General features: G+C 67.8%; 45 protein-coding genes and 3 pseudogenes (1 of these 48 cut by a window edge). All 48 read right to left on the bottom strand.

Annotation, left to right across the window (positions count from 1 at the left end; genetic code table 11):
* Positions 1–952, bottom strand: a pseudogene (locus SA87_RS11960) (IS200/IS605 family accessory protein TnpB-related protein); the annotation flags it as partial.
* Complete coding sequence (locus tag SA87_RS11955; RefSeq protein WP_066203631.1) at positions 936–1409, bottom strand: MerR family DNA-binding transcriptional regulator; 474 nt, start codon at positions 1407–1409, stop codon at positions 936–938. The pseudogene SA87_RS11960 and the gene SA87_RS11955, both read right to left, overlap by 17 nt.
* 46 nt (positions 1410–1455) lie before the next feature.
* Complete coding sequence (locus tag SA87_RS14180) at positions 1456–2661, bottom strand: SIS domain-containing protein (protein WP_245637738.1); 1206 nt, start codon at positions 2659–2661, stop codon at positions 1456–1458.
* 171 nt (positions 2662–2832) lie between these two features.
* Positions 2833–3870, bottom strand: coding sequence for a hydrogenase expression/formation protein HypE (gene hypE, locus SA87_RS11945; protein WP_082718316.1), 1038 nt, complete (start codon positions 3868–3870; stop codon positions 2833–2835).
* Between the two features lie 2 nt (positions 3871–3872).
* Entirely contained in the window at positions 3873–4040 is a 168-nt protein-coding gene (locus SA87_RS11940; protein ID WP_156423562.1) for a hypothetical protein, read from the bottom strand.
* Positions 4041–4068: 28 nt separating this feature from the next.
* A complete protein-coding gene (hypD, locus tag SA87_RS11935; protein WP_066203620.1) occupies positions 4069–5181 on the bottom strand; it encodes a hydrogenase formation protein HypD in 1113 nt (370 codons plus the stop codon).
* On the bottom strand, positions 5181–5423 hold the full coding sequence (locus SA87_RS11930) for a HypC/HybG/HupF family hydrogenase formation chaperone (protein ID WP_066203618.1): 243 nt from the start codon (positions 5421–5423) through the stop codon (positions 5181–5183). Before SA87_RS11930 ends, hypD begins: the two co-directional genes overlap by 1 nt.
* Before the next feature lie 123 nt (positions 5424–5546).
* A complete protein-coding gene (locus tag SA87_RS11925; protein ID WP_066203616.1) occupies positions 5547–5852 on the bottom strand; it encodes a HypC/HybG/HupF family hydrogenase formation chaperone in 306 nt (101 codons plus the stop codon).
* Positions 5853–5877: 25 nt separating this feature from the next.
* A complete protein-coding gene (locus SA87_RS11920; RefSeq protein WP_066203613.1) occupies positions 5878–6975 on the bottom strand; it encodes an NHL repeat-containing protein in 1098 nt (365 codons plus the stop codon).
* Positions 6957–7823 carry a NifU family protein gene (locus SA87_RS11915; protein ID WP_066203610.1) on the bottom strand — a complete coding sequence of 289 codons (867 nt, stop codon included), beginning with the start codon at positions 7821–7823 and terminating at the stop codon, positions 6957–6959. The genes SA87_RS11920 and SA87_RS11915 overlap by 19 nt, the downstream gene beginning before the upstream one ends.
* Positions 7823–8212 carry a hypothetical protein gene (locus SA87_RS11910; protein ID WP_066203608.1) on the bottom strand — a complete coding sequence of 130 codons (390 nt, stop codon included), beginning with the start codon at positions 8210–8212 and terminating at the stop codon, positions 7823–7825. The genes SA87_RS11915 and SA87_RS11910 overlap by 1 nt, the downstream gene beginning before the upstream one ends.
* A 27-nt stretch (positions 8213–8239) precedes the next feature.
* Positions 8240–9535: a tetratricopeptide repeat protein gene (locus SA87_RS11905; protein ID WP_066203604.1), complete on the bottom strand. Its 1296-nt coding sequence runs from the start codon at positions 9533–9535 to the stop codon at positions 8240–8242.
* Between the two features lie 32 nt (positions 9536–9567).
* A complete protein-coding gene (locus SA87_RS11900; protein ID WP_066203600.1) occupies positions 9568–9894 on the bottom strand; it encodes a hypothetical protein in 327 nt (108 codons plus the stop codon).
* On the bottom strand, positions 9887–10372 hold the full coding sequence (locus SA87_RS11895) for a hydrogenase maturation protease (protein ID WP_245637733.1): 486 nt from the start codon (positions 10370–10372) through the stop codon (positions 9887–9889). The genes SA87_RS11900 and SA87_RS11895 overlap by 8 nt, the downstream gene beginning before the upstream one ends.
* A gap of 14 nt (positions 10373–10386) precedes the next feature.
* Entirely contained in the window at positions 10387–12021 is a 1635-nt protein-coding gene (locus SA87_RS11890) for a nickel-dependent hydrogenase large subunit (RefSeq protein ID WP_066203595.1), read from the bottom strand.
* An 84-nt stretch (positions 12022–12105) separates the two neighbouring features.
* On the bottom strand, positions 12106–13077 hold the full coding sequence (locus tag SA87_RS11885) for a hydrogenase small subunit (protein ID WP_066203592.1): 972 nt from the start codon (positions 13075–13077) through the stop codon (positions 12106–12108).
* Positions 13078–13215: 138 nt separating this feature from the next.
* On the bottom strand, positions 13216–13887 hold the full coding sequence (gene hypB / locus SA87_RS11880) for a hydrogenase nickel incorporation protein HypB (protein WP_066203590.1): 672 nt from the start codon (positions 13885–13887) through the stop codon (positions 13216–13218).
* Between the two features lie 2 nt (positions 13888–13889).
* Positions 13890–14255 (bottom strand): hydrogenase maturation nickel metallochaperone HypA, encoded by a 366-nt coding sequence (gene hypA / locus SA87_RS11875; protein ID WP_066203587.1) that lies wholly within the window; start codon positions 14253–14255, stop codon positions 13890–13892.
* Positions 14248–14775, bottom strand: a complete 528-nt coding sequence (locus SA87_RS11870; protein WP_066203673.1) for a helical membrane plugin domain-containing protein — start codon at positions 14773–14775, stop codon at positions 14248–14250. The genes hypA and SA87_RS11870 overlap by 8 nt, the downstream gene beginning before the upstream one ends.
* Before the next feature lie 312 nt (positions 14776–15087).
* Positions 15088–16227 carry an N-acetyl-alpha-D-glucosaminyl L-malate synthase BshA gene (gene bshA, locus SA87_RS11865; RefSeq protein WP_066203583.1) on the bottom strand — a complete coding sequence of 380 codons (1140 nt, stop codon included), beginning with the start codon at positions 16225–16227 and terminating at the stop codon, positions 15088–15090.
* 4 nt (positions 16228–16231) lie between these two features.
* Positions 16232–17893: a bacillithiol biosynthesis cysteine-adding enzyme BshC gene (gene bshC / locus SA87_RS11860; protein ID WP_082718315.1), complete on the bottom strand. Its 1662-nt coding sequence runs from the start codon at positions 17891–17893 to the stop codon at positions 16232–16234.
* Between the two features lie 15 nt (positions 17894–17908).
* The gene (gene mqnC / locus SA87_RS11855; RefSeq protein WP_066203577.1) at positions 17909–19039 is read right to left on the bottom strand and encodes a cyclic dehypoxanthinyl futalosine synthase; all 1131 of its coding nucleotides are present in this window, start codon (positions 19037–19039) and stop codon (positions 17909–17911) included.
* A 183-nt stretch (positions 19040–19222) separates the two neighbouring features.
* Positions 19223–20203 (bottom strand): AFG1/ZapE family ATPase, encoded by a 981-nt coding sequence (zapE, locus tag SA87_RS11850; RefSeq protein ID WP_066203568.1) that lies wholly within the window; start codon positions 20201–20203, stop codon positions 19223–19225.
* On the bottom strand, positions 20196–21341 hold the full coding sequence (locus tag SA87_RS11845; protein ID WP_066203562.1) for a DnaD domain protein: 1146 nt from the start codon (positions 21339–21341) through the stop codon (positions 20196–20198). The genes zapE and SA87_RS11845 overlap by 8 nt, the downstream gene beginning before the upstream one ends.
* Positions 21341–23017 (bottom strand): ABC transporter substrate-binding protein, encoded by a 1677-nt coding sequence (locus tag SA87_RS11840; RefSeq protein ID WP_066203557.1) that lies wholly within the window; start codon positions 23015–23017, stop codon positions 21341–21343. Before SA87_RS11840 ends, SA87_RS11845 begins: the two co-directional genes overlap by 1 nt.
* Positions 23014–23544: a transcriptional regulator NrdR gene (gene nrdR / locus SA87_RS11835; RefSeq protein WP_066203548.1), complete on the bottom strand. Its 531-nt coding sequence runs from the start codon at positions 23542–23544 to the stop codon at positions 23014–23016. The genes SA87_RS11840 and nrdR overlap by 4 nt, the downstream gene beginning before the upstream one ends.
* Positions 23545–23646: 102 nt before the next feature.
* Entirely contained in the window at positions 23647–24420 is a 774-nt protein-coding gene (gene pstB / locus SA87_RS11830; RefSeq protein WP_082718179.1) for a phosphate ABC transporter ATP-binding protein PstB, read from the bottom strand.
* A gap of 90 nt (positions 24421–24510) precedes the next feature.
* A complete protein-coding gene (gene pstB, locus SA87_RS11825) occupies positions 24511–25311 on the bottom strand; it encodes a phosphate ABC transporter ATP-binding protein PstB (RefSeq protein ID WP_082718183.1) in 801 nt (266 codons plus the stop codon).
* A 246-nt stretch (positions 25312–25557) separates the two neighbouring features.
* Positions 25558–26448, bottom strand: a complete 891-nt coding sequence (gene pstA, locus SA87_RS11820) for a phosphate ABC transporter permease PstA (protein ID WP_066203545.1) — start codon at positions 26446–26448, stop codon at positions 25558–25560.
* A complete protein-coding gene (pstC, locus tag SA87_RS11815) occupies positions 26445–27371 on the bottom strand; it encodes a phosphate ABC transporter permease subunit PstC (RefSeq protein WP_066203543.1) in 927 nt (308 codons plus the stop codon). Before pstC ends, pstA begins: the two co-directional genes overlap by 4 nt.
* Positions 27372–27646: 275 nt before the next feature.
* Positions 27647–28630 (bottom strand): phosphate ABC transporter substrate-binding protein, encoded by a 984-nt coding sequence (locus SA87_RS11810; protein WP_066203541.1) that lies wholly within the window; start codon positions 28628–28630, stop codon positions 27647–27649.
* Between the two features lie 232 nt (positions 28631–28862).
* Positions 28863–29933, bottom strand: coding sequence for a type I glyceraldehyde-3-phosphate dehydrogenase (gene gap / locus SA87_RS11805; RefSeq protein WP_066203538.1), 1071 nt, complete (start codon positions 29931–29933; stop codon positions 28863–28865).
* Between the two features lie 195 nt (positions 29934–30128).
* Positions 30129–30701, bottom strand: a complete 573-nt coding sequence (locus SA87_RS11800; protein WP_066203534.1) for a lytic transglycosylase domain-containing protein — start codon at positions 30699–30701, stop codon at positions 30129–30131.
* The gene (gene coaE / locus SA87_RS11795) at positions 30691–31323 is read right to left on the bottom strand and encodes a dephospho-CoA kinase (RefSeq protein ID WP_066203666.1); all 633 of its coding nucleotides are present in this window, start codon (positions 31321–31323) and stop codon (positions 30691–30693) included. Before coaE ends, SA87_RS11800 begins: the two co-directional genes overlap by 11 nt.
* On the bottom strand, positions 31320–32282 hold the full coding sequence (mutM, locus tag SA87_RS11790; protein WP_066203531.1) for a bifunctional DNA-formamidopyrimidine glycosylase/DNA-(apurinic or apyrimidinic site) lyase: 963 nt from the start codon (positions 32280–32282) through the stop codon (positions 31320–31322). Before mutM ends, coaE begins: the two co-directional genes overlap by 4 nt.
* Before the next feature lie 200 nt (positions 32283–32482).
* Positions 32483–35257 (bottom strand): DNA polymerase I, encoded by a 2775-nt coding sequence (polA, locus tag SA87_RS11785; protein WP_066203529.1) that lies wholly within the window; start codon positions 35255–35257, stop codon positions 32483–32485.
* Positions 35258–35293: 36 nt separating this feature from the next.
* Positions 35294–35953, bottom strand: a complete 660-nt coding sequence (phoU, locus tag SA87_RS11780; RefSeq protein ID WP_066203526.1) for a phosphate signaling complex protein PhoU — start codon at positions 35951–35953, stop codon at positions 35294–35296.
* Between the two features lie 52 nt (positions 35954–36005).
* On the bottom strand, positions 36006–37784 hold the full coding sequence (gene pnpS, locus SA87_RS11775) for a two-component system histidine kinase PnpS (protein ID WP_156516550.1): 1779 nt from the start codon (positions 37782–37784) through the stop codon (positions 36006–36008).
* Positions 37785–37789: 5 nt separating this feature from the next.
* A complete protein-coding gene (locus SA87_RS11770; protein WP_066203520.1) occupies positions 37790–38503 on the bottom strand; it encodes a response regulator transcription factor in 714 nt (237 codons plus the stop codon).
* A 153-nt stretch (positions 38504–38656) separates the two neighbouring features.
* Positions 38657–39595, bottom strand: coding sequence for a malate dehydrogenase (mdh, locus tag SA87_RS11765; RefSeq protein WP_066203517.1), 939 nt, complete (start codon positions 39593–39595; stop codon positions 38657–38659).
* Complete coding sequence (gene icd, locus SA87_RS11760; protein WP_066203663.1) at positions 39592–40902, bottom strand: NADP-dependent isocitrate dehydrogenase; 1311 nt, start codon at positions 40900–40902, stop codon at positions 39592–39594. The genes mdh and icd overlap by 4 nt, the downstream gene beginning before the upstream one ends.
* A 196-nt stretch (positions 40903–41098) precedes the next feature.
* Entirely contained in the window at positions 41099–42217 is a 1119-nt protein-coding gene (locus tag SA87_RS11755) for a citrate synthase (protein ID WP_066203514.1), read from the bottom strand.
* Between the two features lie 272 nt (positions 42218–42489).
* Positions 42490–43023 carry an acyl-CoA thioesterase gene (locus SA87_RS11750; protein WP_245637731.1) on the bottom strand — a complete coding sequence of 178 codons (534 nt, stop codon included), beginning with the start codon at positions 43021–43023 and terminating at the stop codon, positions 42490–42492.
* Between the two features lie 71 nt (positions 43024–43094).
* The gene (gene pyk / locus SA87_RS11745) at positions 43095–44837 is read right to left on the bottom strand and encodes a pyruvate kinase (protein ID WP_066203507.1); all 1743 of its coding nucleotides are present in this window, start codon (positions 44835–44837) and stop codon (positions 43095–43097) included.
* A gap of 34 nt (positions 44838–44871) precedes the next feature.
* Positions 44872–45831, bottom strand: coding sequence for a 6-phosphofructokinase (gene pfkA, locus SA87_RS11740; protein ID WP_066203503.1), 960 nt, complete (start codon positions 45829–45831; stop codon positions 44872–44874).
* Positions 45832–46001: 170 nt separating this feature from the next.
* Positions 46002–46955, bottom strand: a pseudogene (locus tag SA87_RS11735) (acetyl-CoA carboxylase carboxyltransferase subunit alpha); the annotation flags it as partial.
* A complete protein-coding gene (accD, locus tag SA87_RS11730) occupies positions 46933–47784 on the bottom strand; it encodes an acetyl-CoA carboxylase, carboxyltransferase subunit beta (RefSeq protein ID WP_082718174.1) in 852 nt (283 codons plus the stop codon). The gene accD and the pseudogene SA87_RS11735, both read right to left, overlap by 23 nt.
* Positions 47785–48137: 353 nt before the next feature.
* Positions 48138–48763: pseudogene (locus SA87_RS11725) on the bottom strand (NAD(P)-dependent malic enzyme); its annotated part runs 583 nt beyond the window's last position; the annotation flags it as partial.

The following is a 48763-nucleotide window of genomic DNA, read 5'->3' as shown; positions in this document are numbered from 1 at the left end:
CGAGCCCCACGCCGTCGGGGTTGATGTCGACGGAAAGAACGCCGCGGGAAAGATCCGGCTCGGGACGTTCGTCCAGTTCCAGCGCGATGTGAACGCGAAAGCGTCCGTCCGGGCCCCGGATCAGTTCTACGGTGTACGCCCGCTTTTCGGCGAGCCATCCGAGAAGGCGCGCCCGGTGCTTCTCGGGAATCCAGAGTCGCCCAAGGACGCGGGGCGCCCGGCGCATGATCGGTCGCCCCAGGGCATCCACGCCGGTCGCCTCCGACAGGTGAGAAATCGTGACGGCCATGCGGAATGCATGCCCGTCGAAGGTGATCTTCAGGTTGGGGTTGCCGCCTTTGGTGCGGTCCCCGCGGGCGTAGAGCCGGTTCTTGCGGGCCGCCCGCCATTCGTCCCGGGTGGCCTTTCCCTTGCAGACGTTCCGCCAGAGCTTTCTTCCTCCAAAGATCGCGGGCGGGACGGTTCCGTTTTCTTTGTGTTCTCTTAACTCCTTCAGTTTCTTTTCCAGCGCGGAAACGCGCGCCTGTCTTGCCCGGACGGTCCGATCGAGCGCCCGGAGTTCGTCTTTCGGAAGGCCGTTCTTCTCGGCCCGGCTCCGTTTCTCCATGGCCCAGGCGAGTTTCTTTCGCGCCCGCCGAAGCTTCGCTTCGGTCGTTTCGATCTCAAGCTCCAGAAGTTCTTTCTGCGCATCGATCATGCCCTGCGCCTTCAGGCGGGCATCGTCGACGTAGCGGGAGTTGAGGCCGAAAAGATCCTGGCCGTGCTTTTTGATTTCCGTGCGGGAAACTCCCTTCAAAATCCGCCTGTAAGACCACCGGAGACAGGCGGAGAAAAGCCGCATCTCGGTGGTCAAGGGATCTTCTTCGCCCCGGGCCCACTTCCGCGATCGGAAGGCCGGGTAAACTTCGGGGAAGAATTCCCCGATGATCGTGAAGCTATTCTTTCCCGACACGCCGCATCAGCTCCTGAAAGCCCCGGCGGATTTTCCTTCCCCCTCGGGCGCCGTCGATCCGGGCGGAAAAAGACGTGACGATGGCCAGAAGATCCTGAACGAGCTCCGCGTGCGCCTCTTCCGGTTCTTTCGGCGAGATCACTTCGATTTCTACGCCGCAGAACTTCAGGTGCCGTTCGAGGTAATCAAAGCCAAACCGTGCCAGGCGGTCGGGAGAGAGGTTTCCCGCGTCGGCCTCTTTTTTCGTCGAGATCCGGGCGTAGAGAGCGACCGCATCGGCTTCTGTTTCGTTCATCCCTCCCGCCTTCAGGATGCGGTCGATTTCTTCTGTCGGGTATCTTCGGTGGCCGCTTGGGAGCCGAATCGGTCGGATGAGCCCTTTTTTCTCCCACTCCCGGAGGCGGTTGGGGTGCACGCCGAGCTTTTTCGCCGCTTCGCGGATGGATAGAAGTTCCATGTCTTTAAAGTATCAGAACAGTAAATTTCAGTCAAGAACAGGGTGGTTATTTGTAACTGCTACGAACCTCCAACCCTTCGCGGATGATGTGATAGACGCTTGCCTGCACTTCCTGGATGCGCGGGATGTAATCCGATCGGACGATGATCGGGATGTCGGCGAGCGAGCGGCGGACGACCTCCCCGCCGTCGTATCCGAGCAGGGCGATCGTGACCAGGCCTCGTCTACGCGCTTCCTCAAGCGCCAACAGGATGTTTTTCGATCCTCCGCTGGTCGAGATCGCGACGGCGACGTCGCCCGGACGGGCATGAGCAATCACCTGACGCAAAAAGATCACTTCCGAACCGACGTCGTTGGCCAGCGCCGACAGCACCGCCGGCTCGGCGGCCAGCGACACCGCCGGATACGGCCGCATCCCGGACGGCGGCACGTTCAGATCGTACGCCCAGTCGTTGGCGTCCGTCGCCGAACCGCCGTTTCCGAAAATGAGCGCTTTCCCACCCCGTTCACGGGCCTTTTTCAACGCCCGGATGGCCTCGACGACGGCCGGAATCTCTTCGACCATCCGAAGGCGGAGCGCTTCGTCGTCCTGGGCTTTCATCACGATGGAACGCGCGACCGCTTCCACGACCGCCTCTCGATGCCCCCGACCCCCATCCTCCCCCTTCTCCGACGCTCGGCCGCCGGTCGCCGCGGCGAACCGCCCGGCCGCCGCATCGGCGTCCCGGTCGAATCCGCCCGCAAAAGCGCGCCCGCTATGACCCTCGCCGCCGAGGAACGGATACAAAAACGCCGCGTCCCCGGCGTCGATCTCCGACCCTTCCAGCGCGTGATGTTCGAAAAAAACGTGCACCGTCTCCCAAAGCGTGTGATAGAGGATCTCGATGATTTCCTGGGCAATGAACGGATGCACGCCTTCCAGGCGCACCGCGTAATCGGCGTGGGCACCGGACGCCCCCTGCAGCGCGAAGGTGAGGGCGCCGATCCGTTTGGCCTCGGCAAGCGTCCGTTCGATCTCCGGGTCCCCTTCCGCCGGCGCGAATCCCATGACCATATCGTCCGGCCGGAAGAGCGCTTCGACTCCCTCGGGAAAAAGGGGCGACGCATCCAGCGCGGGAAGGGCCCGCTTGCCGACGATGACCGGGTGGATGAATTCCACCGAGACGTGCTGCGCATCGGTCGCGTAAGCGCCGCGTCCGAAGGCGATCAGGCGCCCGCCGCGCAAAAACCGATCCGCCATCTCCGCGCACATCTCCGCCAAGGGGCGAGCCTGCTTTTGGAAAAACGCGGCCGACACCGCATTTCGCGCGAGCAGCCGTTCGCGCACCCAGGCTTCCATTCTGCGATTCACCGCCCACCGAGAATACCGATCGGCTGAAGAGACGGCTTCCCTCGATTCGCTCAAGGACGCGGGGAGATCCGATCAGCAGATGCGCGGCAGCGGATCGCCGACGAGCATGTCGATGACGCGCGTTCCGCCGTAGCGCGAGCGAGCGAGGACGACCGGTCGCGCTCCTTCTTCGATCGCCCCGATGCGCACCGCCGATGCGCCGCCCGGCACGCGGCGCAAAGCCTCGAGGGCGGCATCGGCGTACTCCGGCGCCACGACGGCGAGAAACTGCCCTTCGTTGGCGATATGGAGCGGGTCCAGCCCCAGTATTTCGCAGGCGCCGCGCACTTCCGGGCGTACGGGAATCGCCTCGTCGTCCAGCACGACGGTCACCCGGGCATCGCGCGCGAGTTCGTTGAGCGCCGTCGCCACACCCCCCCGCGTCGGATCGCGCAGCCAGCGAAGGCCCGGCGCCGCCGCCTCGATGAGCGCCTCCACCAGCGGCCAGAGGGGGCGCGTATCGGAGGTGAGTTCGGCCTCCAGCTCGATCTCCCCGCGGGCAAGCAAGATCGTGATCCCGTGATCGCCGATCGGCCCCGAAAGAAGCACCTGATCGCCCGGCCGGACGCGCTTCGCCGACAGATCGACGCGCGGATCGACGAGGCCGATGCCGGCGGTCGAGATGTACAGCCCGTCCGCTTTGCCGTGTTCGACGACCTTCGTGTCGCCGCCGACGATCGCCACCCCCGCCCGTTCCGCGGCTCGGGCCATTGCGGCCATCTCCCGCTCGAGCTCCTCCGTCGGAAGTCCCGCTTCCAGGATGAGCGTGGCGACGAGCGCCAGCGGCCTCGCTCCGCCCATCGCCAGATCGTTCGCGGTGCCGTTGACGGCAAGCTCCCCGATCGATCCCCCGGGAAAGACGCGCGGCTTGACGACGAACGCGTCCGCCGTCATGGCCAGCCGCCCGCCGGCGAGGGCCACTTCGGCCACGTCCCGAAGCTCCGTGCCGGATTCGAACACGTACGGGGCGATCAGCCCCTCGATCAACCGCCGGCTCGCCTTGCCCCCCGCTCCGTGAGCGAGTTCGATGGATGGGTCCTGGAAGCGAACGTGCGGCCTGGTCCGGGACATCGTCATCCCCCACCGTTTTTCGGGCTCCTGGCATTTTGTCGGGCCTGCATTTCATTGGCCTTCTCTTGAGACCACCGCTCCGCGATGCGATCCCCCTTCCAGATCGCATACGACGCGGCAAAGGTCACCGAGCACAGACCGACGATCGTGATGGTCAGGTTGTAATACACCTTTTCTGGGGTGCCCTCGTCCTTCGCCTTACTCTCCGACCGCCTGCCGGGCATAGACGTGATGGTAGTACGCGGCGCAGGCCCCTTCGGAAGAGACCATCAAGGCGCCGACCGGCCGTTCGGGCGTACACGTCTTGCCAAACAATTTGCATTGAAACGGCTTGAGCACGCCTTTGAGCACCTCACCGCACTGGGCGGCCTTGGGATCGGTCACCCGGAGCCCCGCGATTTCGAACTGCACTTCCGCGTCCCAGGGCGCAAATTCCGGCCGCAGTTTCAACGCCGACTGGGAGATGAAGCCGAGCCCGCGCCATTCGAAGAAGGGCCGGACTTCGAACACTTCGGCCATCGCCGCGAGCGCCGCGCGATTGCCGTCCCACGGGACGACGCGGCTGTACTGGTTTTCGACCGCCGCCCGGCCTTCTTCGATCTGCCGGACGAGCATCAAAATGGACTGCAGCAAATCCAACGGCTCAAAGCCGGAGATGACGACCGGTTTGCCGTAATGGCGGGCGATGAACTCATACGGCCGGGCGCCGATGACCGTCGACACGTGCCCCGGACCGAGGAAACCGTCGATGCGCATGTCCGGCGACTCGAGGATGGCCCGGATGGCGGGAAGGATCAGCACATGATTGGACAGGACAAAGAAATTCCGGACGCCCATCTCCCGCGCCCGAAGGAGCGTGAGCGCCGTCGACGGCGCCGTCGTCTCAAACCCGATGGCGAAAAAGACGACCTGGCGATCGGGGTTCTGGACGGCGAGCTTGAGCGCGTCGAGCGGCGAGTAGACCATGCGCACGTCCGCGCCTTTGGCCTTGAACTCCAGCGGGGAACCGTGGCTCCCGGGGACGCGCATGACGTCGCCGAACGCCGTGAAGATGACGCTCGGATCTTTCGCCAGGTTGAGCCCGTCGTCCATCCGTCCCATCGGGAGCACGCACACCGGACAGCCCGGCCCGTGGACGAGCTCGATGTTTTCCGGCAAGAGCTCCTGAATCCCGAAGCGGAAAATCGAAAACGTATGCCCCCCGCACACTTCCATCAAGCGATAGCGCTTCGACGGATCCACCCGGCGCCGGATTTCCTGCGCCGTCTTTTCGATCAGTTCCGCGTTCCGGAATTCGTCGACGTAGCGCATCAGAGCGCCACCTCCAGCGCCCGACCGATGGCCACGCCCATGTGGACGAGGAGAATTTCTCCGGCCTTCGCGTCGGGCACAAAATCGATCGCCACGCTTATCCGCACCCCCGCGCGGTCTTCGACCGTCGCCTCCCGCCCCGAAACGGCGATCACGCGCACGGGAACGGCGACGTCGCCGCACGTCGCGCATCCGTCTTCCCGAAGCCGACGCTCCCCGTAGCGGGCGAGCTCCCGATCCATCGTCCGTCCCCTTCTTTCCGAGTCTTAAAACCTTCGTCCAGCCCGACGTCCAACCCGACCGGGACCGTCACCGGCAAAGCGCTCTTTGGCCTTTGCGTGTGCCCGTTTGCCTTCTGCCTTCGCTTAACCGCGTCCGGCGCCTTTTGGGCCCTCGCCGAAGGACGGATCGAATTGATACCCCCGGACCTCCTCCAGCGCCCCCTCCGCCTCCCCGAGCACCGACAGCAGGCGCAGCTGCTCCTCCGCCTGCTCGGCGCTGATCTTGCTCATCGCAAAGCCGACGTGGATGAGCACCCAGTCGCCGACCGTCACGTCCTCCTGTTTGAGCAACCCGACGTTGACCTTTCGGCGCACGCCGGAAACGTCGACCGTGGCGTACTGCCCCCGATCATCCAGTTCCACGATCTGCCCCGGAATGGCCAGGCACATGCCGCCCCCTCCTTCCCGTCTTTTTTCAGGCGACGAGCTCCCAGAACATCACGCGGTTGTTCCCCGTGTCCGCGACCGCCAGGCGGCCTTTGTGGCACCAGAGGCCGTAGGGCCAGCACAGCGTGTCCGGCGCCACGCCCTGCCAGCGGTTTTCGCCGGAGGCCTCGAAGTCCGCCTGGCCGAGCACCGCCTGCGCCGGATAAAACGCGCCGCGCTCCGGCACGTCCGCAAAGAGGAGCACCCGGTTGTTCGCCGTATCGGCCACCGCCAGGCCGAACGCACAGAGCGCGACGCCGTAAGGAAAGCGCATCCGGCACGGCCCTTGCGGGACGTGCGGCAGCTCAAAATTGCGATTGAAATCGCTTTGGCCGAGCACGAGATCGGCCGGGCGGTCGCCCGGCGGATGGGGAGAAAAGCCGAGCACGCGATGGTTTCCGGCATCCGCCACATAAAGCCGCGTCTCGTCCCCGGCCAGGGCATGCGGCCAGCGGAAGGCGTCGGCCGAGACGCCTTTTCCCCGATTTTCCAGGCCGGTGTAGCCGTCCGGCTGTCCCAGCACGACGTCCGGCGGACGGTCGCCTTCCGGAATGCCGTTCCAGCCGAGCACGCGCCGGTTGCCGGTGTCGGCGATGTAAAACCGCCCGGCCAGGTAGGCCATCCCGTACGGCCAATACAACCCGAGGGGATGTACCGGCCCTCCGCGGTTGGGCAAGACGCCGTCCATCGACGCCTGCCCGATGACGGCGTCCGGCGGCGCGCCGCTCGACGTCGGCACCTCATTCCAGATCAGAATGCGGTGATGCCAGGCATCGGCGACGAAAAGCCGCCCTTCGTAGACCGCCACCGCCGTCGGCAGGTGCAACAGGCGAGGCCCTTCCGACGTAAAGTCCGGCTGCCCGAGGACGACGTCGGCCGGCGCATGGTCGCGCTCGGGAAAGCCGTGCCAGATGAGCACCCGATGATTGCCGCTGTCGGCGACGATGACCGTGCGGTCGTCAAAGTACACGCCGCGCGGCGCGTACATCGTCTCCCGCGACGGCGCGGCGGCCGGAAGCAAAAGCCCTCCGGGCGCCGGCGCGCCCAGCCAGCGCACGGGCTTGAGCGTCAGCCGACGCGGATCCATACGCGGCGCCCCTCCACCCGGACGGGAAACGGCTCCAGCTGAACGTGCGGGGCCGTGAGGCATTCGCCCGACGAAAGGTCGAAGCGGAATCCGTGCCAGGGGCAGGTGATCTCCTCTCCATCGACCATACCCGCATCCAGCGGCATGCCCATGTGCGGGCACTCGTTGCGGTAGGCCATCACCTTGCCTTCGAGGCGGACAAGGAGGATCGACGTATCGCCGTGGGAAACCGCCGTCGGTTTTCCCTCTTCCAGCGCGTCGACGTCCGGCCCTTCGATCCAGCCGCTCGAAGCAAGGTCCGGACGTTCGTCGATCACGTTGAGCGGCAGATACCCGGAGCCGACGTCATCTTTGGCCATCCGCACCTGGGCGATCTCCGGAACGCGGGCGCGGATCGCCTCTTCCACCGCGTTTTTCAGCGTCAAAGCCGAAAGCGAGCAGCCCGTGCACGCCCCGTGGAGGCGCACGTAGGCGATTTCTCCCTCGACCTGGACGAGCTCCACGTCGCCGCCGTGAGACCGAAGATACGGCCGCACTTCTTCGAGGACCACGGCCACGCGGGTGGCGAGGTCCGGTTTGATGATGCCGTGCATGAGAAAAAGGGCATAAATCGCCGGATCTTCGATCGCCTCGTAAAGCAGCGCTTTCCCCGCTTCGTTCTCCCGGAGTCGGCGGACGAGCCGCCGGAGGGCAAAGGCGTGAAAGCGTTCGATCGCCTTTTTCAGCTCCATCGCCTTGGTGCGGGCGTCCTCGGGGAGGTTTTTCAGCGCGGCCACCGCCTCGTCGACGCGAAGCGCCAGGCGCTCAAAATCTTCTTCCTGAACGGATTCTTGCCGAACGTGAGGCATCACTCCTCACCTCCGAACGCGAGCGCCTGTTCGAGCGCCTCCTCCGTCTTTTGTCGCAGGAGGTCGGCAAAGGCCCGCACGGCGAGCCTGGAGACGAGCTCTCCGTAGGTCTTCGCCTCCGGAACGAGCGTCAAGACCGCGGGAGCGTCCAGCCGTCGGGCGGAAAGCGCCTGAACGATGAAGGTCCACCCCGCCGGCTGGTCGAGAAGCGCATCGCGGAAAAACGCCTCGACAAACGCATCGAGCCAGACGCCATCCCCCTGCGGATCGGACCGAAGCCGTTCCAAGGCGTTTTTCGCTCCGGCGGTTCGCTGGACGATCCGCTCGCTGAAACGATCGACGGCCAGCTGCAAAAGGACGTTGAAATATTCCTGTTCATGCGGATGCATGGCTTCGCGAAACGGTCCCCCTTGCGCTCACCGCTGCACTTCCTTCCGGCGTCGGTCAATCTCTGCGAGCACCGCGGACACGGCTTGAGCCGCCTCGGCATCGCCGTGCGCCGCAAACAGCCGCTTCGCCTCCTCAAGGCGCGGAACGGCCCGAGAAAAGGCTCCCAGATGGGCGAGGGCGTTTCCCTGGTTGGCCAGCACGCGCGCCCGCCGCAACGGATCGTCCCTCACCTCCGGGAGGCTGAGCACCTCTTCGTAGAGCGACACCGCCTCCCACAGGTTGTCCTCCAGGTGGGACGATTTCACATGCTGAATGGCGTTGGCCAGGTTGATCGTCGCGCTGGCCCAAAGGTCGGGGTGCGTCTCCTTCGTAAAGTGGCGGAGCGCCTCCCGGAGCGACTGAACCGCCAGCGCCGCGCGGAGCGAATGCCGCGCTTCGTGCATCGGCATCGAGAGGTAGGCGACGGCGAGGTTCATGTGCGCCAGGGCATACGCCTCCGGATGCCGGTCCCGCTTGAGCCATTTCAGCGCTTCATGGTAACAGCGAACGGCTTCCAGAAGCGCGGACTTCTGCCCTCCGGCCTCGGCCTGGAGCGCGGTGCCGAGCTGCAGCCAGATTTCCCCGCGCATCTCGTCAAATGCGGTTCGGTCCAGGAGCTTAAGCGCCGTCCGGTAGCCCTCGACCGGCGACTGGACATCCGTGGCCGACCGGATGACGGAAGCGTCGAACGCGCCGGCTTCCGTCCCCCCCTGCGGCGGGGGGGCCGCGGCATGAACGGGCACCGGCTGAACGGTGAGCGACTGCAAGAGGGCCGCCCGCTCGGCATACAGCCGGGCGGCAAAAATCGGCGAAAGCGCGCGGACGCTCTCTGCCGCGTCGTAGAGGAAGGAAAGCGCCTTGGCCCAATCGCCGGAAGCGATGGCGGCGTAAGCGTGGGTGGCGAGCAGGAAGGCCCGAATTTCGCCGTCCGCCCCTTCGTAGGGCGGCGGTTCGACGGGAAACCCGAGCCTCCAGGCCGCCGCCTGAAGCAATAACCGCATCTCATCGTCGGCCGCCGCGAGCGCAGCTCGGAACGCCTCTGCCTCGGGGCGCAACACAAATCGGTTAAACCGCCCTTCCGGCGCATCGGGAAGAAGCGACAGCACGGTTTCCTCCGGGGCGCCGGATAAGGCCGCCCGGAAAAAGCGCCACGCCTCCGGCCAAGTTTCCGGCGGCTCGCCGCGCAGGAGCTTTGTGATGAGCGCCTGGTGGCCTACGACTTCCGGAAGTAAAAAAAAGCCCGCCGCACCCGGAAAGACGCCGATCGCCTGAGGCCGGAACATCGGATTCCCCCTTTCTTCGGCCGATGGCCTCTTTAGGGCTTTCGCGTCCCGGACGTCCCGCGGAAGGGCCGGGCGGGCTCAAGCGGAATGATGAACGCCCCACGCTCTTCATCCCACCGGCCGGAGCGCTTTCCAACGGGATAACCTCCCGGCCGGTCGCGGAACAGCTCCTCGATGAAAAGGCTGCGGTCGCCCCGGCGGTTGATCTGCTTGAGGAGCAGCCCTCCGCTTGCGGCGCGCCGGACGGGCATGAGCCACAGTTCATCGTCGCGAAGCAGGGCGATGACCGTATGCGTCGGAAAACGAGCCGCTTCTTCCGCCGTCAGGTGCAGGTACCCTTTTTCTGTAAACTCAACCACCTGACATCCCCTGCGCCTGGGGTTCACCCCCCGCGTTTTGCACGAGCAAAGCGGCCAACCGCTCCATCGCCGCTTCGACTTCCGGACTTAACCCCACGCCGTACTCGAGATCTTTGGCTTCGATCAGGTAAATCGTCACGTCTTCCGGAAAACGCTCTTTGAGGAGCCACCGCCCGACGGCGAGGGCGTGATCCCAGCGGAAGTCGTGCAGGTTGACCGCCGTCAGCGGCGGCGTCTCCGCTTTCGCCCCCGGCAACTCGAAGATCGTTCCCGGCTCGGCGCCGGTCTTGGCGGCGTCGACGATGATGAGGCGCTTGGCGTCCTGGATCTGAAACACGACGTCCATCCCGGCGGTGCCGCCGTCCGCCAGGCGGACGCCGGACGGCGGCCCGAGCGCCCAGAGCCGCCGGATGAGCGTCGGGCCGACCCCGTCGTCTCGTCGGAGCAAATTGCCGCAGCCGATGATGAGCGTGGACACGTCGACTCCCCTCATCAGAACTGGGTCACTTCATACTTCGCGATCTCTTGCTTGGTCTTCGCATCGTAGGCGTGGACCGTACACACGAGGCACGAGTCGTAGCTCTGGGCGATGTGGGCGAGCTCCACCGGATCTTCGGGATTTCGGATCGGCGTGCCGATCATCGCCGTCTCGATCGGACCCCGCTGATCGTGCCGGTCGCGCGGGCCGATGTTCCACGCCGTCGGCGTGATCACCTGGTAGTTTTCGATCTTCCCGTCCTTGAGCACGATCCAGTCGGCGAGGGCCCCGCGGGCGGCCTCCGTCGCTCCGAAACCGCGCCCGTCCGGAAGTTCCTTCGGCTTGATGTAGAACTTGTCGTTCAGGTCGATGCGCCGGAGCCACTCTTTGACGCGCAAGTAGTACTTCGGTGCCTCGTGCATGCGGGCGAGGACCCGGACCATGACGCTCGGACCGATCTCCTTGACGATGTTGAAGATGAGCGGATCGTAGTCCTGATGTTTCTCGGCGCCGGGACGGCCGGCGATCACCTGGCGCGCCAGCGGTCCGGCTTCCAGGGCGAGCTCGCCGATCCCGGGAACGTCGTAGCGCGGTGCCTTGGCCCAGGTGTACTTGCCTTCTTTGGCGCCTTCCTGCGGATCGATCGGCTCGGTGACGCCGTCAAACGGGTGATACGCGCCGCCGCCGCGGAAGAAGGAATACGTGTGATCTTCGCGGACGCGCATCTGGTCGAAATCGTGGAAATTCTCCCCGTCGTAGACGCCGGAGCGGGAGATGAGCGCCCGGTTTCGGCCCTCGATCGTCGGGAACCGGTAGAGATCCGGCTCAAAGAAGCTGCCCATCGCGATGAAGCGCCCCGGACCGCGGCCGTACTTGTCGAGGCCGATGTCCATGCTGTAGCGGATGAAGAGGCCGAGGTCGGAATCGCGGTGTTCGGGCTTTTCCTCCAGCCAGTTGAGGACGTCTTTCCACGTCTTGTTCTCCAGCCAGCGCTCCACCGAACAGCCGAGCCACACCTTCTCCAGCCAGTATTCGCGATAATGCTCGAGGATGGAGATCGAACGCGTGACGTCGGAAAGCGTCGGCGCGCACATCACGCCTCCGGGCACCATGAAGCTGGAGTGGGGCCACTGGCCGCCGAAGATGGCGTAGATCTCCACCGGCTTCGCCGACTCGATGACGCCGATCTCATAACTCGTGCCCGTAAACGGCGCCCACCGCTTTACGACTTCATCGTACAGCGGCGATTTCTTGTAGTTTTCATGGGTCAGGCCGATGGCAAAGAGCGCGTAAAACCACCGCGGCATGCTCTGCAGCGTCTCCACCGCCTGCGCGATGTTCCGGACAAGCGTCGCGTTCGGCGGGACCTCCGTGCTCCAGGCGGTGTCAATGGCATAGACCGCCTTCGTCAAGTGGCTGCCTCCGCAGATGCCGCAGATGCGCGGCGTGACGATGAGACCGGCCTGCGGGTCTTTGCCCTTCAGGATGATCTCAAACCCGCGGAACATCGTCGCTTCCGTCCACGCGTCGACGACGACGCCGTTTTCGATGGCCACGCGGACGTCCAGATCGCCTTCCACGCGGCCGAGCGAATGCACCTTGAGATCCTTCCGATCGATCGTCCTGATTTCGGACCCTTTTTGGCTCATCGTGCTCCACCGCCTTTTCGTATCGATCTGATCACGATCGTCCTGATGCGATCGCCGCGTGCCGGCATGACCCCGCGGATGACATCAAGGCACGAACATCTCTTCTTTGGCCCACTTCGGCGCCGCCGCCCGCGAGACCGCCGCGCTGATCGAATAGCTCAGGGAGTCGACGCCCGGCGGCACTTCCTTCGGAATCGAGCCGAGCACCTTCTGCGTCTTGAACACCGTTCCCGGCGCGAGGTCGAAGAACGGGAACTGCGGTTCCGTGCACCCGATACACGGCATCCCGGAGCGCGTCTTCGACGATTGCCGGTTCCAGAGGATGCGGTTGCACGGCGAATGCGTCAACGGACCGCGGCAACCCTGTTCGTAGAACAAGCACCCTTTGCGCGTGCCCTGGCCGAACTCTTCCACCGGCTCCTTCCACTCGAAGTACTGCACGCGCGTGCAGCCGGTCTGCGTGAACGTCTTGAAGAACGTCTGCGGGCGCTGCAGCTCGTCCAGCTGGATGTCCTCCAGCCGGCCCGTGGCGACGGCCACGAGGATCTGCGTCACCCAGTCCGGGTGCGCCGGGCAGCCCGGAATGTTGATCACCGGAAGGCCGGCCTTGGAGCGGAAGTCCTTGCCCAGAAACCCGCCGCGCTCGCCTTTTAGGTACTGCAGGCCGACCGACTCCGACGGGTTCGGCTTCGTCGCCGGGATGCCGCCCCAGCAAGCGCAATCGCCGACGGCGACGACGAAATTCGCCTTGTGGGCGAGCTCCCAGATCCAGTCTTTCTTCGGCCGCTCGTGGAACATGTCGTAGCGCCCCGTGCCGTTCGGCCCCTGGATGACCGTCCCCTCGAAGACGAGGATATCCAGGGGGATTTCGTCGCTCAAAATCTGTTCCAGCAGGTGCTGGACCTGATGGCCGAACTCCATCGAAATGGAGTGATGATACAGGATGTTGATGCCGAAGTCCCGGACGAGGTCGATCACCGTCGGCTCGTCGGCGTTCAGAAACGACTGCGTGTTCCCGTTGCACGCCCCGCCGTGCATCCACAAGAGATTGGCCATCCCAGGCACCTCCGTCCCATCGCATCTTCCGTCCGACGCATGCGTCCGCCGCTTCGAGGCGCTCAGACCGCCCGAAAGCGGTCGGAATCCTCCGTCGACCCCGCCAGGAGCACGGGGACGGCCGGAAGGCGGATCCCCTCACCGCACCCGGGCGGCGGCTCGGCCTGCCAAAAGCCGCTCGAGCCAGCGGTCGAGGCCGGCGCCGGTTCGGGCGGAAATCTCCAGCACCTCGATCCCCGGGCGGACCCGCTCGACGGCTTCCTGAAACCGCCGGCGATCGAAGCCGACGGCCTCGGCGAGATCGATCTTCGTGACCACCGCCAGGTCGGCGCTGTTGATGAGCGTCGGGTACTTCTCGGGCTTGTCCTCTCCCTCGGTGACCGAAAAGAGCACCGCCCGCTCGTTTTCGCCGAGATCGTAGCTGGCCGGACAGACGAGATTGCCGACGTTTTCGATGAAGAGAAAATCGAGCGAACCGAGATCCCATCCCTCGATCGCCCGGGCGACCATCTCCGCCTCCAGGTGGCAGACGGTGCCGGTCGTGATCTGTCGGACCGCCGCCCCGCTCGCCCGAAGCCGCTCGGCGTCGTTGTCCGTCGCGAGGTCGCCGACGACGGCGGCCACCCGCCATCCGGCGCCGGCAAGCCGCCGCATGAGCTCGGTGAGCGCCGTCGTCTTCCCGGCCCCCGGCGCGGAGACGAGGTTGACGACGTAGACGCCCGCCGTCCGAAACCGCTCCCGGAGCTCCCGGGCCAAAAGATCGTTTTTTTTGAGCACGTTTTGCCGGATCTCCACGATGCGCGGCGTCATCGTCACCGGTTCCCCTCCTCGTCCGCTTCGCCCTCCAGGGCGTAAAGCTCCAGCTCCCGCCCCGCCCGGACGTCGCCGGACGGCGTCCCGCACACCGGACAGCGGGCCGGCACCGGCGCCGGGAGCGACCGCTCCGCCCGGCATGCCGGGCAGTAGATCACCACGGGGACGTCTTCGATGATGAGGCGCGCGCCTTCCACCGCCGTCCCCGCCGCGGCGATGTCGTAGGCAAAGCGGAGGGCTTCCTGGACCACCCCGGAGAGGGCGCCGACCCGGACGTGGAGCGCCGTCACCCGGCGAAGGCCCATCCGGTCGGCGTTTTCCACCGCCAGCTCGACGAGCTGATGGGCGATCGAAAGCTCATGCATGGGTGAGCTCCCGCGACAGATGTCGCGCCAGGCCGAAGACGAAGTTGAGCGCCGGCTGAAGCTCCGGATCGCTCAGGGCCCGCATGAGGCCGATCAGGCCGACGCGTTTCTGGAGCGCCGAAGGCTCGGCGGCCTCCACCGCCGCCCGTTGCATCGCCCGGGCGACCTTTCCGATCAGGGCGATCGAGCGCGTATCGAGCACATCCTCCTCGAAGAGCGCCCGCACCGCCGGGGAATCGAGCACTTCCTGAACCCGCCGCCCGGCCTGGAAGACCGTCTCGATCCGCTCGGCGATCTCCGGCGTCCGGAGGCCGTCCCGAAGCACCTGGATGAGGCCGTTCACCGAATCCGCAAGCTCCGGTCCTCGTCGGAAAAATCCGTCGATCATCTCGACGAGCGCCTCGACGGTCTCCAGCTTATCCAGAAGCCGGATGAGCCGCTCGATCGTCGCGGGGTCGGACAGCCGCTCGACAAGCTCCCGATCGAGGGCGAGGTCGAGCTCCCGCACCGCTTCCGTCAACCTGCTCCCTCCTTTCTCCCCATCGGCCTTCGCAAAAGCCTTCCCCTCCGATCGCGACTCGAGGCCGGACGCACTGACGTCAAGGTTCTGAAGGCGCCGACCCCGCCGCCGGCGCGGCAACCCCTCCTTTCCTCGGATCCGGCCCGCACCGGGCCGTTGCCACAATACCCCCGGGGGTAATTTACCGATGAATTCATTAGTTGCTATATTTCAGAAATCATGTTGCAAAAGGGGACTTTCCGCCACCCGGGTAGTATTAATTTAATCCGCCCGGTTTGAATTGTCAAGATCATTTTTTTCATTGGTTTTAGTTTATTGATGTATAATGATACGCTTATAGAGCGCTTCGTACCGCGCCACCTGGGCCGCCGGCGAAAAGCGCTCGGCGACCCGCCTTCGGCCCGCCGCCCCCATCCGCCGCCGGAGGCCCGGGTCGTCGAGAAGGCGCCGGACGGCCGCCGCCATCGCGGGGACGTCCCCGACCGGGAGCAAAAATCCCGTCACGCCATCTTCGACGACCTCCGGAAGCCCGCCGGCGGCGCTCGCCACGACCGGCACTTCGGCGGCCATCGCCTCCGCCGCCGCAAGGCCGAAGCTTTCCTTCTCCGACGGAAAAAGGAGCACGTCGGCGGCGGCGTACACCGCCGCCACGTCGTCGATTCGGCCGAGGGCGTGCACGTCCTCGGCGACGCCGAGCGCCTCGGCGAGCGCCAGCGCCCGAGCGTGCTCCGGCCCGTCGCCGACGAGAAGGAGGCGCGCCCGGTGCGTCTTTCGAACCTCGGCGAACACCCGAACGACGTCGCCGACGCGCTTGATCGGCCGGAAGTTCGACACATGGAGCAGCAAAAATTCCCCCGCCGGTGCCAGGGCGCGGCGAAGCGCCGCCGCCCGGGGCGGCGGACTCGAGCGGGGCGGGAAGCGGTCGGGGTCGACGAAGTTGTGGATCACCTCGATCGGCCGGTCGGTACCGAAGACGGCCCGGGTTTCGTCGGCGAGGTGATGCGACACGGCGGTCACGGCGTCGCTCGCTTCGATGCCGAGGCGGACCGCCGCCGTGAGGGCGTAGTCGTACGCATGCAAGAAGATGTCGGTGCCGTGGAGCGTCGTCACCGTCCTCACCCGGTGCCCCGGCACCATCGCCCGGGCAAGGAAGGCGCTGGTGGCAAACGGGACGGCGTAGTGGACGTGCAGGATGTCGAGGTCGGCGTGCCGGATGACGTCGGCCATCTTCGCCGCCAGCGCCAGTTCAAACGGCGGGTGGCGGAAGACGTCGTACGCCGGCGGCTCGACGACGTGGACGACGAGGCGATCTTCCAGATTTCGCAAACGAAACGGCGTCCCGTCGGAAATGACGTGGACCTCGTGCCCCCGCCGGGCGAGGGCGCGGGCGAGCTCCGAGGCGAGCACGCCGGATCCGCCGACCGAAGCATAGCAGGCGATGCCGATCCGCATCCCCTCACCCCCCGCCGCCGTCCCAGTAGACGAGATGATGCCGGCCGTCGAAGGGAAGGGAAAGCGCCCGCCATCGTTCGTGCCATGCCTCAAGCCCGTGCCGGACGATGAAGTGAAACGGCCCGATCACCCGCTCCTGAGTTCGGTCGAGGGGGGCGAGGAGCTGCCGAATCCGCTCGAAGCGCCGGGCGGCGCCGTCGAGCCGCCGCTTTTCCGCCTGCAGGGCCCGGGCGGCGAGAAAATCAACATGCCCTAAAATCTTGCGCAAATTTTCCTCGGCCATCGGGCCGAGCCCCTTTTCGAGCGCCGCAAGCTCCGCCACGAGCGGCGCATACAGCGCCTCGATCGCCCGGCGGATCTCCTGAAACCGCTCCTCGAGCCGCCGGGCCGTTCCCTGCGCCTCGAGCCATGCCGCCTGACACGCCTCGATGTACGCCGGATTGGCCACCGCCCGGTGGGCCTCGCCGCCGACGTCCTCGAGCGCCCGGGCGAGGGACGGCTCGACGACGGTCGCCTGAAAGCGCGGCACCGCCGGCGGGAGCACGAGGCGGAGCGCCCGAAACGCCTCCTTGAGCTCCGCCCAGTAGGCGACCTCGCTCGGCCCGAGGACGGCGGCGAGGACGGGAAAGAGCATCTCCTGCATGATCGGCCGCGTGCCGGCGGCGGTCGACAGCCGTTCCGGCGCCGCCTCCGCGATGGCGAGGAGCTCCGCCGTCGAAAACCGGTGCTCCCCGCGCCGATCGGAAAAGCCGTCGCCGACGAACCGAAGCCCGACCCGGCCCGTCGCTTCGGTGTGGAGAAAAAGATAGGCCCCGTCCGCCGCGTCGAGCTGCGGCGAAAACCCGAGATCCCGGACGACCGCCGCGCCGGCCGCCAGCGCCCCCCGGACCGCCGGCGCCGCCTCGATGAGCCGGCGAAACGCCGGCCGTTCGACGACCCGGAGCCGGGGGTCGTCGCTGTCGAGGAAGACGAGCCCGGTCCCGGCGAAAAGCCGCGCCATCAGGCGACCGAAGACCTGAACGAGGCTCCCGCCGCCGGCCACGGCGTCGCGGAGGAGCGCTTCGGCCGCCGGCTTGAACTCCGTCTCCGGCCAGGTCGCGGCGAGGCGGTCCGCCGCCTCCCGAAGCGCCGCCTCGGAGAGGTGGAGGCGGCTTACGGAAAGGCGACGCTCGGGGTCCGGCGGCTCGAGGGCAATCTTCTCTATGGTCCAGTCCGGCCGGAGGGCATAAAGCCCCCCGACCTCGGCGAAGTCATGGTCTTCCCCGGCAATCCAGAAGACGGGGACGATCCGTTCGCCGAGGCGCGCCGAAAGGTCTTCGGCGAGCCGGATGACGCTCAAGGCCTTCAGAAAAACAAAGAGCGGCCCGCCGAAGAGCATCGCCTGATGGCCGCCGACGACGACCGGCGCTCCGGCGGCAATGGCGTCGATCGACGCCATCGCCCGCTCGTCGGCGCCGATCTCCCGGTTGAACGCCCGGAGCGCCTCGGCGACGGCGGCGGCGTCGAGGCGAAGCGGCCGGGTCGCCGCGAGGGCGTCGAGGCGCCGGCGCCACGTTCCCGCATCCCACGGGTCCGCCTCAAAGCGCCCGAGCGCCTCCGGCCGCCGGTCGACGTAGGCCGCGTAGAGGGGCGGCAAAAGCGGCACAGGACATGGTTCAACGCGCATGGATCGACCCCCGCGTCAATTTTGCATAATGAAATCCCGCTCCGCCCGCTCGCCTTCCCGGAAGATCCGCAGGATCTGGTACTTCGTATTCCGCTGGGCCGGGATGCGGCCGGCTTCCCGGATGAGGTCGAGGATGAGATTCGTGTTCACCTTGTAGGTGCAGGCGGCGGCGGAGACGACGTTTTCCTCGATCATCGTCGAACCGAAATCGTTGCAGCCGTACGAAAGCGACAGCTTCCCGACTTCCGGCCCCATCGTGACCCATGAGGTCTGAAAGTTCGGGATGTTGTCGATCATGAGCCGGGCGATGGCCAGGTTTTTCAGGTACTCTTCGGCGCCGATCTTTCGCGCCGGGAGATGGGTGTTCTCCGGCTGGAACGTCCAGAGGATGAAGGCGAGGTAGCCGACGGCGCCGATCGCCTTCGCCCGGTCCTGCGACTCCCGGAGGCGGATCATGTGAAGCAGCCGCTCTTCGACCGTCTCGCCGAAGCCGATGACCATCGTCGCCGTCGTGTGAAGCCCCACCCGGTGGGCCGTCTCCATGATGTCGATCCACTCGCGCCAGGAGCCCTTCCGCTTGGCGATCTTCAACCGGATGCGGTCGTCGAGGATCTCCGCCCCGGCGCCGGGGAGCGAGCCGAGCCCGGCCTCTTTCAGCAGCCGGAGCACCGCTTCGATGCTTTTCCCGGAGACCTCGCTCATTTTTTTGATCTCGATCGTGGAAAACGAATGGATGTCCACCTGCGGAAAACGGGCCTTGATCTTCCGGACGAGATCGAGGTAGTACTCGAGGGGAAGATTCGGGTGCGTCCCGCCCTGCATGAGGAGCTCCGTGCCGCCAACGTCGACGAGTTCCTGGATTTTTTGCATGATCGTCTCCTCGTCCAGGACGTACCCCTCCGGGTGGTCCGGCGGTCGGTAAAAGGCGCAAAATCGGCAGTAGGTATCGCAGACATTGGAATAGTTGACGTTCCGGCCGATGACGAACGTCGTGATGGGAAACTCCGGATGAAAGGCGAGCATCCGCTCATGAGCCGCGGCGCCGAGCTTTTCGATGTCGTTCGAATCGTAAAGCACGAGCCCGTCTTCCAGCGTAAGCCGCTCGCCGCGCCGGGCGCGGTCGAGCACCGCATCGATCTGGGCCATCCCTCTCCCCGCTTTCTCTCCGGCATCGGATGCCGTTTTCTCCGCATCGGCAAGCGTCCCACGACGCCTGCCCGGTTGCCCCCTTTTGCACAAGCGGAGCCTCTTCACAGGCGGAGCCTCGAAATCCCTTCCCGGCACCGGCGGAACGGCCCCGAGGCGCCGGCCGAACGGACGGGCGCCCCGTCAGCGCGTCCGGGGCCCGGCGGCCGGAGGGCTCAGGCGGCGGTTCGGACCGCCCATGAAGACGACCTCGCTCCGGGTGCGGATCCGCTCGACGAGCCGGTGCGCCCGGAGCTCATCGATCACCCCGTCCCGGGACGCCCCGCCGTACAGCTCCAGAAGATCCTCCGGCGGAAGGTTCGACGTAAAAAGCGTCGGCCGGCCGCCTTCCGCGCGGGTCGAGAGGACCGGCAAAAGCACCGCGTCCCGGACCCACGGCGTCACCTGCTCCGCGCCGAGATCATCCAGGATGAAGACGTCGACGGTCATGAGCTCCCGGAGCTGGTCGAGAAACGTCTCGTCGCCGACGCCCGCCCGAAGCTCCGAAACGAGCGCCGGGACGTAGGCGAAAAAGACCGACACCCCGGCGTCGACGAGCGTGCCGGCGACGGCCGCCATGAGGTAGCTCTTTCCGACGCCGAACGGCCCGTACACATACAGGCCGCGGGCCCCGGCTTCCGGGCGGCCGGACCTTCTGATCTGCCGGGCCAAAAAGGCCTCCGCCGCCGCGATCGCCCGGGCGTTGTGCTCGTCCCGGACGAGGTCGCCCATCCGAACGGCGCGAAGTTCTTCCGGAATCGACAGCGTCCGAAACAGCCGCCGGCGGCGGGCCGCCTCCCGGGCCTGCCGCTCAAAAGCGCACGGTTCGTAGGCAAAGATGAGACCGCCGTCTTCCCCCCGCCGGGGGACCGGCACGTGACCGCGGAAGGCGTGCGTGCAGGCCGAAAGCCCCGGACAGCCGGCGCAGGACGCCGCCTCCTCCAGGTAGCGGAGGAGGGCCGGCGCCGAACGGAGGGCGGCCTCCGGCGCCACGCCGATAGAGTCGATAAGCTCGCGAACCCGCGGGTCGGAAAGAAGCCGCCCTTCGAGCTCCGTCCCCTTCGACCGATCCGGAAGGCCGTCCGGCGCCGCCCGCCGGAGCGCCGCTTTGATCGGCTCAAACATCCTCCTCCCCCTTTCCCGACGCCGGCTCCCCCGCCGCCTCCCACGCCCGGCGCTCCGCTTCCAGCTGGGCGACGATGTACGCCGGCAGCCGCCGGCGCCGGTCGCCTTCCGCCGGCGTCCGCCGGGGCGGCGCCCCTTTGGTCGGTCGGGCGCTGGCCTTCATCTGGCGCCGGTACTCGGCCCGGGCGTAGGCGAGGGCCTCTTCGGCGGTCTGAAAGCCTTTCCGCTTCCAGCTGGCGGCGATTTTCTCCGTGAAGGCCCGAGGAAACTTGTGGTCTTTGACGAGCAGGACGTAATCGATGAGGACGTTGGTCACTTCGGCGGGAAGCCCGATCTCTTCGAGGATCGTCCGGACGAGCCGCTCGTCGGCCGGGGAAAGCTCGCCGCCGCCCTGATAGTTCCGGAGCAGGTCGTACGGCGAGACCGACTTCAGATAACGAAGATGCCGTTCGAACTGCGCTTTCGGGTCAGCCGGCCGAGCGGCGTCCGGCGCCGGCCCGGCGGCGCCGGCCGGGCCGGCCGCCCGCCGGACCTCGGAAGGCGGCGCCCCCGGCACCCGCTCGACGGCGGCCAGGCGCCGCTCCCCGGCCCGGCGGATTGCCCGAAGGAGCGAGCGCGCCTCGGCGGACAGATCGGCGACGATCCGGGCCGGTACCGCCTCCGGGTACGCCTCGCGGAAGGGGGCGGTCACCTCCTCCCCCGGCTCGGCCGCCGGCCGGTCGTCCGAGGCGAGGCCGTATCGTTCGGCCAGCCGCTCGAGCTCTGCCGGTCCCAGCCGGTCGATGAGGAGCGCCAGGAGGACGTCGCTGGCGGCCACCTGCTCCGGCCGGAGGGGAGACTGCAGCTGCAAAAAGAGAACGTTCTGTGGCCGTTCGGCAAACGTCCGGAGAAGCCCGACCCCTTCCAGCCGGCGACGGACGTCGTCGAACCGTTCCGCCTCCGCCGGCCGAAAGCCGAGGCGGGCGTAAAAGGCCGCCGCCGGCACCGGCCCGGGAGCCGGCCGCCGGTCGACGAGGGCGAGGTAGAGGCCGTAAGCCTCCAGGCCGATCACCGGAAGATACCAGTCGGCCAGCGTCGATCGATCCGCCGGCGACAGCGCCGGCGGATCGCCGACGATGATCCACCCGCTTTCCGGCATCACCGCCCCTCCTTTTCCGCCTTCCACCACCGTTCGACCGGCGGCCGTCGGCCGAGCGCCGGAAGCCCGACGTGCACCCCCTCCCGGACCCAGACGACGGCCTCCGGCCGGACAAGAGGGACAAGCGGCGCCGCCGCGGCGATCCGCTCGAACGCCTGCCGGAGGACGGCGCCGTCTTCCGTCCCGGGAATCGCCCGGTAGGCGGCGGAGAGGGCCCGATCGACGACCGAATCCGAAAAATGCATCACGTTCAGCCCGAGGCGGTCGACGTCATGGGGAGTGCCGAGGAGGCGCCACCACTCGCCGACGACGTCGGGGTCGGCGAGCGGCCAGAGGAACGCCGGCGAGCCCTCCCCGGCCATCACCTTCGCGTAAAACGCTTCCCGGGGAAGCTCCTCGCCGGCGATCGACCAGCCGGAGGCCTGAAGCGCCGATACGATCGCCGGCGCCAGGGCGGCGCCGAAGGGGTGATCCCGATCGTAGGCGAGGGAAAGGGCGCCTGATCCGCCGGCGTCGGCAGGCCCCTTTCCGGCGTTACTCTTTTCCCCGCCCGTTTCCCTGACCGGCCGGTCGGCCGAACGGGCCGTCCCGCCGCCCGGATCCGCCGCTTCCGTCCAAAGCCCCGGCGGCCCGTACGCCGCCTCCGGTCGGGCTCGAAACCCGGCAGCCTGAAGCGCCTCGGCCAGCGCCGTCCGGTCGAGATGGGCCGCCGCCTGCCGGAGCTCGCGGGCAGTCCGCCGGACATCGAAGGCGAGGAACAACACATACGGCAGGGGCGCCCGATCCTCGCTCCACCGGCCCTCCGGCCGTTCGCCGGCGCGAAGCCGGATGAGGACGTCGGCCCCCTCCGGCGTCCCCCCCGGCTCGACCGTCGCGATCTCCACCCGATCGAGGAGCGCCGCCCGGCCTTCCGGCGTCTCCGCCCGGACGAGGACGAGCCGGCCGGGACCGGCTTCGGCGACGCGGTACGGGCCGGTCCCCGGCACCTCGCCGGCGCGAATCCGCTCGGCAAACGCCCGGACCGCCGCCCGCCCGTCCGGCACCGGAAGCGCCGCCGCCGGAAAGATCGGCGCCTGAAGCGCCCGGAAAAAAAGCGCCGTCGGCGTCCGGGCCCGGAGGACGACGGCATCGCCCTCCTCGGCGACGGCGAGGGCGGCCTCGTCCCCGCGGCTCCGGTAGGCGGACGACCCTTCCAGCGCCGACAGATGATCGCGAAACGCCCCGGTGTAAAACGGGCTCAAATAAAGCGAAAGCGACCGCCGAACGTCCGCCGCCGTCACCGGCGCCCCGCCGTCGAACCGGGCGCCGTCCAGGCGCAGGCGAACGACGACCGTCTCGCCCGCCCGCTCGATCCGGACGTCCCGGGCGAGATCGCCGACGAGCCGCCCGCCGTCGAGGCGGACGAGCCCCCGGTAGACCAGGGACCAGGACGGATCCGGCCGCACGATCGCCTCCTCGAGGCCGAGCGGGTCCCCCGCAACCGGCGCCTCGGTGGCGATCTTGAGCGTCCCGCCGCGCACCGGCCCGTCGTCGGCCGGATGGGAAGCGGAAGCCGGCGGCCGAGTCCCGCCGTCCGGCGCGGGCGGCGCGGGCCGCGGACAGCCGGAAAGAAACGCCGCCGCCAACGCGATCAGGACGCCGGCGGAGATCCTCCTCCCCGGCCGACCGGCGCTCACGGATCTTCCTCCTCCCGGCCTTCCGCCGGTCCACCGGCATCGGCGCGTTGTTCCCCTGCCCCGGCGGCCGCCGGCCGCCGCGCTTCCAGCCGGCTGAGCTCCTCCAAAAAGCCGTCGATATCCGCAAACGCCCGGTAGACGCTCGCAAACCGGACGTACGCCACCTGATCGACGTCGAGCAGACGTTCGAGCACCGCCTCGCCGATCGCCGTGCTCGCGATCTCCCGCTGGCCCCGGGCGCGGGCTTCCCGCTCGACGTCTTCGGCGATCGCGCGCATCGTCTCGAGGCTCACCGGCCGCTTGACGCACGCCCGCATGAGCCCCCGGACGATCTTCTCCGCCTGGAACGGCTCCCGGGTGCCGTCTTTTTTGACGACGACGAGCGGTTCCATCTCGACGGTCTCAAAGGTCGTAAACCGCTGCAGGCAGCGGACGCACTCCCGGCGCCGCCGGATCGCGCGGCCGTCCTGCGCCGGCCGGCTTTCGAGCACCCGCGTCTCGCCGTGGCCGCAGTACGGGCAGCGCATCCTCCACGCTCCTTCGCGTTTTTTCCATTATAGCACACCGATACAGCACACCGGGCGCCCCCGCTCCGAGGCGCCCGGTTCCCGCGGCCCGCAGCGACCGCGTCAGCCGAAACGGCCGGTGATGTAGTCTTCCGTCTCCTTTCGCTTCGGCCGCTGAAAGAGCTCCGCCGTCGCCGCGTGCTCGATCAGGCGACCGTTTAAGAAAAAGGCCGTCTCGTCCGAGATGCGGGCCGCCTGCTGCATGTTGTGGGTGACGATGACGATCGTGTAGCGCGACCGGAGCTCGTCGATGAGCGCCTCGATGCGGGCGGTCGAGATCGGGTCGAGGGCGCTCGTCGGCTCGTCCATGAGGACGATCTCCGGCTCGACGGCGAGCACCCGGGCGATGACGAGACGCTGCTGCTGGCCGCCGGAAAGCCCGAGGGCCGACTCGTGCAGCCGATCCTTCACCTCGTCCCAGAGGGCCGCCGCCCGGAGGCTCCGCTCGACGATCTCGTCGAGACGCCGCCGATCCCGGATGCCGTGGATGCGGGGGCCGTAGGCGATGTTGTCGTAGATGCTCAGGGGAAACGGGTTCGGCCGCTGGAAGACCATGCCGATCTTCTTCCGCACCTCGACGAGGTCGACCCCCGGGGCGTAGATGTTCTTCCCCCGCCAGAAGACTTCCCCGGTGATGCGGACGTCCTTGACGAGATCGTTCATCCGGTTCAGAGAGCGGAGAAACGTCGATTTTCCGCTCCCGGACGGGCCGATGAGGGCGAGAACGCTTCGCTCCCGCACGTCGAGGGAAATGTCGAACAGGGCCTGCGCCCGGCCGTAATACAAATTAAGACCGCGCACGCTGAGCACGGTCTTCGCTTTCGTCTCCGTCGTCAAGGCGATCCCCCGTCTTCGGCCGTTCTGGCGGAGCGCCCCCGGCGTTCGGCCGACGCGCCCACCGGCGCTCAGCCCAAGCGAAACCGACGCTCAGCCAAAGCGGCCGCTCACGTAGTCTTCCGTCTCCTTCCGGGACGGCCGGGTGAAGATCGTCTTCGTGTCCGCATATTCGATGAGTTCGCCGTTCAGAAAGAAGGCCGTCCGGTCGGAGATCCGGGCCGCTTGCTGCATATTGTGCGTCACGATGATGATCGTGTAGCGCTTTTTCAGTTCGAACAGGAGCTCCTCGATCTTCGCCGTCGAAACGGGGTCGAGAGAACTCGCCGGCTCGTCCAGGAGAAGGATCTCCGGCTCGACGGCGAGCGCCCGGGCGATGACAAGACGCTGCTGCTGGCCGCCGGAAAGCCCGAGGGCCGACTCGTGCAGCCGGTCCTTCACCTCGTCCCAGAGGGCCGCCGCCCGGAGGCTCCGCTCGACGATCTCGTCGAGGTCTTTCTTTTTCCGCACGCCGTGAAAACGGGGGGCAAAAGCGACGTTTTCATAAATCGACTTGTTGAACGGGTTCGGCCGCTGCCAGACCATCCCCACCCGCTTCCGGAGCGCCCACACGTCGACGTCCGGACGACCCACATCGACGCCGTCCAGGAGAATTTGCCCCGTCGTCCGGGCCGTCGGGATCGTGTCGTTCATCCGGTTGAGCGACCGGAGATACGTCGACTTACCGCAACCCGAAGGGCCGATGAGGGCGGTGATCTCGTGCCTGTAAAACTTGAGGCTCACGTCTTTGATCGCGTGGACGTCGCCGTAGTAGACGTTGAGCGACCGCGTCTCGATGGCAACGGCGCCTTCGGCGGCCGGTTGACTGACCGCCCGATCTTCCGCTTCTTCCAGCGCGCGGGTCTCAGACCACCGATCGACGACCCAGACCGGCCTCGGCGGGGCGCTGGTGAGCGAGTCGGTCACGATGATCCACCACACTTTCTCCGGTTGTGCTGCGGCGAGCCTCCGGGCGCGCAGCGGGGTGCCGGGGCCCTCCTTCTCCCGCTCTCGCTTTCAGTTTACCGCATCTCTCCGGAAGGCGAAAAGACACCCTTCGTGAAAAATCGACAGCTTTTCCCGTCCCGACCGGATCGTCCCTCAGAGCTTGGCCGCCGTCATCCGCCGGTAGAAAACCCGGGCAAGAAAGCGGGCCATCAGGTTGAAGAGCAAAACCGCGATGACGAGCACCGCCGACGCTCCGGCGGAGACTTCCTTGGCGTCCGGGATGAGCCCTTCGGAGTTCACCTTCCAGATGTTGACGGCGAGCGTTTCACCGGGGCGAAACGGATTGAAAGGCGACGTGGGCGAAAGCGGATTCCAGTCGTGAAAATCGAGCCGCGGCGTCGACATGCCGGCGGTGAAGATGAGGGCCGCCGCCTCGCCGAACGCCCGGCCGGCGGTGAGGATGGCGCCGGTCACGATCCCCGGAAGCGCCGACGGCAGGACGACGTCGGTGATCGTCCGCCAGCGAGAGACGCCGAGGGCGAGGCTCGCCTCCCGCTGCTCGTGGGGCACCGCCCGGATCGCCTCCTCGCTCGTCCGGACCATGAGGGGCAGGTTGAAGAGCATGAGGGCGAGGGCGCCCCCCATCAGGGTGTAGCCCCAGCCGGTGTAGTAGACGAAGACGATGAGGCCGAAGAGTCCGACGACGATCGACGGAAGCGACGACAGCACCTCGATCGCCGCCCGAATCGTGTCGGTCAGCCGACCGGGCCGGGCGTACTCCGCCAGGTAGATGCCGCCGCCGACGCCGATCGGGACGGTAAAGAGCATCGTCAAAAAGAGCATATAAATCGAGTTAAACAGCTGCGGTCCGATGCCGGAGCCGGCGGAGAGGCTCTGGGGCGGGCTCGTCAGAAACGTCCACGAAAGCTTCGGAAGCCCCCGAGCAAGAATGTAGCCGAGCAGTCCGACCAGCAGGACGACGAGGAGCGCCGCGATGAGATAGAAGACGGCCGTCATCACCCGATCGACGATCTTTGCCGTCATCGGGACATCAACCTCCCGCGGCGGCCCACCCAGCGGACGGCGAAGATGAACACCGTCGACATGAGGAGGAGAAGAAGCGCCAGCGACCAGAGGACGTTGTTTTCCACCGAACCGGCGACGGTGTTCCCCATGTTCATCGTGATGACCGTCGTGATCGTCGAGGCCGGTTCGAGGAGGCTCGTCGGCATGTTCTTGCCGTTTCCGATGACCATCTGCACCGCCAGCGCCTCGCCGAACGCCCGGGCCATGCCGAAGATGACCGCCGTAACGAATCCGGGGGCGCTCGCCCGCATGAGGATGCGCCAGATCGTCTGCCAGCGGGTCGCCCCGAGGGCGTACGAGCCGGCCTTGATCTCCGGCGGGACGGCCGAGAGGGCATCGACGGAAATGCTCGTCACCGTCGGAAGGATCATCACCGCAAGCACCAGAATCCCGGCGAGAAGCCCGAAGCCGAGCCCGCCGGCATGCTCCCGGAGGAACGGCACGATGAGCGTGAGCCCCGTAAAGCCGTAGACGACCGACGGAATGCCGACGAGGATCTCGATCACCGGCTGCATGAGCTTCCGCCCCCAGGACGGCGCGATCTCGGTCATGAAGATCGCCGCGCCGATGCCGATCGGGCCGGCGATGAGGGCCGAGAAAAACGTGACGATGAACGACCCGACGATAAACGGCAGCACGCCGAACTTCGGGCCGCCCTCGGATTCGGTGAGCGTCGGCCGCCACTCCGTCCCGAACAAAAAGTCCAGCACGTTGACGTGGTTGACGAAAAACGTCGCCAGGCCCCGGGAAAACACGAACAGGTAAATGGCCGCGACGGCGACGAGGATCACCGCCACGGACAAAAGCGTCGCCGCGTAGCCGAGCCGGTCCCGAAAGCCTTCCCGCGTCCGCCGGCCCGCGATCAGGGGATGTGCTTCCATCCGACCCGTCCGTCCTTTCTGCCCGTCCTTCCGGTTCCGCCCGTCCGTTCGCCCGCCGGGCGGTCTGAATCCCACCGTATTATTGTCGATTTTCGTCTGCGGCGCAAGGGCATGCCGGCGCCCGGCTTAGGGTCCGGCCGGATGAGACGGCCGGCGTTGCAGACCGCCCGACGTCTTGCGGGCGCCGGGCCCCCTTTTGCGGGAAAATGACAAAAGGGGGAGCGTTCTCCCCCTTTTGGCCGGCGTCACGGCAAACCGTGCCTTTCTTTCTGCGTCTATTTCTGCGTCACGTTCCCCGCGGCGTCCCGCTCGACCTTCATCTTCGAGACGGGGATGTAGCCGCCCTCGACGACCGGGCCGTTTTGCACTTCCTCCGAGAGCATGAAGTCGAGGAAGGCCTTCACGACGCCTTGCGGCTCGCCCTTCGTGTACATGTGCTGGTACGCCCAGACCTTGTAGGCGTTCGTGATGACGTTTTCTTCCGTCGGCTCGACGCCGTCGATCTTGAGGGGTTTCACCGACCCGTCGAGATACGAGAAGGCGAGGTAGCCGATCGCCCCGGGCGTTTCGGCGATGATCTTCCGCACCGTGCCGGACGAGTCCTCTTCGATGCCCGAAGCTTCCTCGGCGCCGTTGAGGGCGTACTTCTTGAACGTCGCCCGGGTGCCGGAGCTCGCCGGCCGGTTGACGAGGGTGATCTTCACATCCTTCCCGCCGACGTCTTTCCAGTTCGTGATCTTGCCGGTGAAGATGTCGATGAGCTGCTGCTGCGTCAGGTTGTCGACGCCGACATCGGGGTTCACGACCGCCGCCATGGCGACGACGGCGACCTTGTGGTCGACGAGGTCCTTCGCCTCTTCCGGCTTCAGCTTTTCTTCAGCAAAGAGGTCGGAGTTGCCGATGTCGACGGCGCCCTGGGCGACCTGAGAAAGCCCCGTGCCGCTTCCGCCGCCCTGAACGGTGATTTTGACGTTCGGATGCTTTTCCATGAACATCTCGGCGGCCTTTTCCACGAGCGGCTGCATGGCCGTCGACCCGGCCGCGGTGATCGATCCGGTCAGTTCGTCGGTCGTTCCCCCTGTGTCCGTCTTCGTCCCTTCCGTTCCGCCGGCGTCCTGATTCGTCCCTTCCGTCCCGGTCGCGTTCTGATCCGCATTCCCGGACGGCGCGCCCTGACCGCCGCACGCCGCCAGAACCGTGATCGCGGCGACCAGCAGCAAAAGAAGCGCCCATCCTTTCCGACCGCTTCGCACCGGCATGCCCTCCTTCATCGCGTGGTTCGGGCCGCGTCTGGGCTCCGTCCAAGTCCTATGATAGCGGCCGGTCGGCGACCGGTGGTTAAGGCTTTGTAAAGAGAACGTAAAGAAACCGTAAAAATGGGATGCAGTCCATTTTTACGGTTAAAACGATCGTGTTATTCATTCATGATCGGCCCTTACGGACGGACGGCGCCGCACGATCGGCGGCGCGATCATCAATACCGATCGGCCCTTACGGCCGGACGGCCGCTTCCGGCTCCGGTCGGGCCCGCTCCGCCGCCGGCCGCCCCCCCGTCGCCTCCCGGTCGGCGATGAGGCGGAGCAAATCGACGATCCGGGCTGAATAGCCCCATTCGTTATCGTACCACGCCATCACCTTGACCATGCGGCCGACAGCGTCGAGGGTCGGCCCGTCGACGATCGCCGACCGGTCATCGCCGTTGAAGTCGACCGAGACGAGGGGAAGTTTCGAAACGCCGAGGATGCCCTGAAGCGGGCCGGCGGCGGCGGCCTCAAAGGCCGCGAGGAGCTCCTCCGGCGTCGCCGGGCGGCGAAGTTCAGCGACGAGGTCGACGACGGAGACGTTCGGCGTCGGCACCCGGAGGGCGAGGCCGGTGAGGCGCCCGGCGAGCTCCGGCAGCACCTTGCCGACCGCTTTGGCGGCGCCGGTCGTCGTCGGGATGATCGACTGGCCGCTCGACCGGGCCCGGCGGAGATCTTTATGGGGATTGTCGAGCACCTTTTGATCGTTTGTCACCGCGTGGACCGTCGTCATGAGGCCCGCCTCGACCCCGAACGCCTCGTGAAGGACCTTGACGACCGGCGCGAGGGCGTTCGTCGTGCAGGAGGCCCCGGAGAGGATGCGGTGCCGCGCCGGGTCGTAGCGATGCTCGTTGACGCCGTAGACGAGGGTGACGTCCTCGCCCTTGGCCGGCGCGGTGATGAGCACCCGCCGGGCGCCGGCGGCGAGGTGCTTCTCCGCCCCCGACCGATCGGTAAACTTGCCGGTCGCCTCGACGACGACGTCGATGTCCAGCGCCTTCCACGGCAGGCGGGCCGGATCCCGGTCGGCGACGAGGCGGATCGGCCGCCCGTCGACGACGAGGGAATCGTCTTCCGCCCGCACGTCCCGCCGGAAACGGCCGTGGACGGAGTCGTACGTGAGGAGGTGGGCCAGCGTCTCGGCCGGGTGCGTGGCGTTGACGGCGACGACCTCCAGGCGAGCGTCCCCCACCTCGACGATCCGCCGGAGCACCATCCGACCGATGCGACCGAAACCGTTGATCGCGATCCGAAGGGTCATGTTCCGTCCTCCCTCGGAATGGGTGTGATCCGTTCCTGCCCTTAATTATAACGGGTATGACACATTCTTCAATATAGGATGGATCAATGGCCCAAAAAGGCGCCCGCTCTGGGCGGGGCCGTCCGATTCGGTCGATCGCCGGGGCGACCGGCCGGATCGGCGGGCCGGGAGGAGGTCGGCCGCCGGCCGGGCGGCCTAGCTCCCCGCGCCGAGGCGGGCGCCGTGGACCTGGCGATAGCGCGTCTCGAGATAGAGCACCCGGAGAAGGTAGTGGCGCGTTTCGCCGAACGGAATGTCGCCGAGGCGCCGGGCGGTCCCGTCCCAGACACCGGCCTTAAGCCACCGGTCGACGCGCCCTTCGCCGGCGTTGTAGGCGGCGAGGGCGGCAAGGGTGTTGCCGCCGTAACGGTCGAGGAGGTAGCGGAGATACAGGCTTCCGAGGAGGATGTCCGCCTCCGGCGTGCCGAGTTCCTCCGGCGAAAGCCGCCGATCGTACCCGGTGCGCCCCAGGATGTAGCGGCGGGTGTCGTCGAGGAGCTGCATGAGCCCCCGGGCGCCTTTTTCCGAGGCGGCGCCGTGGACGAAACCGCTTTCGGCCCGGATCACCGCCGCGATGAGGGCGGGATCGACCGCCGCTTCCCGGGCGGCCCGGCGGATGGCGTCGGGGTAGTCCAGCGGATACATCCACCGCCAAAGGGGCGGCAGCCGGACGGCCAGGGCGAGGACGAGAAGGAAAAGGACCGAAAGGAGGATCCGCCTAAGGAGCATCCGCGTTTCCCTTCCGCTGGCCCGTCCGATTCGGCCGGACGGCGTACGTCCAGAGGGCGTCGATCTGCCGGGCAAGCGCCTCGACGCCGTCGCGGTTCACCAGGACGACGTCGGCCCGGGCGCGCTTTTCTTCCATGGGGAGCTGGGCCCGAAGGCGCGCCTCCGCCTCCTCCCGATCGAGGCCGTCCCGGGCCATGAGCCGCCGGAGCTGTTCGGCTTCGTCCACGTAGACGACGACGGTGAGATCGACCGCCCGATCGAGCCCGGTCTCAAACAAAAGCGGCACCTCGAGGACGATCACCGGCGCGCCGGCGGCCCGGAAGCGCTCGATCAACGCCTGCATCCGCCGGCGGACCTCCGGGTGGACGATCGCCTCGAGGTCGCGGCGGGCGGCCGCATCGCGAAAGACGAGCCGGCCGAGGGCGGCCCGGTCGAGCCGCCCGTCCGGGCGAAGGACGCCGGCGCCAAAGCGCCGGACGATCGCCGCGAGGGCCGGTGTCCCCGGTTCGACGGCCTCCCGGGCGAGCCGATCGGCGTCGACGACGGCGGCGCCCCGCTCGGCGAACAGACGGGCGGCCGTGCTCTTGCCGCTGGCGATGCCGCCGGTCAGCCCCACGATCATCGCCGGCCCTCCCCGGCGGGCGCCGCCGAGGCCGCCGAGTGGCGGGCCGAACGGCAAGCGGCGAGCGCCCCGGCGGCCGAAGCCGGCGGCCTTTCGGTCGAAGCGGACGGGGCCCGTCCGTTTTCGGCGCCGACCTCCGGCTGACAGCGGGGGCAGAAGCGGCTTCCCCGGCCGGCGACGACCGTCCGTTCGATCGCGGTCCCGCAGCGCGGGCACGGCTCGCCTTCCCGGCCGTAGACGGCAAGCGCCAGCTGAAAATAGCCGAGGGCGTCGTTCGGGCCCCGGTACGACCGGACGCTCGCGCCGCCCCGGGCGATGCCGTCTTCGAGGACGCCCCGGACGGCGGACCAGAGGGCCGCCGCCTCGTCCGGCCGGAGGCTCCCGGCAGGGCGCCGGGGGTGGATCCCCGCCCGGAAAAGCGCCTCGTCGGCGTAGATGTTGCCGATGCCGGCGACGATCGTCTGGTCGAGGAGGAGCGCCTTGATCGGCCGGCGCCGGTGCCGCCCGAGGCGGGCGAGAAGCGCCGGCAGGTCCCAGGCCGGATCGAGGGCGTCCGGGCCAAGGGCGGCCAAAGGCGGAAAGGCGGCGAGGTGCGCCTCCGGCACGAGATCGAACGTGCCGAACTGCCGCACGTCCCGATAGCGAAGCTCCCGGCCGTCGTCGAGAAGGAAGACGACATGGACGTGAGGGGGCTCCGGCGTCCCGGCCGGAACGAGGTCGAACTTTCCCTCCATCCGGAGGTGAACGACGAGGACGTCGGGCGAAAGGGCCAGAAGCAGGTATTTCCCCCGCCGGTCGATCCGCCCGAAGGTCCGGCCGACCAGGCGCCGGCAAAACGCCTCCGGTTCCGGCGAACGGATGAGGCGCGGCAGGCGGACGTCGACCGCCGCGATGCGCCGCCCGGAAAGCGACGACTGAAGCCCCCGGCGGACCGTCTCGACTTCCGGAAGTTCCGGCATCGCATCCCCTCCTCCTTTGCCTTCGGATCGTCCCGGCCCACGTCCGAACCGGCACCCGGACCGCGCCGGCCCGGCGGATCGGCGATCGCGGACCTCAGGCGCTTCGCCGATCGCAGGCCGGCGAACGGGAGCCGGCGTGGCATCGGTGACGCGCATCAGAGGCCCTTCGCGGTCGCAGGCCGACGGCGCGTCCGTTCGGATCATTTGGCGTCGTACCACGTCGGGCCGACGGCGACCTCGACCTTGAGGGGAACCCGGAGACGGGCCGCCTGCTCCATCCGCTCCTTCACCAGGGCGGCGAGGGCCGGCGCATCCGCCTCGGCCACCTCGAAGACGAGCTCGTCGTGAACCTGAAGCAGCATTCGGGCCCGAAGGCCCGCCGAGCGGAGGGCCCGATCGACGTCGAGCATCGCCTTTTTGATGATGTCGGCGGCCGTCCCCTGGATGGGCGTGTTCATCGCCGCCCGTTCGGCAAAACTCCGGCGGGCAAAGTTTTTGTCCCGAATCTCTGAAAGCTCCCGCCGCCGGCCGAACAGCGTCTCGACGTAGCCCCGCTCCCGAGCCCGGGCGACCGCTTCGTCGAGGTAGCGCTTGACGTCCGGGTACGTGGCGAAGTACCGCTCGATGAACGCCGCCGCCTCTTTCCGACCGATCCCGAGGTTCTGGGAGAGGCCGTAGTCGCTGATGCCGTAAATGATGCCGAAGTTGACCGCCTTCGCCTGCCGGCGGTGAAGCGGCGTGACGGCTTCCCGGGAAAGGCCGAAGACGTCCATCGCCGTCTGGGTGTGGATGTCTTCGTCCCGGTGGAAGGCGTCGACGAGCTTCGGGTCGCCGGAGAAGTGGGCGAGCACCCGGAGCTCGATCTGGGAGTAGTCCGCCGAAAGGATGAGAAAACCGGCTTCCGACGGGACGAACGCCTTCCGGATCTTCCGGCCTTCCTCGACCCGAACGGGGATGTTCTGGAGGTTCGGGTCGCTCGACGAAAGCCGGCCGGTGGCGGTGAGGGCCTGGTGGAACGTCGTGTGGATTTTGCCGTCGTCGTGGATCGCCGCGACGAGCCCGTCGATGTACGTCGAGCGGAGCTTCGTGAGCAACCGGTAGTCGAGGAGCTTCGGGATGACGGGATGGTACGGGGCGAGCTTCTCCAGCGTCTCGGCGTCGGTGGAATAGCCCGTCTTCGTCTTTTTGAGGGGCGGGATGCCGAGCTTGTCGAACAGGATCTCGCCGAGCTGCTTCGGCGAGTTCAGGTTGAAGCGGACGCCGACGGCGCGGAAGATCTCTTCCGCCACGGCGGCGATCTTGGCATCGAGCTCGGCGCCGTACGCCTCGAGGGTCGCCCGGTCGACGGCGACGCCGGCGAGCTCCATCTCCGCGAGGACGAAGGCGAGGGGGAGTTCGACCTCCCGGTAGAGGGCCGTCATGCCGAGGGCCTGAAGGCGTCGGGCGGTCGGCCCCCGAACCGCCGCCAGCGCCCGCGCCTTGGCCGCAAGATGCGGATAAAGCCGCTCCGGCGGCGGCAGCCGGAAACGGGCCCCCTTGCCGTAGACCGCTTCGTCGTCCGGAAGCTCGAGCCCGTGGGATCGGGCGAGGTCCGCAAGGGTGTACGCGCCCCGGGTCGCATCGAGGAGATATTGCATGAGGAGGAGGTCGTCGGCGATTCCCGCCGGCCGAAGTCCGGCCCGGGCAAGGGCGACGAAGGTCCGCTTCGCGTCGTAGGCGATCTTTTCGACCGCCGGGTCTTCCAGCCAGCGGCGAAAGGCCGGCGCGGCGAGCGCCGCCGGCGAAAAGGCGACGAGGCGACCGTCCCCGGCGATCGCGCCGCCGGCGATCCGGGCCCGGTGGGGGTTTTCGCCGTCGAGCTCGAGGACGAGGGCCGCCGGCCGCGGAAGATGCGCCGCGGCCGCCTCCGCCGCCTCGGCGCCTTCGAGGACGTCCGGCGCCGCGGCCGCCGCCTCCCGAAGCAGCCCGATCGATCCGCCCTTCGCCCCGGGCGCCTCGACCGGGGGAGACGCCGCATCCGTCGGAGGCGCCTCGTCCGGCGGAGACGCCGCCGCAGGCTCCGCCTCCGGCGCCGCCAGGCGCCGGGCCCGGTCAAGGAGCGAACGGAAACCGACGTCCCGGAAAAAGGCCTCGAGGGCCGCCGCCTTCGGTGGGCGAAGCCGGAGCGCGTCCGGCTCGACGTCCAGCGGGACGCCGCGCTCGATCGCGGCGAGCTTCCGGCTCAAATACGCCGCCTCCCGGTGCGCCTCCAGCCGCTCCCGCAGCTTGCCGCGGATCTCGGCCAGGTGCGCGTAGACGCCGTCGAGGGTGCCGTATTCGGCGATGAGCTTTAAGGCCGTCTTTTCCCCGACGCCGGGGACGCCCGGGATGTTGTCGGAGGCGTCGCCCATGAGCGCCTTGACGTCGACGAACTGCGCCGGCGCGATCCCGTACGCCGCCCGGAAGGCGTCTTCCGTCATCCAGTCGATCTCCGTCACGCCCTTCCGCGTCAGCCCAACGGAAACGCGGGGGCCGAGGAGCTGCAGAAGGTCCCGGTCGCTCGAGAGGATGCGGACGGCGTAGCCGGATCGGGCCGCCCGATCGGCGAGGGTGCCGATGAGGTCGTCGGCTTCGTAGCCTTCCCGTTCGATGAGCGGAAGGCCGAAGGCGCCGACGAGCGCCCGGACGAGGGGAAGCTGTTCGACGAGCTCCGGCGGGCTTTTCTCCCGGGTGCCCTTGTACTCGGCGTACAGGGCGTGGCGGAAGACCGTCTTCCCGGCGTCGAAGACGACGGCGAGATGGGTCGGCGGATCGTCTTCGAGGAGCTTCAAGAGCATGAGGGCAAACCCGTAGACGGCGTTCGTCGGCCGGCCGCCGGCATCGGTGAGGGCCGGGAGGGCGTAAAACGCCCGGTGGGCGACGCTCGAGCCGTCGATGAGGAGAAGCGTGCCGGCGCCGGCCGGGACGGCGGGACCGCGATCGGCGGCCGTCTGAATCGGAGCCTTGGAACGCGTCGTCGCTCACCTGCCGCGTCAGTCGTTGAATTCCCGGATCTCTCCGGTCTTCAAATAGTGGATCCACTCGCAGATGTTCGTCACGTAGTCGCCGATCCGCTCGAGGGAGCGGGCGACGAAAAGAAACTGCGTCCCCTGGTTGACCCAGCGCTCGTCGGCGGCCATGATCTGAACGGCGTCGGTGACGATCGCCCGGTAGAGGGCGTCGACCTCGTCGTCCCGCCGGGCGACCGCCCGGGCCCGCTCGATGTCTTCGGCGATGTAGGCGTCGATCGCCTCGTGGAGCATCTCCCGGACGATGGCGCCCATCTTCGGCGTGTCGACGAGGGGCTTGACGTACTGCTCGGTGAGGATCCGCCGGGCGGCCTTGGCGATGCTCACGGCGTGGTCGCCGATCCGCTCGAGGTCGTTCGCCATCTTGAGCATCGTCGCCACCCGGCGGAGGTCCGGCCCGACGGGATTTTGCAGCGCGATGAGCGTGAAGACGCCGTCTTCGATTTCGACGTTCAGAAGGTTGATCGATTCGTCTTCCCGGATGACGGTGTCGGCGAGGACCCCGTCCTGCTCGACCAGGGCTTTGAGGGCCTTGTCGATCGCCGCACCGACGCGGCTGGCCATCTCGATGAGCTTCTGGTTGAGCGCCTCCAGCTGTTCGTCAAACCGCGGCCGCACGCACATCCCTCCTTTCCGGTCGGCGTTGGGCGCAGACTCGTTCCGGTCGTCCGGGCGTTTATCCGTCCGGATCGGTGCGGAGCGTTCCTCCGCCGGCCGCCGGCGGGCGGCGCCCGTCGTCCCCCCGAGGCCCGCCGCCTTCGTCCCGGGGCGGCGGCGTTTCTTCGGCGTCCCGGACCTTCGGCAGCCGGACGAAAAACGTGCTGCCGACCCCTTCGGTGCTCTCGACCCAGATCATGCCGCCGAGGAGCTCGACGAGGTGCCGGACGATCGAAAGGCCTAAGCCGGTGCCGCCGGAGTGCCGGGAGCGGGCCTTGTCGACCCGGTAAAACCGCTCGAAAATCCGGTCGAGGTCCCGCCGCGGGATGCCGATGCCGTTGTCCTCCACCGAGAGGACGACCGTCGCTCCTTCGTCGACGGCCCGGACGACGGCCCGCCCGTCCTCCGGCGTGTACTGGATCGCGTTGACGACAAGATTCAGCATAATCTGTTTGAGGCGGTCGTAATCGCTCTCGATCTGAAGCGCCGGATCGACGTCGGCCGACAGGGCGATTCGCTTCTTCTCCGCTTCCTTTTGCACCGTGAGGAGAACATCGTCGACGAGCGCCTTGACCCGGACGGGGCGAAAGTCGAGGGGAAGCCGCCGCTGCTCGATCCGGGACAGATCGAGGATGTCCTGGATGAGCCGCTTCAGCCGCTCGCTTTCGTTGTAGATGATCTCGACGAACCGCCGGGCCGCCTCCGGCGACTCAAGGGCGCCGTCGAGGAGCGTCTCGGCAAAGCCCTGGATCGACGTCACCGGCGTCTTCAGCTCGTGGGAGGCGTTCATCACAAATTCGCTCCGGATCCGCTCGAGGCGCCGGATGTCGGTGATGTCGTGGACGACGAGGAGGAGGGCGTCGAGCCGGCCGTCGTCGTCAAACAGGGGCACGAGGTGGGCGTCCAACACCCGCTCCTCCGGAAAGTACAGCTGGAGTTCCCGCCGGGCGGCCGCCTTGGTCTCCAGCACCCGCTCGACGAGCTCCGAAAGCTCGAAGTGCCGGAACGCCTCGACGTGGTGCCGGCCGACGGTCGGCCGGTGGGCGAGGTGGAGGAGCCCCTCTGCCGCCCGGTTGACGAAGACGACCCGCCCCCGGGCATCCAGGAGGACGACGCCGCTCGTCATGTTCATGAGGATGTCGCCGAAGCGCTTTTCGTCGTCCCGGATGCGCTTCATCTGAAGGGCGAGCGACCGACTCATGGCGTTGATCGCCGCCGTGAGTTCGGCGATCTCGCCGTAACCGCGGACGTCGACGGTGACGCCGTAGTGCTCGTCGCTGATCAGCCGGGCGACCTCGGCGACCTGCGTCACCGGCCGGGTCACTTCCGTCGCCACCCGGTAGACGAAAAGCGAAAGGAGCCCCAAGAGGACCATCCCGCCGAGGAGTCCCGGACCCCAGGGGCCGGAGAAAAGGTCGTCCCGGCGGCCGGCGGCTTCCGTCACGACGAGCGTCACCGGAGCGCCGGCCGGGCCGGCCAGGACGACGGGCCGGCGGAAGGAAAGCGCCCCTTCGTCCGACGGCGCACCGAAAACGGCCAGCGGCCGGCCGCCGGCGCCTTCGAGGGCAATTCGGACGCCGGCGGCGGCCGCAAGCCGAGGCAGAAGGGCCTCCGCCTCCGCCGGCGTCCGGCCCTCCAGCGCTTCGGCGAGGGCGGCGGCGAGCGCCTCGCCGTGCCGGCGGGCTTCCCGCTCGAACGCCCGACCGACGACGAGCGCCTCATACAAAAAAAAGACCGCAAAGGCGACGAGGACGACGCCGAGGACGTAGGCGGTCAGCCGGAGGCGAAGGCTCTGCACGGACGTCACCCCTCGGCGACGTCTTCCAGCCGGTCTTCCAGCTTGTACCCGAGGCCGCGGATCGTTTTGATGTACCGGGGCCGCTTCGGATCGTCTTCGAGTTTTTCCCGGAGATGGCTGATGTGGACGTCGACGATGCGGGAGTCGCCGACAAATTCGTAGTTCCAGACGTGGTTCAGGAGCTGTTCCCGGGTCAGCACTTTGCCGCGGTTTTTGGCCATGAAGAAAAGGAGGTCATACTCGCGCGGGGTGAGCTCGACCGGCTGGCCGGCGCGGCGGACTTCGTAGCGGCCGAAGTCGATCTCGAGCTCGCCGATCGTCACCAAAAGCGGCTCCTCGGCCCGGCGATCGCCACCGTCCGTCCGCCGGATGACGGCCTTGATCCGGGCGAGCACTTCGCGGATGCGAAACGGCTTCGTGATGTAGTCGTCGGCTCCGAGCTCAAGGCCGAGCACTTTGTCGAGCTCTTCGTCCCGGGCGGTGATCATGAGGACGGGGATGCGGATGTTTTTCGCCCGCATCCGCTTGAGGACTTCCATCCCGTCGAGCCCCGGGAGCATGAGGTCGAGGAGGACGAGATCCGGCGGGTCCGTTTCGATCCACTGCAGGGCTTCCCGTCCGTCCTGACAGCTCGCGACGTCGTACCCGGCCTTTTCCAGGTTGAACGAAAGGAGGGTGATGATCGACGGTTCGTCGTCGACGACGAGGATACGCTTCATCGCACCACCCTTCTCCAACCGTTCCTCCCCTTCGCGCTTCGTCCCGTGTCGCGCCACCCATTTCAGATCATATCACGTCGGGGGACAAAATAGAAGGCCGGCCGGGCGAGAAAACAAAACGGCGGTGCCCGAAGGCACCGCCGCGAGGCATGCTCAGTAGCCGATGACGGCCATGACCCGCCGGACCGACTCGACGGAGCGGGCGAAGGCGGCTTTTTCCTCTTCCGTGAGCTCCAGCTCGATCACCCGTTCGACGCCGCCGGCGCCGAGGATCGTCGGCACGCCGACGTAAAGGTCGGTGTAGCCGTATTCGCCCGAAAGGTAGGCGATCGCCGGGAGGATGCGCTTTTCGTCCAGCAGGACGGCCTCCGCCATCTCGACGAGGGCCGCCGCCGGGGCGTAATAGGCGCTCCCGGTGCCGAGGAGGTTCACGATCTCGCCGCCGCCCTTCCGCGTCCGCTCGACGATGGCGTCGATCGTCGCCCGGTCGAGCCAGCGCTCCAGCGGGATGCCCCCGACGTACGAGTACCGGATGAGGGGGACCATATCGTCGCCGTGGCCGCCCAGGACGAAGCCGGTCACGTCCCGGACCGACACGCCGGCCGCCTCGGCGACGAACGTCCGGAAGCGGGCGGTATCGAGCACGCCCGACTGGCCGAACACCCGCTCCTTCGGGAAGCCGGTCGTCCTGTAGACGACGTACGTCATGACGTCCGCCGGATTCGTGAGGACGAGGACGAGAGCGTCCGGCGCGTGGCGCTTCACCGCTTCCGCGACGCTCCGGACGATGCCGGCGTTCGTCGTGACGAGATCGTCGCGGCTCATGCCGGGCTTTCGGGCCATACCGGCGGTGATGATCACGAGATCGGCGCCGGCGATGGCGGCCTCATCCGCCGTCCCCGTCACCCGAACATCCCGGCCGAGGATCGGCGTCGCTTCGAACATGTCGAGGGCCTTGCCCTTCGTCGGGTTTTCCTGCTGGGGGATGTCGACGAGGACGACGTCGCCGAGCCCCCGTTCGACGAGCATGAAGGCGGTCGTCGCGCCGGTGAATCCGGCGCCGATGACGGCGATCTTTTTCCGGCGGATCATACCCGGGCCTCCTTCGGCTGCATGTTTCGGATGAGGGCGTCGCCGAATTCGCTCGTCTTGACTTCCGTGGCCCCTTCCATGAGCCGGGCGAAGTCGTAGGTGACGATCTTCTCCCCGATCGTCCGGTCCATCGCGTCGAGGATGAGGTCTGCCGCCTCGTGCCAGCCCAGATAGCGGAGCATCATCTCGCCGGAGAGGATGACGGACGACGGATTCACCTTGTCGAGGCCGGCGTACTTCGGGGCCGTGCCGTGGGTCGCTTCGAAGACGGCGTGGCCGGTCTCGTAGTTGATGTTCGCCCCGGGGGCGATGCCGATGCCGCCGACCTGGGCGGCGAGGGCATCGGAGATGTAGTCGCCGTTTAGGTTCATCGTGGCGATGACGTCGAACTCGTCCGGTCGGGTGAGGGCCTGCTGGAAAAAGATGTCGGCGATGACGTCCTTGACGAGGAGCTTCCCCTGGGCCAGGGCTTCCTGCTGGGCGGCGTTCGCCGCCTCGACGCCCCGTTCGGCCTTGATCCGGTCGTAGGCGGCCCAGGTGAACACCCGGTCGCCGAACTCCGCCTCCGCCACCTCGTAGCCCCAGTTGCGGAACGCTCCTTCGGTGAATTTCATGATGTTCCCTTTGTGGACGAGGGTGACGCTCCGCCGCTTGTTTTCGAGGGCATAGCGGATCGCCGCCCGGACGAGGCGCTTTGAGCCTTCTTCGGAGACCGGCTTGATGCCGAGGCCGCTCGTTTCGGGGAAACGGATTTTGTTGACCCCCATCTCCTCCTGCAGGAAGCGGAGGACCTTCTTCACTTCCGGCGATCCGGCCGGCCACTCGATGCCGGCGTAGATGTCTTCGGTGTTTTCCCGGAAGACGACCATGTCGACGAGCTCCGGCCGCCTGACCGGCGACGGGACGCCCCGGAAGTGCCGGACCGGCCGGACGCAGGCGTAGAGGTCGAGCTCCTGCCGGAGGGCGACGTTGAGGGACCGAATGCCGCCGCCGACCGGCGTCGTGAGCGGACCCTTGATGGCGACGAGGTACTCCCGGATGGCGGTGAGGGTGTCGTCCGGAAGCCATTCGCCGAACGTCCGGTACGCCTTTTCACCGGCAAAGATTTCAAACCAGACGATCTTCCGGCGGCCGCCGTAGGCTTTTTCGACCGCCGCGTCGAGCACCCGGGAGGCGGCCCGCCAGATGTCCGGCCCGGTGCCGTCGCCCTCGATGAACGGGATGATCGGCCGGTCCGGAACGACGAGCCGGCCGCCCCGAAGGGTGATTTTTTCGCCGTCCGTCGGGGGGGTGAGCGTCTTGAACACGGCGTTCCCTCCTTTTTCCACGCTTGGGCTCTTTTACCTTAACGAAGGCGGGGACCGGCGTCAACGCCGGTCCCGAGCGAACGGATCGAGAGGCCAAAGGGCGGCACGATCCGCGCATCGGCGACCTCGGAGCATCGACGACCGGAAACGGGCCAGGCCGCCGGCGCCGCCCGCTCGGCCGACCGTCGGCCGCGCGTCAGCCGCGCGCCTCGATCGGCACGTACGAGACGTTCTTCGGCCCGACGTACTCCGCCCGGGGCCGAATCAGGCGGTTGTCGGCGTACTGCTCGAGGATGTGGGCCGTCCAGCCGGCCATCCGGCTCATGGCGAAGATCGGGGTAAAGAAATCCCTCGGGATGCCGAGGCTGTGGTAGACGGTGGCGGAGTAGAAGTCGACGTTCGGCTTTAAGCCTTTGAGGGCGCCGACGAGCGCTTCGATGGCCTCCGACATCTGGAACCAGTGGGGTTCGCCGATCTTGGCCGTGAGCCGCTCGCTCATCCGTTTGAGGTGCCTTGCCCGGGGGTCGCCCTGTTTGTACACCCGGTGGCCGAAGCCCATGATCCGCTCTTTTCGCTCAAGCTTTTCCCGGATGACCGCTTCGACCCGCTCCGGCGTTCCGATCTCCTCGAGCATCTTCATCACCTGCTCGTTGGCACCGCCGTGCAGGGGGCCTTTGAGGGCGCCGAGGGCGGAGACGACGCCGGAGTAGAGGTCGGCGAGCGTCCCGACGGTCACGCGGGCGGCAAACGTCGAGGCGTTGAACTCGTGGTCGGCGTGGAGGACGAGGGCTTTGTCCAGAGCCTCCACGGCTTCCGGCTCCGGCTTTTGGCCGTGGAGCATGGCGAGGAACCGTTCGGCGGTGAAGGCGCTTTCGGTCTCGAGGATCGGTTCCTTCCCCTGCCGGAGGCGATGCCAGGCGGCGATGAGGGTCGGCGTCTTCGCCACGAGGCGGACGGCCTTCCGGATGTTCGCCGCCTCGGTCATGACGTCGGCCTCCGGGTCGTAAAGCGCGAGGGCGGAGACGGCCGTCCGGAGGACGGACATCGGATGGGCGTCTTTCGGCGCCCGCCGGAGGAGTTCGAGGACGTCGTCCGGCACTCGGGCTTCCTCGAGCAGGGCCGACCGGAGGGCGTCGAGCTCCGAACGCTTCGGCAACCGGCCGTGCCAGAGGAGGTAGACGACCTCTTCGAAGTTCGACCGCTCGGCGAGGGTGTCGATGTCGATGCCGCGGTAGAAAAGCATGCCGTTTTCGATCGCGCTGATGGCCGACTCGGCGGCGACGACGCCTTCCAGCCCTTTGGCGACGGTGGTCATCGGCCTCACCCTTTCTCGATCGTCTCTCGCCTGGGTTGTGAAAGCGGTAACCTGCCTCTGATTCCATGATACCGCATTTTGACCGGTTTGTGAAGGATTTTAAAATCGGGTTTCGCTATGCAAAACAAACAGCGGCTTCGAGCCTCCCGTTTCGCCCGCCGCCCTTAGTGTGTCCGAAGGCGCAAAAAACCGCCGGGAACACCTCCCGGCGGTCGAGGTCAGCCGCCATCATGCCGCTCCGCCGATTTTATCGCCCGGACCGATGCCGGGCCTCAGGCGTAAGCGGTCGGCGGAGGGAATCCTTCGGCCGGTGCCTCGTCCCCGGGGCGGTCGGCGCCGCGGCGCTTTGCATCGCGGCGATCGTGCCCCGGATTGAGGAGCGTCGCGAGCCGGGCGTACATCTCCGGCCACGCTTTTTTGAGCGGCCGGGGGCGAAAGGAGCGATCGACCCACGCGTGGTGGGTCTCCCCTTCGGCGATCCGGCCGCCGTCCGGCCGCTCGACGGTGTAGAAGAAGGCGAGGCGAAGGGGTCCGAAGGCGACCGGCCGGGCCCGAACAACGAGCGGTTCGTCGTACCGGGCCGCCTGAAGGTAGGACACCCGGGCGTCGGTGAGGGGGAGCAAAAGCCCCCGCGCTTCGAATTCGGCGTACGGGACGGCGTGCGTGCGAATCCATTCCGTCCGGCCGAGTTCAAACCAGACGAGGTACTGGGCGTGGTAGGCGACGCCCATGGCGTCGGTCTCGCTGTAGCGGACGCGAATCGGAACGGCGACGTCCGGCGCCGCCAAGGGATGCGGGACGTTCACGCGGATCGCCTCCTGGGCGGGGCGCCGCCGGCGGCCCCCGCTTGATCGGACTCCCGGCGCGGACGGTTCGATCAGAGGACGTTGGCCCGACCGAGGTAGACGTGGCCGTGGCGGGCGTCGACGGTGATGATCGAACCGTCGGCGACGCTTTCGGTCACCCCTTCGGCGCCGACGACGACCGGCCGGCCGAGCTCGAGGCCGACGATCGCCGCGTGGGACGTAAGCCCCCCCACTTCGGTGACGATGGCGCCGGCGCGGGCCATGAGGGGGACGAGCGTTTCGTCGGTCTCGACGGTGACGAGGATGTCGCCGTCGGCAAAGGGCCGCTTCGGCGCCCCGCCGCGCCCGATGACGTAAGCCCGGCCGGTGGTGACGCCGCCGCCGATCCCCTGCCCCCGGGCGAGGATGTCGCCGATGACGTGGATTTTCATCAGGTTGGTCGTGCCGGATTCGCCGAGGGGGACGCCGGCGGTGAGGACGACGAGCTCGCCCCGCCGGACGTAGCCGGCGTCCAGCGCCCGGGCGATGGCGTCTTTCATCATCTCGTCGGTGTTCTGAAGCGAGGCGCCGAGAAGCGGATAGACGCCCCAGACAAGGCGGAGCTTCCGGAGGACGGAGCGGTGGGGCGTGACGGCGACGATCGGCTGCACCGGCCGGTATTTGGCGATCATGCGGGCGGTAAAGCCGCTTTCCGTCGGCGCGATGATCGCCGCGGCGCCGAGGCGTTCGGCGGCTTCCCGGGCGGCACGCCCGATGACGTCGGTCGTCGACGGCTCCGGCCCCAAAGCGCCGATCGGGCGGCCGGCGAGTTCCCGCTCGGCCCGGACGGCGATCTTGACCATCGTCTCCACCGCCTCGACGGGATAGCGGCCGGCAGCCGTCTCGCCGGAGAGCATGACGGCGTCGGTGCCGTCGAGGATGGCATTGGCGACGTCGCTCGCTTCGGCCCGGGTCGGCCGGGGCCGCTCCTGCATGGAGTCGAGCATCTGGGTGGCGGTGATGACGGGTTTCCCGGCCCGGTTGGCGAGGGCGATCAGGCGCTTTTGCACGTGGGGGACGTCTTCCGGCGGGATCTCGACGCCGAGGTCGCCCCGGGCGATCATGAGCCCGTCGCTGGCGGCGAGGATCGCCTCGGCGTTTTCGACGCCTTCGGCGTTTTCGATCTTGGCGATGATCGAAAGCCTCGCGCCGGCCTCCTCAAGGACGCGCCGGACGGCGTGGACGTCGTCCGCCGTCCGGACGAAGGAGGCGGCGATGAAGTCAAACGCGTGCTCGATGGCAAAGCGGATGTCCGCCTCGTCCTGGGCGTCGACCGCCGGGAGGTTGAGGCGGACACCGGGGACGTTGATGCCTTTTCGGTTTTTGAGCACGCCGCCGTTTTGCACCCGACAGACGACGTCGTCGCCGTCGATCGCCTCGACGACGAGGGCGATGAGGCCGTCGTCGATGAGGATCGTCTGGCCGGGCCGGACGTCCCGGGCGAGGTGAGGGTAGCTTACGCTCACGCCGCCAGCGTCTCCCACCCGCGGACGGGGGGTGAGGACGAAGCGGGCGCCTTCTTCGAGGCGGACCGCGCCGCCTTCCACCTCGCCGGTCCGAACCTCCGGCCCTTTCGTGTCGAGGAGGAACGCCACCTCCCGCCCGAGGCGCCGGGCCGCCTCCCGGACGACGGCGACGCGCCGGGCGTGTTCGGCGTGGTTGCCGTGGGAGAAGTTGAACCGGACGACGTCGCAGCCGGCCTGCAGGAGCCGGAAGGCGATGTCGGGCGACTCCGAAGCCGGGCCGATGGTGCAGACGATCTTCGTCTTCCGCACCGCATCACGTCCCTTTCGTTGGGGTCTTTCGACTTCAGATGGACAGCATCCGGGCGAGTTCGATGAGAGACGCCATGAGCGGTTTTTCGCCCCGGAAGACGTCGGCAAGCGGGACGTCGACGATCGCTTCGCCCCGGATGCCGACCATGATGCCGCTTTGACCGGCCAGAAGCCGCTCGACGGCCCGGGAGCCGAGCCGCCCGGCGAGGAGCCGATCTCGGGCCGATGGCGTGCCGCCCCGCTGGATGTGGCCGAGGACGCTCGCCCGGGTCTCGAACCCCGTCCGCCGCTCGATCTCCTTGGCGAGCGCCGCGCCGGACATGACGCCTTCGGCGACGATGAGGATGCTGTGGCGCTTGCCCCGCTCTTTGGTCTGAATGAGCCGCCGGGCGATGGCGTCGAGGTCGAACGGCACTTCCGGAACGATGATCGCCTCCGCCCCGACGGCGAGGCCCGCCCAGAGGGCGATGTGGCCGGAGCGGCGGCCCATGACCTCGACGACGAACGTCCGCTCGTGGCTCGTCGCCGTGTCGCGGATCTTGTCGATCGCCCAGGCCACGGTGTTGATCGCGGTATCAAAACCGATGGACTCGTCGGTGCCGGCGATGTCGTTGTCGATCGAGGCCGGGATGCCGACGACGGCGATGCCCCGGCGGTGGAGCGCCTCGGCCCCCCGGAGGGAGCCGTCGCCCCCGATGACGACGAGGCCGCCGATGGCGTGCTCCCGGAGGACGCCGACGGCCGCCTCCTGGCCGGCCTCGGTCTTAAACGCCTCGCTCCGGGCGGTCTGGAGGATCGTTCCGCCCCGGTGGACGATGTCGCCGACGGACCCGAGGGTCATCGGCTTGAGGCGCCCTTCCAGAAGCCCCTGAAAGCCGCGATCGATGCCGTAAACTTCGACGCCGTCGTAAAGGGCCCGGCGGACGACGGCCCGGATGGCGGCGTTCATCCCCGGGGCGTCGCCGCCGCTCGTCAGGACCGCGATGCGCTTCATCGGCCGCCCTCCTCCTGTTCGGCCCCATCGCCGTCGACCGCATCGCCCCTCCGCGTCCCACCGGATGCGGCCGGGGCCTCGTCTTCGGTGGCCGAAACGGCGGCGACGGCCGACTCGGCGGCGCCCGGCCCGTCCCGGAAGCCGGGGGCCGCCGCGGCGCCCTCGGCAAAGAGCGACGTGTAGCGTCCGATGCGGCGATATTTGGCATAGCGGCCCTCGACGAGGGCCTCCGGTGAGAGCGGCAGCAGTTCCTCGAGGGCGGCCTTGACGGCGGCCTTGATGCGGCGGATCGTCTCGGCCTTGTCCCGGTGGGCGCCGCCCAGAGGCTCCGGGATGATGCCGTCGATGATGCCGAGCGCGAGGAGGTCCTGGGCGGTGATCTTCATCGCCACCGCCGCCCGCTCGGCTTCTTTGGCATCCTTCCAGAGGAGCGCCGCCGCCCCTTCCGGCGAGATGACGGAATACCAGGCGTGCTCCAGCATCAGGATCCGATCGCCGACGCCGATGCCGAGCGCGCCGCCGGAGGCGCCTTCGCCGACGACGACGACGACGATCGGCACGCGAAGGCCGCTCATCACGCGGAGGTTCCGGGCGATCGCCTCGCTCTGCCCCCGCTCTTCCGCCGCCTTGCCGGGGTAAGCGCCGGGGGTGTTGAGGAGGGTGATGATCGGCCGGCCGAACTTTTCCGCCTGCTCCATCAGGCGAAGGGCCTTCCGGTAGCCCTCCGGGTGCGGCATGCCGAAGTTCCGGGCCAGGTTTTCTTTCGTGTCGCGGCCCTTCTGATGGCCGATCACGGTCACCGGAAGGCCGTCCAGAAGGCCGATCCCGCCGACGATCGCCGGGTCGTCGCCGGTGAGGCGGTCGCCGTGGAGCTCGAGAAAGTCGGTGAGCATCCCCTCGGCGATCTCGAGGGTCGTCGGCCGGTCGGGGTGTCGGGCGATGAGCACCTTCTGCCAGGGGGTGAGGTTCCGATAGGTCTCTTCCTTGAGCGCCTGCAGACGGGCGGACAGGCGGGCCACCTCCTCCGAAAGGTCGAGGCCCTGTTCCTCCATGAAGCGCCGAAGCTCCGCGATCTTGGCCTCCAGCGCAACCAGCGGCTCTTCAAACGGAAGGCGCTTTTCCACCGCTTCGCCCCCTTCGGGCGTGGACGGCCAACACCCGGGCCAGGACGTCCCGCATCTCCTTCCTCGGCACGACGGCGTCGATCTGGCCGTGCCGGAGCAAAAACTCCGCCGTCTGAAAGTCCGGCGGAAGGGCCTCGCGGATCGTCTGCTCGATGATCCGCCGTCCGGCGAAGCCGATGAGGGCCCCCGGCTCGGCGAAGAGGTAGTCGCCGAGCATGGCGAAGCTCGCCGACACGCCGCCGGTCGTCGGGTGGGTGAGGACGGAGATGAAGAGCCCGCCGGCGCGGTGAAACCGCTCGATGGCGGCGCTCGTTTTGGCCATCTGCATGAGGGAAAGCATCCCTTCCTGCATCCGGGCGCCGCCGGAGGCGGCAAAGATGATGAGGGGATAGCGCTTGATGCGGGCGTTTTCGATCGCCCGGGTGATCTTCTCGCCGACGACAGAGCCCATGCTGCCCATGATGAAGCGGCCGTCCATCGCCGCGAGGACGACCGGGTGCCCTTTGATCGTCCCCTCGCCCGTCATGACCGCTTCGGGAAGGCCGGTCGCTTCCATCGCCTGCTCGAGCTTTTCCGGGTAGCCGGGAAAGCCCAAAGGATCGGTGCTCACGAGGTCGGCGTCGTATTCAAAAAAGCGGCCCCCGTCGAGCGTGACGCGAAAGCGGTCCGGCGCGCTCATCGGAAAGTGGTGGCCGCACTTCGGGCAGACGAAAAGGTGCTGTTCGAGCTCCCGGCGGTAAAGGAGGGCACCGCAGCGGGGACATTTTTCGATCAACCCTTCCGGCACGTCGCCGGGCCGCTCGGGAGGCGGCGGAAGCGGCCGCGGCAGGCGGCGGGAGGCGCGATTTTTGCGGAAGATCTCCCGCCACTGTTTCACCGGCGACCGCCCTCCTCCGCGTCGGAAGCCGCCAGACGGCCGCCGTCCGGGCCGGCGCCGTCCGCCGACGGCCGGTCGGACGATCCGGCCGCTTCCGGCCGTTCGGCCGCCGGGAGACCGGTGCCTTGTCCTCCGGCGTCCGGCCGGCTTTCGTTCGCGCCCGAGCCTCGGGGATCGCTTCCTCCCGGGCCGAACGGCGCATCGCCGGCCCAGGCGCCCCCTTCCGGCGGCTCGGCCGGCGGCGGAAGCGGGCCGAGGTCCCGCCCCGCGTCCCACGCCTGCCGGAGGCGACGGACGCGGTCGAAGGTGTCCCGGTAGATCGCCTCCGGGTCTTTCCGCCGGCGGGCGACGCCGGTTTCCATCGCCGCCCGGGCGACCGCCCGGGCGACGGCCGGCGCGACCCGCTCGTCGAACGGCGACGGGATGACGTAGTCCGGCCGGAGGGCTTCCGGCGGGATGAGCTCGGCGATGGCGCGGGCGGCGGCGACCTTCATCTTTTCGTTGATCGTCGTCGCCCGGACGTCGAGGGCGCCCCGGAACAGGCCCGGGAAGGCGAGGACGTTGTTCACCTGGTTCGGGTAGTCGGACCGGCCGGTGCCGACGACCGCCGCGCCGGCGGCGAGGGCCTCTTCCGGCATAATCTCCGGCACCGGGTTGGCGAGGGCGAAGATGATCGGCCGCTCGTTCATCCGCGCGATCATGGCTTTCGTGAGGGAGCCGCCGACGGAAACGCCGATGAAGACGTCGGCGCCCTCGAGGGCTTCGGCGAGGCCCCCCGTCCGGCGGGAGCGGTTCGTGAGCCGGGCAATCTCCTCTTTGATGGGGTTCATGCCGACGGTCCGGCCTTCGTAGAGGATTCCCTTGGTGTCGACCAGGATGATGTGCCGGACGCCGACCGACAGGAGAAGCCGTACGATGGCCACGCCGGCGG

The organism is Hydrogenibacillus schlegelii (assembly GCF_001653195.1).
Lineage (GTDB): Bacteria > Bacillota > Bacilli > Thermicanales > DSM-22653 > Hydrogenibacillus > Hydrogenibacillus schlegelii.
This window is presented reverse-complemented; position numbering and strand designations above follow the sequence as displayed.

What these genes read in the sequence shown, in the direction of transcription:
- SA87_RS11845 (WP_066203562.1), bottom strand. Translation starts at nt 21,341, where the DNA reads ATGCCGGAAAGCGGGTGGATCATCGTCGGCGATCCGCCGGCGCTGTCG.
- SA87_RS11925 (WP_066203616.1), bottom strand. Translation starts at nt 5,852, where the DNA reads ATGTGCCTGGCCATTCCGGGGCAGATCGTGGAACTGGATGATCGGGGG.
- SA87_RS11915 (WP_066203610.1), bottom strand. Translation starts at nt 7,823, where the DNA reads ATGCCTCACGTTCGGCAAGAATCCGTTCAGGAAGAAGATTTTGAGCGC.
- phoU (WP_066203526.1), bottom strand. Translation starts at nt 35,953, where the DNA reads ATGTGCGTGCGGCCGCGGTTTGACGAACAGCTGGAGGCGCTCAACCAG.
- bshC (WP_082718315.1), bottom strand. Translation starts at nt 17,893, where the DNA reads ATGCGCGTTGAACCATGTCCTGTGCCGCTTTTGCCGCCCCTCTACGCG.
- SA87_RS11910 (WP_066203608.1), bottom strand. Translation starts at nt 8,212, where the DNA reads ATGCATCCGCATGAACAGGAATATTTCAACGTCCTTTTGCAGCTGGCC.
- mdh (WP_066203517.1), bottom strand. Translation starts at nt 39,595, where the DNA reads ATGATCCGCCGGAAAAAGATCGCCGTCATCGGCGCCGGATTCACCGGC.
- hypE (WP_082718316.1), bottom strand. Translation starts at nt 3,870, where the DNA reads ATGTCCCGGACCAGGCCGCACGTTCGCTTCCAGGACCCATCCATCGAA.
- pfkA (WP_066203503.1), bottom strand. Translation starts at nt 45,831, where the DNA reads ATGAAGCGCATCGCGGTCCTGACGAGCGGCGGCGACGCCCCGGGGATG.
- hypB (WP_066203590.1), bottom strand. Translation starts at nt 13,887, where the DNA reads ATGACGCCGCGCATCGTGGAGATCCGGCAAAACGTGCTCAAAAAAAAC.
- hypA (WP_066203587.1), bottom strand. Translation starts at nt 14,255, where the DNA reads ATGCATGAGCTTTCGATCGCCCATCAGCTCGTCGAGCTGGCGGTGGAA.
- SA87_RS14180 (WP_245637738.1), bottom strand. Translation starts at nt 2,661, where the DNA reads ATGTGCGCGGAGATGGCGGATCGGTTTTTGCGCGGCGGGCGCCTGATC.
- mqnC (WP_066203577.1), bottom strand. Translation starts at nt 19,039, where the DNA reads ATGGCCCAGATCGATGCGGTGCTCGACCGCGCCCGGCGCGGCGAGCGG.
- SA87_RS11920 (WP_066203613.1), bottom strand. Translation starts at nt 6,975, where the DNA reads ATGGATCCGCGTCGGCTGACGCTCAAGCCCGTGCGCTGGCTGGGCGCG.
- SA87_RS11770 (WP_066203520.1), bottom strand. Translation starts at nt 38,503, where the DNA reads ATGAAGCGTATCCTCGTCGTCGACGACGAACCGTCGATCATCACCCTC.
- SA87_RS11755 (WP_066203514.1), bottom strand. Translation starts at nt 42,217, where the DNA reads ATGACCACCGTCGCCAAAGGGCTGGAAGGCGTCGTCGCCGCCGAGTCG.
- SA87_RS11800 (WP_066203534.1), bottom strand. Translation starts at nt 30,701, where the DNA reads ATGCTCCTTAGGCGGATCCTCCTTTCGGTCCTTTTCCTTCTCGTCCTC.
- zapE (WP_066203568.1), bottom strand. Translation starts at nt 20,203, where the DNA reads ATGTTTGAGCCGATCAAAGCGGCGCTCCGGCGGGCGGCGCCGGACGGC.
- coaE (WP_066203666.1), bottom strand. Translation starts at nt 31,323, where the DNA reads ATGATCGTGGGGCTGACCGGCGGCATCGCCAGCGGCAAGAGCACGGCC.
- mutM (WP_066203531.1), bottom strand. Translation starts at nt 32,282, where the DNA reads ATGCCGGAACTTCCGGAAGTCGAGACGGTCCGCCGGGGGCTTCAGTCG.
- SA87_RS11955 (WP_066203631.1), bottom strand. Translation starts at nt 1,409, where the DNA reads ATGGAACTTCTATCCATCCGCGAAGCGGCGAAAAAGCTCGGCGTGCAC.
- bshA (WP_066203583.1), bottom strand. Translation starts at nt 16,227, where the DNA reads ATGCGGATCGGCATCGCCTGCTATGCTTCGGTCGGCGGATCCGGCGTG.
- SA87_RS11930 (WP_066203618.1), bottom strand. Translation starts at nt 5,423, where the DNA reads ATGGATCGGGAGCTCGCCCGCTACGGGGAGCGTCGGCTTCGGGAAGAC.
- SA87_RS11905 (WP_066203604.1), bottom strand. Translation starts at nt 9,535, where the DNA reads ATGTTCCGGCCTCAGGCGATCGGCGTCTTTCCGGGTGCGGCGGGCTTT.
- pstA (WP_066203545.1), bottom strand. Translation starts at nt 26,448, where the DNA reads ATGACGGCAAAGATCGTCGATCGGGTGATGACGGCCGTCTTCTATCTC.
- SA87_RS11810 (WP_066203541.1), bottom strand. Translation starts at nt 28,630, where the DNA reads ATGCCGGTGCGAAGCGGTCGGAAAGGATGGGCGCTTCTTTTGCTGCTG.
- nrdR (WP_066203548.1), bottom strand. Translation starts at nt 23,544, where the DNA reads ATGCGCTGCCCGTACTGCGGCCACGGCGAGACGCGGGTGCTCGAAAGC.
- hypD (WP_066203620.1), bottom strand. Translation starts at nt 5,181, where the DNA reads ATGCGCTACGTCGACGAATTCCGGAACGCGGAACTGATCGAAAAGACG.
- pstC (WP_066203543.1), bottom strand. Translation starts at nt 27,371, where the DNA reads ATGGAAGCACATCCCCTGATCGCGGGCCGGCGGACGCGGGAAGGCTTT.
- SA87_RS11890 (WP_066203595.1), bottom strand. Translation starts at nt 12,021, where the DNA reads ATGAGCCAAAAAGGGTCCGAAATCAGGACGATCGATCGGAAGGATCTC.
- SA87_RS11885 (WP_066203592.1), bottom strand. Translation starts at nt 13,077, where the DNA reads ATGGCCAATCTCTTGTGGATGCACGGCGGGGCGTGCAACGGGAACACG.
- gap (WP_066203538.1), bottom strand. Translation starts at nt 29,933, where the DNA reads ATGACCCTTCGGATCGCGATCAACGGTTTCGGTCGCATCGGTCGGATG.